This window comes from Parasphingorhabdus sp., from assembly GCF_048269915.1.
Classification (GTDB): Bacteria; Pseudomonadota; Alphaproteobacteria; order Sphingomonadales; family Sphingomonadaceae; genus Parasphingorhabdus.
Window position 1 is genome coordinate 644,043 of record NZ_JBLWTY010000001.1, and the last position, 57,312, is coordinate 701,354.

51 protein-coding genes and 1 tRNA gene (2 of these 52 running past the window's edge) are annotated in these 57,312 nt (G+C 57.3%); 20 read left to right on the plus strand and 32 right to left on the minus strand.

The genetic code is table 11. The features are described 5' to 3' along the window. The 3 genes from rho to ACN0WX_RS03055 all read left to right on the plus strand — a co-directional run. On the plus strand, positions 1-33 hold the 3' portion of the coding sequence (gene rho / locus ACN0WX_RS03045) for a transcription termination factor Rho (protein WP_417620796.1). Its footprint begins 1,224 nt before the window's first position; only the last 33 of its 1,257 coding nucleotides appear in the window; its start codon lies beyond the left edge, outside the window; its stop codon occupies positions 31-33. A gap of 224 nt (positions 34-257) precedes the next feature. Then, a complete protein-coding gene (locus ACN0WX_RS03050; protein WP_417620797.1) occupies positions 258-983 on the plus strand; it encodes a YjbE family putative metal transport protein in 726 nt (241 codons plus the stop codon). After that, a complete protein-coding gene (locus ACN0WX_RS03055) occupies positions 983-1,519 on the plus strand; it encodes an AAA family ATPase (RefSeq protein ID WP_417620798.1) in 537 nt (178 codons plus the stop codon). The genes ACN0WX_RS03050 and ACN0WX_RS03055 overlap by 1 nt, the downstream gene beginning before the upstream one ends. On the opposite strand, the gene ACN0WX_RS03060 is transcribed toward ACN0WX_RS03055, so the two are convergent. Together ACN0WX_RS03060 and ACN0WX_RS03065 are read right to left on the minus strand one after the other, a co-directional pair. After that, positions 1,516-1,917, minus strand: a complete 402-nt coding sequence (locus tag ACN0WX_RS03060) for a nuclear transport factor 2 family protein (RefSeq protein WP_417620799.1) — start codon at positions 1,915-1,917, stop codon at positions 1,516-1,518. The genes ACN0WX_RS03055 and ACN0WX_RS03060 overlap by 4 nt on opposite strands. Then, on the minus strand, positions 1,914-2,612 hold the full coding sequence (locus ACN0WX_RS03065; protein ID WP_417620800.1) for a dienelactone hydrolase family protein: 699 nt from the start codon (positions 2,610-2,612) through the stop codon (positions 1,914-1,916). The genes ACN0WX_RS03060 and ACN0WX_RS03065 overlap by 4 nt, the downstream gene beginning before the upstream one ends. Positions 2,613-2,744: 132 nt before the next feature. Between ACN0WX_RS03065 and ACN0WX_RS03070 the strand changes: the two genes are divergently transcribed. The 7 genes from ACN0WX_RS03070 (at position 2,745) to ACN0WX_RS03100 (ending at position 9,878) form a co-directional block, all read left to right on the plus strand. After that, positions 2,745-3,017: a DUF6489 family protein gene (locus tag ACN0WX_RS03070; RefSeq protein WP_417620801.1), complete on the plus strand. Its 273-nt coding sequence runs from the start codon at positions 2,745-2,747 to the stop codon at positions 3,015-3,017. An 18-nt stretch (positions 3,018-3,035) separates the two neighbouring features. Further along, a complete protein-coding gene (gene mnmE, locus ACN0WX_RS03075; RefSeq protein ID WP_417620802.1) occupies positions 3,036-4,331 on the plus strand; it encodes a tRNA uridine-5-carboxymethylaminomethyl(34) synthesis GTPase MnmE in 1,296 nt (431 codons plus the stop codon). Positions 4,332-4,405: 74 nt separating this feature from the next. Beyond that, positions 4,406-6,271 (plus strand): tRNA uridine-5-carboxymethylaminomethyl(34) synthesis enzyme MnmG, encoded by a 1,866-nt coding sequence (gene mnmG / locus ACN0WX_RS03080; RefSeq protein ID WP_417620803.1) that lies wholly within the window; start codon positions 4,406-4,408, stop codon positions 6,269-6,271. Beyond that, a complete protein-coding gene (rsmG, locus tag ACN0WX_RS03085) occupies positions 6,268-6,885 on the plus strand; it encodes a 16S rRNA (guanine(527)-N(7))-methyltransferase RsmG (RefSeq protein WP_417620804.1) in 618 nt (205 codons plus the stop codon). The genes mnmG and rsmG overlap by 4 nt, the downstream gene beginning before the upstream one ends. 27 nt (positions 6,886-6,912) lie before the next feature. Further along, entirely contained in the window at positions 6,913-7,695 is a 783-nt protein-coding gene (locus ACN0WX_RS03090) for a ParA family protein (protein WP_417620805.1), read from the plus strand. Continuing rightward, on the plus strand, positions 7,695-8,663 hold the full coding sequence (locus ACN0WX_RS03095; RefSeq protein WP_417620806.1) for a ParB/RepB/Spo0J family partition protein: 969 nt from the start codon (positions 7,695-7,697) through the stop codon (positions 8,661-8,663). Before ACN0WX_RS03090 ends, ACN0WX_RS03095 begins: the two co-directional genes overlap by 1 nt. Before the next feature lie 324 nt (positions 8,664-8,987). Beyond that, complete coding sequence (locus tag ACN0WX_RS03100; RefSeq protein WP_417620807.1) at positions 8,988-9,878, plus strand: alpha/beta fold hydrolase; 891 nt, start codon at positions 8,988-8,990, stop codon at positions 9,876-9,878. Between the two features lie 9 nt (positions 9,879-9,887). Here the strand turns inward: ACN0WX_RS03100 and ACN0WX_RS03105 are convergent, their stop codons facing one another. The 6 genes from ACN0WX_RS03105 to ACN0WX_RS03130 all read right to left on the minus strand — a co-directional run bounded on the left by ACN0WX_RS03105 (position 9,888) and on the right by ACN0WX_RS03130 (position 18,385). Continuing rightward, positions 9,888-10,796: a diacylglycerol/lipid kinase family protein gene (locus ACN0WX_RS03105; protein ID WP_417620808.1), complete on the minus strand. Its 909-nt coding sequence runs from the start codon at positions 10,794-10,796 to the stop codon at positions 9,888-9,890. A 64-nt stretch (positions 10,797-10,860) separates the two neighbouring features. Beyond that, a complete protein-coding gene (locus ACN0WX_RS03110) occupies positions 10,861-12,501 on the minus strand; it encodes an acyl-CoA synthetase (protein ID WP_417620809.1) in 1,641 nt (546 codons plus the stop codon). A 193-nt stretch (positions 12,502-12,694) separates the two neighbouring features. Next, complete coding sequence (locus ACN0WX_RS03115) at positions 12,695-13,852, minus strand: NAD(P)H-dependent flavin oxidoreductase (RefSeq protein ID WP_417620810.1); 1,158 nt, start codon at positions 13,850-13,852, stop codon at positions 12,695-12,697. Between the two features lie 91 nt (positions 13,853-13,943). Then, complete coding sequence (locus ACN0WX_RS03120) at positions 13,944-15,944, minus strand: acetyl/propionyl/methylcrotonyl-CoA carboxylase subunit alpha (protein WP_417620811.1); 2,001 nt, start codon at positions 15,942-15,944, stop codon at positions 13,944-13,946. A 3-nt stretch (positions 15,945-15,947) separates the two neighbouring features. Further along, positions 15,948-16,766 carry an enoyl-CoA hydratase/isomerase family protein gene (locus ACN0WX_RS03125; RefSeq protein ID WP_417620812.1) on the minus strand — a complete coding sequence of 273 codons (819 nt, stop codon included), beginning with the start codon at positions 16,764-16,766 and terminating at the stop codon, positions 15,948-15,950. Continuing rightward, complete coding sequence (locus ACN0WX_RS03130) at positions 16,763-18,385, minus strand: acyl-CoA carboxylase subunit beta (RefSeq protein WP_417620813.1); 1,623 nt, start codon at positions 18,383-18,385, stop codon at positions 16,763-16,765. The genes ACN0WX_RS03125 and ACN0WX_RS03130 overlap by 4 nt, the downstream gene beginning before the upstream one ends. A 124-nt stretch (positions 18,386-18,509) precedes the next feature. On the opposite strand from ACN0WX_RS03130, the gene ACN0WX_RS03135 reads away from it, so the two are divergent. Continuing rightward, complete coding sequence (locus tag ACN0WX_RS03135; RefSeq protein ID WP_417620814.1) at positions 18,510-19,235, plus strand: TetR/AcrR family transcriptional regulator; 726 nt, start codon at positions 18,510-18,512, stop codon at positions 19,233-19,235. A 54-nt stretch (positions 19,236-19,289) separates the two neighbouring features. Here the strand turns inward: ACN0WX_RS03135 and ACN0WX_RS03140 are convergent, their stop codons facing one another. The 3 genes from ACN0WX_RS03140 to ACN0WX_RS03150 all read right to left on the minus strand — a co-directional run bounded on the left by ACN0WX_RS03140 (position 19,290) and on the right by ACN0WX_RS03150 (position 24,100). Then, a complete protein-coding gene (locus ACN0WX_RS03140) occupies positions 19,290-21,479 on the minus strand; it encodes a 3-hydroxyacyl-CoA dehydrogenase NAD-binding domain-containing protein (protein WP_417620815.1) in 2,190 nt (729 codons plus the stop codon). A 107-nt stretch (positions 21,480-21,586) separates the two neighbouring features. After that, positions 21,587-22,801, minus strand: a complete 1,215-nt coding sequence (locus tag ACN0WX_RS03145; RefSeq protein ID WP_417620816.1) for an acetyl-CoA C-acetyltransferase — start codon at positions 22,799-22,801, stop codon at positions 21,587-21,589. 138 nt (positions 22,802-22,939) lie between these two features. Then, positions 22,940-24,100, minus strand: coding sequence for an acyl-CoA dehydrogenase family protein (locus tag ACN0WX_RS03150; RefSeq protein WP_417620817.1), 1,161 nt, complete (start codon positions 24,098-24,100; stop codon positions 22,940-22,942). A 141-nt stretch (positions 24,101-24,241) separates the two neighbouring features. Here ACN0WX_RS03150 and ACN0WX_RS03155 point away from each other — a divergent pair, with 141 nt between their 5' ends. After that, positions 24,242-24,808: an NADPH-dependent FMN reductase gene (locus ACN0WX_RS03155; protein ID WP_417620818.1), complete on the plus strand. Its 567-nt coding sequence runs from the start codon at positions 24,242-24,244 to the stop codon at positions 24,806-24,808. 1 nt (position 24,809) lies between these two features. Here the strand turns inward: ACN0WX_RS03155 and ACN0WX_RS03160 are convergent, their stop codons facing one another. The 6 genes from ACN0WX_RS03160 to ACN0WX_RS03185 all read right to left on the minus strand — a co-directional run bounded on the left by ACN0WX_RS03160 (position 24,810) and on the right by ACN0WX_RS03185 (position 32,211). Beyond that, on the minus strand, positions 24,810-25,823 hold the full coding sequence (locus ACN0WX_RS03160; protein WP_417620819.1) for an SDR family NAD(P)-dependent oxidoreductase: 1,014 nt from the start codon (positions 25,821-25,823) through the stop codon (positions 24,810-24,812). Between the two features lie 213 nt (positions 25,824-26,036). Then, the gene (locus ACN0WX_RS03165) at positions 26,037-28,529 is read right to left on the minus strand and encodes a TonB-dependent receptor (protein WP_417620820.1); all 2,493 of its coding nucleotides are present in this window, start codon (positions 28,527-28,529) and stop codon (positions 26,037-26,039) included. A gap of 242 nt (positions 28,530-28,771) precedes the next feature. Then, positions 28,772-29,383 carry a uridine kinase gene (gene udk, locus ACN0WX_RS03170; protein ID WP_417620821.1) on the minus strand — a complete coding sequence of 204 codons (612 nt, stop codon included), beginning with the start codon at positions 29,381-29,383 and terminating at the stop codon, positions 28,772-28,774. Then, a complete protein-coding gene (locus ACN0WX_RS03175) occupies positions 29,380-30,324 on the minus strand; it encodes an isopenicillin N synthase family dioxygenase (RefSeq protein WP_417620822.1) in 945 nt (314 codons plus the stop codon). Before ACN0WX_RS03175 ends, udk begins: the two co-directional genes overlap by 4 nt. Before the next feature lie 44 nt (positions 30,325-30,368). Then, complete coding sequence (locus ACN0WX_RS03180; RefSeq protein WP_417620823.1) at positions 30,369-31,604, minus strand: NupC/NupG family nucleoside CNT transporter; 1,236 nt, start codon at positions 31,602-31,604, stop codon at positions 30,369-30,371. A gap of 37 nt (positions 31,605-31,641) precedes the next feature. Further along, positions 31,642-32,211: a TIGR00730 family Rossman fold protein gene (locus ACN0WX_RS03185; protein ID WP_417620824.1), complete on the minus strand. Its 570-nt coding sequence runs from the start codon at positions 32,209-32,211 to the stop codon at positions 31,642-31,644. 126 nt (positions 32,212-32,337) lie between these two features. On the opposite strand from ACN0WX_RS03185, the gene ACN0WX_RS03190 reads away from it, so the two are divergent. Continuing rightward, positions 32,338-32,979 (plus strand): queuosine precursor transporter, encoded by a 642-nt coding sequence (locus ACN0WX_RS03190; protein WP_417620825.1) that lies wholly within the window; start codon positions 32,338-32,340, stop codon positions 32,977-32,979. A 38-nt stretch (positions 32,980-33,017) separates the two neighbouring features. Here ACN0WX_RS03190 and ACN0WX_RS03195 read toward each other — a convergent pair whose 3' ends face one another. The 4 genes from ACN0WX_RS03195 to ACN0WX_RS03210 are packed head-to-tail and all read right to left on the minus strand — an operon-like array spanning position 33,018 to position 36,835. Then, a complete protein-coding gene (locus ACN0WX_RS03195) occupies positions 33,018-33,620 on the minus strand; it encodes a nucleotidyltransferase family protein (protein ID WP_417620826.1) in 603 nt (200 codons plus the stop codon). Beyond that, entirely contained in the window at positions 33,617-34,093 is a 477-nt protein-coding gene (locus ACN0WX_RS03200) for a c-type cytochrome (RefSeq protein WP_417620827.1), read from the minus strand. The genes ACN0WX_RS03195 and ACN0WX_RS03200 overlap by 4 nt, the downstream gene beginning before the upstream one ends. 13 nt (positions 34,094-34,106) lie before the next feature. Then, positions 34,107-36,353: a molybdopterin cofactor-binding domain-containing protein gene (locus tag ACN0WX_RS03205; protein ID WP_417620828.1), complete on the minus strand. Its 2,247-nt coding sequence runs from the start codon at positions 36,351-36,353 to the stop codon at positions 34,107-34,109. Further along, positions 36,350-36,835: a (2Fe-2S)-binding protein gene (locus tag ACN0WX_RS03210; protein WP_417620829.1), complete on the minus strand. Its 486-nt coding sequence runs from the start codon at positions 36,833-36,835 to the stop codon at positions 36,350-36,352. The genes ACN0WX_RS03205 and ACN0WX_RS03210 overlap by 4 nt, the downstream gene beginning before the upstream one ends. Before the next feature lie 229 nt (positions 36,836-37,064). On the opposite strand from ACN0WX_RS03210, the gene ACN0WX_RS03215 reads away from it, so the two are divergent. Both ACN0WX_RS03215 and ACN0WX_RS03220 read left to right on the plus strand, forming a co-directional pair. Beyond that, positions 37,065-38,261, plus strand: coding sequence for an acyl-CoA dehydrogenase family protein (locus tag ACN0WX_RS03215; RefSeq protein ID WP_417620830.1), 1,197 nt, complete (start codon positions 37,065-37,067; stop codon positions 38,259-38,261). A 24-nt stretch (positions 38,262-38,285) separates the two neighbouring features. Continuing rightward, positions 38,286-39,419, plus strand: coding sequence for an acyl-CoA dehydrogenase family protein (locus ACN0WX_RS03220; RefSeq protein WP_417620831.1), 1,134 nt, complete (start codon positions 38,286-38,288; stop codon positions 39,417-39,419). A 146-nt stretch (positions 39,420-39,565) separates the two neighbouring features. Here the strand turns inward: ACN0WX_RS03220 and ACN0WX_RS03225 are convergent, their stop codons facing one another. Then, positions 39,566-40,306: an SDR family NAD(P)-dependent oxidoreductase gene (locus ACN0WX_RS03225; RefSeq protein WP_417620832.1), complete on the minus strand. Its 741-nt coding sequence runs from the start codon at positions 40,304-40,306 to the stop codon at positions 39,566-39,568. A gap of 85 nt (positions 40,307-40,391) precedes the next feature. Here ACN0WX_RS03225 and ACN0WX_RS03230 point away from each other — a divergent pair, with 85 nt between their 5' ends. After that, positions 40,392-41,162 (plus strand): SDR family NAD(P)-dependent oxidoreductase, encoded by a 771-nt coding sequence (locus tag ACN0WX_RS03230; protein ID WP_417620833.1) that lies wholly within the window; start codon positions 40,392-40,394, stop codon positions 41,160-41,162. A 124-nt stretch (positions 41,163-41,286) separates the two neighbouring features. On the opposite strand, the gene ACN0WX_RS03235 is transcribed toward ACN0WX_RS03230, so the two are convergent. Continuing rightward, the gene (locus ACN0WX_RS03235) at positions 41,287-42,222 is read right to left on the minus strand and encodes a hydroxymethylglutaryl-CoA lyase (RefSeq protein WP_417620834.1); all 936 of its coding nucleotides are present in this window, start codon (positions 42,220-42,222) and stop codon (positions 41,287-41,289) included. A 49-nt stretch (positions 42,223-42,271) separates the two neighbouring features. Between ACN0WX_RS03235 and ACN0WX_RS03240 the strand changes: the two genes are divergently transcribed. Then, positions 42,272-43,453, plus strand: a complete 1,182-nt coding sequence (locus ACN0WX_RS03240; RefSeq protein WP_417620835.1) for a CaiB/BaiF CoA transferase family protein — start codon at positions 42,272-42,274, stop codon at positions 43,451-43,453. A gap of 105 nt (positions 43,454-43,558) precedes the next feature. Here ACN0WX_RS03240 and ACN0WX_RS03245 read toward each other — a convergent pair whose 3' ends face one another. Next, entirely contained in the window at positions 43,559-44,668 is a 1,110-nt protein-coding gene (locus ACN0WX_RS03245; protein WP_417620836.1) for a glycosyltransferase family 4 protein, read from the minus strand. A gap of 214 nt (positions 44,669-44,882) precedes the next feature. Here ACN0WX_RS03245 and ACN0WX_RS03250 point away from each other — a divergent pair, with 214 nt between their 5' ends. After that, entirely contained in the window at positions 44,883-45,878 is a 996-nt protein-coding gene (locus ACN0WX_RS03250; RefSeq protein WP_417620837.1) for a DUF1702 family protein, read from the plus strand. A gap of 34 nt (positions 45,879-45,912) precedes the next feature. Here the strand turns inward: ACN0WX_RS03250 and ACN0WX_RS03255 are convergent, their stop codons facing one another. The 8 genes from ACN0WX_RS03255 to ACN0WX_RS03290 all read right to left on the minus strand — a co-directional run bounded on the left by ACN0WX_RS03255 (position 45,913) and on the right by ACN0WX_RS03290 (position 56,242). Continuing rightward, entirely contained in the window at positions 45,913-46,914 is a 1,002-nt protein-coding gene (locus ACN0WX_RS03255) for an ABC transporter substrate-binding protein (RefSeq protein WP_417620838.1), read from the minus strand. Between the two features lie 25 nt (positions 46,915-46,939). After that, a complete protein-coding gene (locus ACN0WX_RS03260) occupies positions 46,940-49,681 on the minus strand; it encodes a TonB-dependent receptor plug domain-containing protein (RefSeq protein ID WP_417620839.1) in 2,742 nt (913 codons plus the stop codon). Positions 49,682-49,984: 303 nt separating this feature from the next. After that, a complete protein-coding gene (locus tag ACN0WX_RS03265; protein WP_417620840.1) occupies positions 49,985-51,067 on the minus strand; it encodes a cytochrome-c peroxidase in 1,083 nt (360 codons plus the stop codon). Between the two features lie 10 nt (positions 51,068-51,077). Then, a complete protein-coding gene (locus ACN0WX_RS03270) occupies positions 51,078-53,597 on the minus strand; it encodes an energy transducer TonB (protein WP_417620841.1) in 2,520 nt (839 codons plus the stop codon). Between the two features lie 92 nt (positions 53,598-53,689). Continuing rightward, positions 53,690-54,085, minus strand: coding sequence for a hypothetical protein (locus ACN0WX_RS03275; RefSeq protein ID WP_417620842.1), 396 nt, complete (start codon positions 54,083-54,085; stop codon positions 53,690-53,692). A gap of 48 nt (positions 54,086-54,133) precedes the next feature. Further along, positions 54,134-54,742: an energy transducer TonB gene (locus tag ACN0WX_RS03280; RefSeq protein ID WP_417620843.1), complete on the minus strand. Its 609-nt coding sequence runs from the start codon at positions 54,740-54,742 to the stop codon at positions 54,134-54,136. A gap of 495 nt (positions 54,743-55,237) precedes the next feature. After that, positions 55,238-55,325, minus strand: a tRNA-Leu gene (locus tag ACN0WX_RS03285). Positions 55,326-55,486: 161 nt separating this feature from the next. Beyond that, positions 55,487-56,242 carry a zinc-ribbon domain-containing protein gene (locus tag ACN0WX_RS03290; protein ID WP_417620844.1) on the minus strand — a complete coding sequence of 252 codons (756 nt, stop codon included), beginning with the start codon at positions 56,240-56,242 and terminating at the stop codon, positions 55,487-55,489. A gap of 198 nt (positions 56,243-56,440) precedes the next feature. On the opposite strand from ACN0WX_RS03290, the gene ftsE reads away from it, so the two are divergent. Both ftsE and ACN0WX_RS03300 read left to right on the plus strand, forming a co-directional pair. Beyond that, on the plus strand, positions 56,441-57,154 hold the full coding sequence (gene ftsE / locus ACN0WX_RS03295; protein ID WP_417620845.1) for a cell division ATP-binding protein FtsE: 714 nt from the start codon (positions 56,441-56,443) through the stop codon (positions 57,152-57,154). A gap of 12 nt (positions 57,155-57,166) precedes the next feature. Next, on the plus strand, positions 57,167-57,312 hold the 5' end (the start) of the coding sequence (locus tag ACN0WX_RS03300; protein WP_417620846.1) for a cell division protein FtsX. It continues 751 nt past the right edge of the window; 146 of the gene's 897 nt are visible here — the first part of the coding sequence; it begins with the start codon at positions 57,167-57,169; its stop codon lies beyond the right edge, outside the window.

Genomic DNA, 57,312 nt, shown 5'->3' on the forward strand with positions numbered 1-57,312 from the left:
AACGACGATTTCTTTGACAGCATGAACCAATAGGCAGGCCGGGCCGTTGGTTGGTGCCTGGTCCGGTATTCGGTTCATCGAACTTCGGTTATTATCCGGAAAGCCGGAGCGATAGGGATTGTTGGCCAAATGGTGCCGGATAGAATCGCAACGCGCGGGTTTTCGCCAGTCCGAGCCTTGGCAGAGCTGGCGCGGCTTGCTTCACGCTTTCTATGATCCTATGCCTGCAATAACTTATTACGGACCCAGTATTTTCGATGATTGACCTGATCTCCATATTCTCCGCCGCAGCTGGCGGCCTCGGTTCGCCAGCGGATATCTGGCAGGCCATCCTGACCGATTTTTCCAAGATCGGGACGCCGGAAGCCATGGCCGCTTTCGGGCAGGTGATCCTGATCGATCTGGTTTTTGCCGCCGACAATGCGATTGTCGTTGGTGCGCTGGCCGCTGGTCTTCCGGCTGAGCAGCGGCGCAAGGTGATTCTGATCGGTATCGGGGCAGCCTTGATATTGCGTATATTATTCGCGTTGATCGTGGTGCAATTGTTGCAGATTGTCGGTCTGGTGCTTGCAGGGGGGTTGCTGCTCCTGTGGGTGGCATGGAATTTCTATCGCGAGATTTTCCACGAGGGAGAATCGAAAGGTTCGCCGGAAATCGAGGGCGACGAACATAGCGGTATAAAGGCCGGGAAAAGCTTCTGGGCTGCAGCTTGGGCGGTGATGGCAGCAGATGTGTCGATGAGTCTCGACAATGTTCTGGGCGTCGCCGGTGCCGCGCGCGAGCATCCTGGCATCCTGGTTATTGGCCTGCTGCTGTCGGTGGCCTTGATGGGATTGGCGGCAAATGTCATTGCGAAATATATCGAACGTTACAAGTGGATTGCCTATCTTGGTCTGGCTGTGATCGTCTACGTTGCCGGAAAGATGATTTATTCGGGCATGTTGGGTGACGAGCAGACGATCGGGGTATTGACGCTGTTTTGATGCCCAGATTTTCAGCTAATATTGCTGTAATTACGGGCGGACCTGGATCCGGAAAAACAACACTTTGCGACAAATTGTCTCGCGAAGGTTTGGCTATTGGATCAGAATCCGGGCGCGCCGTTCTGGCAAGAAAGAATGGACATGCGTTGCGGAGTCAAAATCCGCTCTCCTATGCTCTCGAAATCCTGAATCTCGATATCGCGAAATTCCAAAATGCTGCGACCTCTGATGACAGCTGGCTGTTTGACCGAGGTTTCCCCGACAATGCCGGATTTCTGAAATTGATGGGACTGCCAAGACCTAAGAAACTTGCAGACGCATGTCGAAATTATCGTTATGCGGGACCGGTGTTTGTCGCACCTCCGTGGCAAGAAATATACCATAGTGATCCGGATCGTATTCAGGACTGGCAGGAAGCGAAAGCGACATATTTTGCTGTCACGGAAGCATGGAACTCTTATGGTTATTCGCTAATAGAACTGCCCAAAGTCAGTGTCGAACAGCGTGCAATATTCGTTAAGGAGTGCTTGGCCTAACCCTTCATCTTCTCCAGCATCTTGCCCATTTCTTCCCAGACCTTGTTGATCGCCTTGAGCGGGCGGACCATGACCTTGAAATCCTGAATCTTGCCGTCGTCATTCCAGGTGATGATGTCGACTCCGTTGACGTGAATGCCGTCGAGGTCGAGCTCAAACTCCAACATGGCCATATTTTCATTCTCGTCGACGATTTCACGGACATAGCGGAAGCTTTCATTGCCCAGGACGACGTCGGCGGCGGACAGATAGGCGATAACGATCGGCGCGCCTTTTTGCGGCGTATGGACCACGGGCGAGTGGAAAACCGCATCGTCGGCAATCTGGTCGCTGAGACCAGTCTCGCTTTTCCTGGCCATATGGTCGTGCCAGATTTTCAGATTGGCTGCGGTGCTCATGCCAGATGCTTCGCGAAAAAGACTTCGGTCCGGCTGTCGGCGAGGTTGGCTGCTGCTTCGTTCCGGCGTTGGCCAAATTCGGCGGCAAAGCCGTGGTCGAGTCCTTCATAATCGTGCAAGGTCACCTTGGGATGGTCATCCAGCCCGGCGTGCATGGCGGCTTGCGCTTCAGCAGGGACAAAGCCGTCGGCGGTCGGGATATGCATCATCACTTCATGGGCAATCGCATGTTTTTCGCCGAGCAGGCCGTCGATACCCACGCCATAATAGCCGACCGAAGCCCGGATATCGGTACGACAGGCGGTCATGAAGGCGAGCCGGCCGCCGAGACAATAGCCGACGCAGCCAACTTTGTGATTGCCAATCGCGGTCTGGGCAAAGTGGATCGTGGCTTCGATGTCGCGAATGCCCTGATCCTGATCAAATTTGTTCATCAGATCGATTGCAGTCTGGAATTCTTCCTGCACATCGGCATCGAGCTCTGTGCCTTCGTTGATCCGCCAGAACAGGTCCGGTGCGATGGCGAGATAGCCCTTGCTGGCCCAGTGGTCACATTTGGCCCGGATGCCTTTATTGACTCCGAAAATCTCCTGGATGACGATAATTGCGGTGGTGGGCGTTCCTTCCGGCTTGGCAATATAGCAGGGAAATTCTGCATCTCCATTCAGGGTTTTCACTGGTTCCATCGTGCCCATCTTACAGCTCCTTTGCATCATCACTTGATTCTTTGGTCACAATATCCCCATATCAGCGTCAGGCAAGGTGGAACATCAACCTGTTGAGTGGGGAGGGGACTTCGCTTCAATGGTCAGATAGAGGACGTCAAAATGAAAGTTACCGTTGAACTGGACTGCACACCCGAAGAAGCACGTCGCCTGATCGGCTTGCCCGATGTCGGCAAACTCAACGAAAGCTATGTGAAGGAAATGTCCAAATTCCTGCAGGGCGCCAACTCGGTCGAACAGCTGCAGAATTTCACCAAGATTATCGCGCCGATGGGCGAGGCGGGGCTGAAGATGTTTTCGTCTTTTCTGACCGGTGCCATGGGCGCGTCCTCGGGTGGTGGTAAATCCGGGTCGGATCGGAAAAAGTCCGACTAGCCACCGCGATCTGCCAAAATGACCACCGATGATACCATTTTCGCTCTCTCCAGCGGCCAGCCGCCTGCGGCAATCGGGATCATCCGGATCAGCGGTGATCTGGCGGGGGAAGCGCTGCAATCCCTGAGCGGCAATTTACCAGAACCACGTGTCGGTGTTCTTAGAAATATCACCAATATGGTTAAAGATGAGTTGCTCGACCAGGCACTATGCTTGTGGTTTCCGGGCCCGAACAGCGCAACCGGAGAAGATCTTGCCGAGATTCACTGTCACGGCGGGCGGGCGGTAATCCGGGCAATCGAGGCGGCGCTGGAGCAGATGGACGGACTGCGGAGGGCCGAGCCGGGTGAGTTCACCCGGCGTGCCTTCATCCATGGCAAAATGGATCTGGCTGAGGCCGAAGGTCTGTCGGACCTGTTATTTGCCGAAACGGAATTGCAGCGCAAAGCTGCCGTTCGCACGGCGGGCGGCGCGCTGTCCCGCAAGATCGAGGACTGGCAGCAGCGAATCCTTCAACTGTCCGCACGGGTTGAGGCGGATCTGGATTTTTCCGATGAAGATGATGTGGCACCGGCGCAAAGCGAAAAGCTGCAGCAGGCCGCCGATCAACTGGCCAATGAAATATATATATTGCTGCAGCGCCCGCGGGCGGAAAAATTGCGGGACGGAATCAGGGTCGTGCTGGGCGGCCCGCCGAACAGCGGCAAGTCGACTTTGCTCAACGCTCTGGTCGATCGCGAAGCGGCGATCGTTTCGGATATCGCCGGAACCACGCGCGACGTGATCGAGGTTCCGGTTGCGCTGGGCGGGATACCATTTCTCTTTATCGATACGGCCGGCGTGCGCGAGAGTGGCGCCGAGACCATCGAGCAAATCGGGATTGACCGCGCGCGCCAGCAATTTGCCACAGCCGATATCATCCTGTGGCTGGGCGACGAGGGCCAGGGTCCGGACTCGGACAAGCTTGTCGAGGTCAGTTCGCGCTGTGACCATCCACAACACCGGCCGAAGGAATCTGACGCGATCACCATATCGCCGGTCAGCGGGCAGGGCATGGATGCGTTGGTTGATTTTCTGATCAAGCAGGCAAAGGATATTTTACCCGGCGCTGATCAGGTTTCTGTCAATGCGCGACAGGCGGACCATCTGGCCATCGCCTGCGCCAGTCTGGAAGCTATCGTGGGTGAGCCCGATTATCTGATCATCGCCGAGCATCTCCGCATGGCCCGCCAGGCGCTCGACGCCATTACCGGTCGGGCGAGCACCGAAGACATGCTCGACGGTCTGTTCGGAAAATTCTGTATCGGGAAATGATTGTTCCACGTGGAACAGCTTTCGCGCTACGGTAGATTTTGACCTGCAAACCCGCTTCGGCTATGGGCCGCAGCATGACGCGATCATTTGACATCATTGTGGTGGGCGGAGGCCATGCCGGTTGCGAGGCTGCGGCTGTTGCGGCCCGCATGGGCGTACCGACCGCATTGGTCAGCTTTTCGCGCGATAGTATCGGGGCGATGTCCTGCAACCCGGCAATTGGAGGGCTCGGCAAGGGCCATCTGGTGCGCGAGGTTGATGCGTTTGACGGATTGATCGGACGCGCCGCCGATGCGGCCGCGATTCACTATCGCATGCTGAATCTGTCCAAGGGAACCGCCGTGCAGGGGCCGCGGGTTCAGGCCGATCGCACGCTCTACAAAGCGGCGATCCACCGCATGCTCGATGCGCAGGATGAGCTGACCATTGTTGAAGGTGAAGTCGCTAGCCTGCTCCTCTCGGAAAACCGGATTTCAGGAATACGGCTTGCCGACGGTTCTGAGGTCATCGCGAAGGCCGTCATTTTGGCCACCGGAACATTCTTGAACGGCAAGCTGTTTCGCGGCGAAGAAACCGTTGCGGGCGGACGAACAGGGGAGGCCGCTTCGGTATCGCTTGGACAACAAATCCGCGATGCCGGACTACCGATAGCGCGTCTCAAAACCGGAACACCGCCGCGTCTCGATGGCCGGACGATCAATTGGGCGGCCTTACCCGAACAGCCCTCGGATGGCGAAGATTGGACGATGTCGCCGTTATCCAAAGGCCGGACAGTGCCGCAGATTTTCTGCGCCGTCAGCCGGACCACGGCAAAGACTCACGACATCATCCGCGGATCGCTCGATCGTTCGCCGCTGTTCAGCGGTGCAATTGATGCGCGGGGACCGCGTTATTGTCCGTCGATCGAGGACAAGATTCATCGCTTCGCCGACCGGGATTCGCATCAGGTGTTTCTGGAGCCTGAAGGCCTTGATACAAATCTCGTCTATCCGAACGGAATCAGCACATCGCTGCCTGCCGATGTGCAGCTGGATTTCGTGCGCACCATGGATGGTCTTGAGAAGGCGGAGATCGTGGTGCCCGGTTACGCGGTTGAATATGATCATATCGACCCCCGGGCTCTCGACCGTTCGCTAAAGATACGCGATCTCGAGGGGCTTTATTGCGCTGGACAGATCAATGGCACCACGGGCTATGAAGAAGCCGCCGCCCAGGGACTCATCGCCGGGATCGGTGCGGCCTGTGCAGTACAGGAAAAAGCGCTGCCAGCCATGGATCGTGGCACCAGCTATATGGCGGTGATGATCGACGATCTTGTGCTGCAAGGGGTCACAGAGCCCTATCGCATGCTTACCGCCCGCGCCGAATATCGGCTTCGCTTGCGGGCCGACAATGCGTCTACTCGTTTGACCCCTATGGCGATGACATTGGGATGCGTATCGGAGGAGAGGGCGGCTTGGTTTAGCGAGCGCCAGCGTTCGCGCGACGCGATCCTGAACGCGCTTGATGCTGTGCATTCCAGTGAAGCGCTGGTGAAGGCAGGGATTAATGTCCGACGTGACGGGACCAGGCAAAGCCTGTTCAACTGGCTGCGCTTCCCCAATATCTCAATCGCGTCATTGGAAGAATTGGAAACATCTTTGAAGTCTTGCGATCCGGCGCTGATGGCGGAAATCGAGGAGGATGCTCGCTATGCGCCCTATCTCGAACGTCAGGAATCGGAATTGCGTGACCTTCGCGCCAACGAGCAGGTCCGTCTTGGTGATGATCTAGATTATGGCGCTATCGCCGGGCTTTCCAATGAAATGGTCGAGCGTCTCGACATGGCGCGGCCGGAAACATTGGCCGCTGCGTCGCGGATCAGAGGGATAACCCCCGCTGCCCTGGCCGCCATATTGGTGCATGCCCGCCGCCGGGACAGCCGGAATTTGGCCGCATGACAGAAGAAGAGGCGCAGGCGTGGCTGCGCGCGGAATTTGATGTTTCACGTGAAACATGGCAGCGGCTTGAACTGTTCATATCCTTGCTCCGAGAGGAAATGCAGCATCAAAATCTGATTTCCAAGGCCAGTGCGGATAATTTATGGGCACGCCATATCGTTGATAGCGCCCAGCTATTGCGTCTGGCTCCGACCACAAAAAACAACGGCATATGGCTGGATCTCGGGACAGGGGCCGGCTTTCCGGGTATGGTGATTGCGATATTAAGTCGCTACCAAGTGCATATGGTGGAATCGCGGAAACGCCGCTGCATTTTTTTGAATCATGTGATCGATCAGACCGGCATCGGCGACCATGCTTTTGTCATTGCCGACCGACTGGAGAATATTGAAAGCTTTTCCGCTGATGTGATTAGCGCCCGCGCCTTTGCACCGCTGGATCGGCTCATCGCACTTTCGCACCGGTTTTCCACAGAAAATACGGTTTGGCTATTACCAAAGGGCAAAAATGCGGTAAGGGAGCTTAAAGGCCTGTCGCCAAAACGGCAAAAAATGTTCCACGTGGAACATAGTTTGACCGACCCGGATGCCGGAATATTGGTGGGAAAGGGCTAGAAACCTATTTTTAGGGTTGAGCTGAACATGGTGCGTATCGCAATAGCCAATCAAAAAGGCGGGGTCGGCAAGACAACAACAGCAATAAACATGGCTACAGCCTTGGCTGCAACTGGCTGGAAAGTGCTGCTAATTGATCTTGATCCGCAAGGAAACGCCTCTACCGGGCTTGGGCTTTCTCAGGGAGAGCGGATCAACAGCAGCTATGATCTGCTGATCAATGATGTGTCGCTCGCCGAATGTATCCATCAAACCCAGGTTCCGGGGCTGGAAATTGTTCCTGCTACCGTTGACTTGTCTGGTGCTGAAGTCGAGCTGGTCGAGTTTGAAGAGCGAACCCACCGTCTCAAAAAGGCCCTTGATGCCGCAGATAATGGGCATTGGGATATTTGTCTGATCGATTGTCCGCCGTCGCTCGGACTGTTGACGCTCAACGCCATGGTGGCGGTGGAATCCTTGCTGGTGCCGCTACAATGCGAGTTTTTTGCTCTCGAAGGTCTCAGCCAGTTGCTGCAAACCGTCGAACGCATTCGGGCTCGATTCAATCGTCAGCTTTCCGTCATGGGCGTCGTTCTGACCATGTATGATCGCCGCAACAAATTGACCGAACAGGTGTCGGACGATGTCCGGGCCTGTCTGGGTGATGTGGTTTTTGAAACCGTTATTCCCCGCAATGTCCGGCTTTCCGAAGCACCGAGTCACGGTCTTCCCGCGCTGATCTATGATTATCGCTGTACCGGGTCCGTCGCCTATATTGATCTCGCTCGCGAGCTGATCGCGCGACTGCCGGATAGAAAGGTCGCGGCGTGATGGCTGACGATGACGCATTGAATGAGAAGAATAGAAAACCGGCCAAGCGGGCAACCGGGCTCGGCAGGGGGCTGAATAGCCTGTTCGGAGATATCCAGCGGGAAGAGCCGATTGTAACCGATGGATCAGCCGAAACGGACGACGGTCGACCGGTACCGGCGTCGACGACGTCGGCGATTGATGGCCTGCGCTCTATTGCAGTTTCCGATATCCGGCCCAATCCCGATCAGCCGCGCCAGACCTTTGATACCAACGCGCTTGACGAGCTGGCTGAGAGCATGCGGCAACGGGGGGTGATACAGCCGATTGTTGTGCGACCGCATGGCAAGAATTTTCAGATTGTCGCTGGCGAGCGGCGGTGGCGGGCGGCCCAACGTGCCCGTTTGCACCAGATCCCGGCGGTTGTCCGCCATCTCAATGACGAAGAAACGCTTGAAATCGCGATTGTCGAGAATGTCCAGCGCAAGGACCTCAACGTCATCGAGGAAGCGGAAGCCTATGCCAAGCTCAGTCTGGATTTCGGGCATAGCCAGTCACGGTTGGCCGATATTGTCGGAAAATCGCGGAGCCACATCGCCAATTTGATGCGGTTGCTCGAATTGCCGAGCAGTGTGAAAGCGCTGGTTGTCGATGAAAAACTGTCGATGGGTCATGCCCGCGCATTGATCAATGCACCCCATGCAGAAGAACTGGCACCACAAATTGTCAAACAGGGATTGTCGGTACGCGATGTCGAGCGCCTGGTCCGAAAATCGCTGGCCGGCGACAAGCCCCAGTCGACAAAAAAACCGGCTCAGATGTCCGAAACAGATGCCGACATCCAGGCGCTGGAAACACATCTCGGTGATTTGCTTGGGCTTAGAGTCAATATCCATTCGAATGGGCAGGGTGGCGCCATGTCTATCGAATATGCCAATCTCGACCAACTCGACCTGATTTGTCAGCGCCTCACTGGCGAGCATATTTAAGCTTGAGTGAGCCGGCCGGGCCCGGCCGTTTCCGGCCGATTTCCACAACAAGAATGTTAAATAATCCTTTAAAATCAAGATCATATCATGACGTCATAGCGTCGGTCGTCGCAATCACGAAGGTCCCGCCAACCTTATTATGATCACCGCCATATTGATTCGGTTCGTCTCAAAAAGTCGTGCGGCGCAACTGGCGCGGGTTTTCGGAGGGCTCGCGGAGCGGATTGACGGGAAAACCGGGCTCTGCTCCGGCGAAAGCGCCGTTCTTGTAACGTCGGTTCTTTCTGTTACTGATCTTACTTACGAGCAGATCAGGAGCGATCCATGCAAGTCATGGCCAATGGCATTAATATTGAGGCAGAGGATCACGGAAATCCTGAGAATCCTGCTATCCTGCTGGTCATGGGTTACACGGCGCAGCTGGTCTATTGGCCGATGGATTTCATCAACGGGCTGGTAAAAAAAGGTTTCCGGGTTGTCACTTTTGACAATCGCGATGTGGGGCTATCCTATAAGTTCGACGGTGTGCGGGCGCCGCATCCGATCCGGCAGATGATCGCCAAGCGTTTTTTTCCGAAGCGGCAAATGGCACCCTATAATCTGAGTGATATGGCAAGGGACGCGGTCGGCGTTCTCGACGCTCTCAAGATCGAGCAGGCCCATATTGTCGGCGCGTCGATGGGCGGGATGATTGGACAACTGATCGCCGCAGATCATGCGGACCGGGTGTTGTCTTTCACGCCGGTGATGTCGTCAACCAATGGTCCGGGTCTTCCCGGAGCGAGTGCCGATGTACGCAGAGTGCTGTTGCAAACGGCGCGGGCAAAAGCACGCACACCGGACGAAGCGCTGGAACTGGGACTGGCCTTTTCGTCGCTCATTGCTTCGGAAGAAGGGCGGAATCGCCCGGAAGAACGCAAGGCCATGATGAAGCTGGCACAGGAACGGTCCTTCTATCCACCGGGCCCGAAGCGGCAAATGGCAGCGATCATCGACACCGGGAATTTACGACCGGTCGCCAAGCGGATCACCGTGCCGACGATGGTCGTTCATGGTGCCGACGATCCGTTGATCCCCTTCGCCTGCGGTCAGGACATTGCCGCCAATATCAATGATGCGCGTTTCGAACTGGTTTCGGGCATGGGCCATGATCTGCCACCCAGCAAATTGCCGGAGATGGTCGATCTGATAGCGGCGCATTGCCAGGCGGCCTGACGAACGGCCCTATTCCTGAATCGGCAGGCAATATGTGATTGCCCGTTTCGTCATCCTGATGTCCTGTGGTTGCGTCGCCAGCGTATCGCCATCCACTTGAAAAGCGGCCTGCCGGGACGGTTCATCCTCCGCGATTATCGTCAGACTGCGCGCCGCCAGGGATTGAACGAAATCAAGCCGCGCCGGATCGTGGCCGAGCGCAACCTGCGCGATGAACCGGAAGAAATCCCGGCGTCGTGCACTGGTCAGCGAGACGACATGAAACCTGTCCGACGCCAGACTAGCCTCCGGGGCCAGGGTCCATCTGCCGGCATAATGATGGGCCTTGACGACATAGAAGGCGCTGCTGGACAGATGATCTATCCGTCCATCGGGAGCCTCGACGACCAGATTATAGCGCAGTTTCGGCCAATGTCCGAGCAGCCGGACCATCGACCAGGCATAGGCCGGGCCGCCGATCCGTTTCTTCAGCGCAGGACTATGCCCGGCTACCGCCAGCCCGTCCGGACCGGCGCTGAGGCAGGCCACGAAAGGCTGATCATCGCTCGTTATCAACGGCGCTATAAGCCGCGCGGCCTTTTTTTCGAGAAACCCCGCCATAATCTCGCGCGCGAATATTTCCGGATCACCGGAATAGCCGAGCTCCTTTGCGACGAGATTGGCCGTACCGGCGGGAAATACACATAATGGCTTTGACAATTTCGCTCGGACTATTGATGCGACAACCAGTCGCAACGCGCCGTCGCCGCCGGAAAGGCAGACAAGGTCGCATTCGGGTAAAATTTCAAATTGCCCGTTTCTCTCGGTTTGTCCTTGTCGCACGATCGCACCGCACGCCTGAAACGCGCGGGAAAGAACGTCCAGCCGGAACCCGTCATATGTGCCCGAGGCCGGATTATGAAGGAGCTGGACTATCACCCGCCGTCCATGCGGGAGTCAGGAGCGATCCGTCAATGGTTGCGCTGCGGAAAGCGGACCGAATTCAAGCCGGCACTTGCAGCCGCTGCAGAGCGATCTCCTTGGCCGCCTTATATCCCGCCTTGCCATTGGCCGCGCGCGGGACCTCGTCGACCAATATTATGGCACGCGGGGCCTTATAGGCCGCCAGCTTCGAGCGGACGTGCTCGCTGAGCGCGGTTTCATCGAACCGGGCACCTTCCACCAGAGAGAGGACCGCCGTCACTTTCTGGCCAAAGCGGTCATCGGGAAGGCCGACAACCAGACAATCATAGACAGAATCATGGGTTTTGAGCGCCTCTTCCACTTCTTCCGGGAAGATTTTCTCGCCGCCGCTGTTGATACAGGCGGAACCCCGGCCAAGCAAAGTGATCGAGCCATCTGCCTCGACTGTCGCAAAGTCGCCGGGGATAGAATAGCGGACACCGTCGAAGGTCTTGAACGTCGCAGCGCTTTTAGCTTCATCCTTGTAATAGCCCAGCGGCACCATCCCGCCGTTGCAGATCAGGCCCATTTCGCCAGAACCGGGCGCCACGGGCCTGCCCTCCTCGGTCAGAACTTTTGTCGTTGCGTTCATCTCGAACTTTGCCGTCTGGTCGCTATTGATATTTTCTATCGTGGTGATGGAACTGCCCATGCTGCCTTCCGTCGATCCCATGCTGTCGACAATCGCCATCTGCGGCAAATGTTCCAGAAGACCGCGCTTGACCTCGGTGGACCACATAACCCCGGAGGATCCCATCATCAGCAGCGACGACAAATCATAAGATTTTCCGCCCGCTTTGGCATCGTCCAGAGCCGCCAGCATTGGCTTGGCAAAGACATCGCCGACGATGGTGATGTCGGTCGCCTTTTCATCTTCCGCCAGTTGCCAGAGCGCCCCCGGATCAAAATGGCTGTTGTCGAACAATATCACACAGCCGCCCAGGCTGTGCGGAATCATCGCGCCAATCCACATGCCGGTGCCATGCATCAACGGGCAGGCGGGGATGGAGCGCGATGCTGCGCCCATAGCGTGCAGTTGCTGTACAAGCGGTCCAAAGCTGGCGGCGTCGGTTGGCGGCTCCAACATCCGCATTTCAAACCCTTTGGCAAGCAACGCACTGGCAAAAGACTTGTGATCATACATCACGCCCTTGGGCATGCCGGTCGTACCGCCGGTATAAAGCATATAAAGATCATCGTCCGACCGTTCGATCACCGGCATCGGTTCGGTGCTTTGGAGAGTCTCTTCATAGGATAGCGCATCCGGCAAATGCTCGCCCGATCCATCGTCGATTTCGAGGAACAGTTTGACCTTTTCAAGCTGATCCCGAATCGCGGCCACGCGTGGAGCGAATTGGGCCTGAAAGATCAGGGCTTCGCTATCGCTATTGTTGATGACATGCGTCAGTTCCGCTTCAAGATAGCGGTAGTTGACATTGACTGGGCAGACGCGTGCTTTGAAGGCACCAAATTGGGATTCCATATATTCTGCCGAATTATAGGAATAGATTGAGAGCTTCGCGCCGGGTTCGAGACCATGATCAGCCAGCAATTGTGCAAGCCGGGCGGCGCGATTGTCATATTCTGCCCAGCTATAGCGTTTTGCACCATCGATAATCGCAGGCTTGTCGGGTATTGCCGCAGCTATATTTTCCCAGATATCGGCCATCTGCCAAGTCATGCGATTCTCTCCTGCTATTTTCTTTGGAGAATAGCCGGATTGCAGCTTTACGCAACCAAATGGCGATGAGGGCCGATTGCGGGGCGGAGAATCGGGTGAACTGGTTTATCGTTGTTAAGGGCGCTATTTCGATTCTGGCTAGATTCTGCGTCTCACCGGTGCTTGTCTTGAGAAGTTGGACATTGGTAGGAGATTATAATTCACCCAAATTGGCAGCGAGCCTCTCGTAAGCCGCCAGGAAATCTTCCTTGAATCCCTGTACCACCTGTCCTGCTGTCATCTGTTCGTTCATCAGTCCGACGCCCTGACCAACCCAATAGGTGGCAAGATCCTTCGCGCCCTGACTATCGCCCTGGCTGAGCTTGTCGAGCACTCGTAGCGGTGGCTCGGCGACCAGCGACTGCAATGGCATCGGCAGCGGTGTTGGCGCGCCTTCCGCCTGCCAGGCATCGGTCCAGGGGGAACGCAACTGCCGCGAGGGCTTGCCGGTGCGCGAGCGTGCCCGCACCGTATCGCGCGAGCTTGCGGCGAGCATTTTTTCTTTCACCACCGGATTGGTTTCCGCCTCCACCGTGGTCAGCCACACCGATCCGCACCAGACCCCGCTCGCGCCCATCGACATGGCTGCAGCCATCTGGGTACCGGTAGCAATGCCGCCAGCGGCGAGCACCGGTGTATCATCGCCCATAGCGGCCAGCGCGTTGCAAACCTCAGGAATCAGGACCATCGTGGATATCTCGCCGGTATGGCCACCGGCCTCGCCGCCGACTGCGACGATGATATCGACGCCGGCGGCGACTTGGTTCATTGCATGTTCTTTTGTCCCGATCAGCGCAGCCACCGGCACGCCGTGTTGTTTGCCCATCTCCAGCATCACCGGTGGTGGAACGCCCAACGCATTGGCAACCAGCCCGATCGGATGGCGAAAAGCAACATCAAGAATCGCCGCTGCCGTTCCACCGCGCAGATTCTCTGTGGAAGCAACCTGCTCCCGGCGCACCGCTTCGATATCGCCCGATATCCGCCCGACGTCGACACCGTGGCGCTGCAATATCTCGTTGGTAAATTGCTTATGGCCTTCCGGAATGGAAGCGAGCACGGTTTCGGGATCGAGCTGCTCGCCCTTGCCCTCGACCTTGTTGGGGACGATGATATCGAGACCATAAGGTTTGCCATCGACATGATCGTCGATCCAGCTGAGTTCTTCCTCCAGCGTTTCCGGAGAGCAATTGACGCCGCCGAAGACACCCATGCCACCGGCGCGGGAGACGGCGGCCACAACATCGCGGCAATGGGAGAAGGCGATCAGGGGGAATTCGATTCCCAGCATGTCGCATATTTTGTTGGTCATCGGGTCTCTCCTTTTACCGTTTGCCCTGAGCCTGTCGAAGAGGTGCTTGCGGTTGAACGTGCTTCGACAGACTCAGCACGAACGGCACCGATCAGCCGTCGGCCTCTTCGCTTTCCTCATCTGCTGCAATTTCCAGTATCAGGTCATCTGCCGCGATCTGGACACCCGCGCTGGCGGCAATGGTTTCGACCGTTCCGTCGATTTCCGCCAGTATCTCGTGCTGCATCTTCATCGCCTCGAGCACGGCCAGCTTGTCACCCTTGGCAACCCGGGCGCCTTCTTCGACCAGTATCTCGAGCAACAGTCCGTGCATCGGCGCAACCACGGTGCCGCCCCCACCGGCGTCCTCCATCGCGCTGATTCCGGTCAGGTCGGTGACCGTCACGCTGCGCGAAGGCAGGGCCAGATGAAGGGTACGGTGATCATCATAATAGATGGCTTCGACCGTGCGCCCGTCGACCCGCAATTTCGCCTCGTCGCCGGTCATGCTGATCAGGATGACTTCGGCAAGCTCTTCGCCAGCACTCACCCGATAATGACCGGGCCTGTCGACGTGGACATGAACGGTGCGCGCGTCTTCGCCATCGGCATATTGCACGACGGTTTCCAGCGCGCCGGTGTTGGACCAGTCGAGCATTTCCGGATTAACGTTCAGCGCCAGCCGGTGCGCGGCCTGTTGCCGCAGCTTGTGATGGAGCACCGCCGCAATCGCATAAGAGGTGAAATCATGCGTTCCGAGATCCACACCGTCTTCGCCATAATTTTTGGCGATAAACGCCGTGGTCGCTTTACCGTCGACAAAATCCGGACGGTCCAGCGCATCGATGAGAAAATCGCGGTTGGTACTGGGGCCAAACAGGGCGGTTTTCGACAGGGCCTTGATCATCCGCCGCCTGGCTTCGTCGCGGGTTGCGCCGTGGGTAATGATTTTGGCGACCATCGAATCGTAAAAGGGCGATACCTCGCCGCCGGTTTCGATGCCGCTGTCGACTCGCGCCACCGTGGAGGGCTTCCACAAATGGACGGGTCCGGTGCTGGGCAGAAAATCGTCGGCCGGGTCTTCAGCATAAAGCCGGACTTCCATCGCATGGCCGCTCAAGCTGATGTCCTGTTGTTCGAGACCCAGAAAGTCGCCTGACGCAACTTTCAGTTGCAGCGCGACCAGATCCAGGCCGGTGACTTCTTCGGTGACCGGATGTTCGACCTGCAGCCTGGTGTTCATTTCCAGAAAATAAAAGGCTCCCGACTGGTCGAGCAGAAATTCCACCGTGCCGGCGCCAACATAATCGACCGCTTTTGCCGCCTCTACCGCTGCTGCGCCCATCTGCTCGCGCAGCTCCGGCGTCATTACCGGACAGGGGGCTTCCTCGATCACCTTCTGGTGTCGCCGCTGCACCGAACAGTCGCGTTCGCCGAGATGGATGGTGTTGCCGTGGCTGTCGGCAAAGACCTGGATTTCGACGTGACGCGGCTTGATAATCGCCTTTTCGAGGATCAGCTCGCCATTGCCAAAGGCATTTTCCGCCTCGGACCGGGCCAGCTTGATCGCATTGGGCACGTCGGCAAGATCATGGACCAGCCGCATGCCGCGGCCACCGCCACCCGCTGCGGCCTTGACCATCAGCGGCACGCCGATTTTTTTCGCTTCGGAGATCAGCCGGTCGTCCGACTGGTCATCGTCCTGATAACCGGGCACGCAGGGCACACCCGCTGCAATCATCGCGCGTTTCGAGCGAGCCTTGTCGCCCATCACGTCGATTGCTTTTTCCGGCGGTCCGACAAAGATGATGTCCGCCTCGGCGCAGGCTTTGGAAAAGGTCGCGTTTTCGGATAGAAAGCCATAGCCCGGATGGACCGCATCGGCACCCGTGTCCTTCGCCGCCTGGATGATCGTGTCGACCAGCAGATAGGATTCATTTACCGGCGCCGGGCCGATCCGAACCGCGTCATCCGCCATTTTGACATGGGGCGCGTCGGCGTCTGCGTCGGAATAGACCGCTACCGTACGCATGCCCTGCGCCTTGGCCGTGCGCATGACCCGGCAGGCAATTTCACCACGATTGGCAACCAGAAGGGTGGAGATTCTTGTCATTGTCTATTCCTGTTCCGGCTTGACAACCCAATTGGGTTTGCGTTTTTCAAAGAAGCTGGCGACGCCTTCCCTGGCCTCCTCGCTGACCATGCGGTCGGCGAAATTTTCAGCAGCGAGACGGATCACCTCCTCGCGGGGCTTGCCTGCGATTTGACCGAGCAGCTGCTTGGTCGCAGCGACCGCACCCGGTGCTGTTCCCAGTACCTGTTTGCGCAGCTGCATCTCGATAGCCTCGAGTCCGGCGACATCGTCGGCGATATAATCGGCAAAGCCCAGTTCATGGGCACCGGCACCGTCGAAACGCGCGGCGGTCAGCATCAACCGGCGGCCAGTGGCATAGCCCAGCTTCTGGATCACAAAGGGCGAAATCTGCGCTGGCGTCACGCCAATGGCGGTTTCGGTCATTGCAAAGCGCGCGCCGCTTTCGCAGATCACGACATCGGCACAACAGGCCAGGCCGAAGCCCCCCGCCATCGCTGCGCCTTCGATCAGCACGATCACGACCTGCGGTGCAGTGTTGACGAGATCGAAAATCTCCGCCGCGCCGCTCGACATTTTGATGATGGCCGCGCGGTCGCCGCTTTGCTGGAAATTCTCCTTGAAATTCTTGAGATCCGCACCGGCACAAAACACCCCGCCGCGCCCGCGCAGGGTGATCCCGCGCACCGTACGATCATCGCGCACATCCGTGAGCACCGCGGCCAGCTCTGCGACCAGCGCGTCGCTGAGCGCGTTGCGATTCTCGGGCTGGTTGAACCAGATGGTCAGCCAGCCCTGTTCAAGCGCGAGTTCGAGCGTTTCTGTAGCCGGCAGATTCGTCATATCCGCGCCACACCAAAGGCATTGGGGTGTAGCGTCCGGTTCTGCGCCTCGAAGATCGTTTCCAGCGCGAATCCTAATATCTTGCGGGTGTCACGCGGATCGATCACGCCATGATCAAGGCACCGGCCGGAGGTGAAAAACGCACTTTCCTGCGCTTCGAAAATATCCTTGATCCGCTGTTCCTGTTTCGCGATCATCGCTTCATCGGGTTCCACGCCCTTGCGCTTCGCCTGTACCCGGGCGACATGGCTCATCGTATTGGCCGCCGAGGCGCCCGCCATTACGCCGGTCTTGGCATTGGGCCAGCTGAACAGGAAATCGGGTTCGAAGGCGACGCCGCTCATCCCGTAATTGCCCGCGCCAAAGCTTGCGCCAATATAGAGCGACAATTTCGGTACCCTTACATTGGACACGGCCTGGATCATCTTGCTGCCCAGCTTGATCATGCCCTTATGCTCTGACTCGGTGCCGACAATATAGCCAGTCGTATTGTTGAGGAATATGATCGGCAGTTGCGACTGGTCGCAGAGCTGGAAGAAATGGGTGGCCTTGGCCGCTGCTTCGGGGTCGAACGGACCGTTGTTGCCGATCAGGCCGACGGCATGGCCCATGATGCTTGCCTGCATGCAGACGGTTCCCGGACCGTAGCGCGATTTAAACTCTTCAAAGTCCGAACCATCGACGATCCGCGCGGCGACTTCGCGGACATCATAGGGGATTGTGTAGTCGGTCGGCACCACGCCCGCGATCTCGTCTATATCATAGACGGGCTCTTCATAATCATTGCGGCGAATGGGGCTGGTATTTTTGTTCCAGTCGATTCGTCCCATCGTTTCGCGCGCAATGGCAATGCCATGGGCATCATCGTCGGCGAGATATTCTACCGTACCGGTCGTCGAGGCGTGCATTTCGCTACCGCCCAGTTCCCGATCGTCGGCGACTTCGCCAGTGGCTGCATGCACCAGCGCTGCGCCGCCAAGCGCGGCCATGCCATTGTCGCGCACGCCGATGACATAGTCTGACATGCCCGGCATATAGGCGCCGCCCGCTGTCGATGGTCCGTGCAGTACCACCATGGTCGGGATACCCGCTGCGCTGAGCCAGGCAAGATTGCGGAACAGCATCCCGCCATGAGCCCATAGCTCGACCTTATATTCCATCAGATTGGCGCCGGCGCTCTCAACCAGATGGATGAACGGCAGTTTCAGTTCCTGCGCCATTTTCTGTGCGCCCTTGCTGGCATCCCAGCCGCCCGATGTGGCGGCGCCCGCGCGGATCCCGCTGTCATCGACCCAGATCATGCAGCGCACGCCCTTGACGAATCCGATGCCCAAAATCACGCTGCCGCCGGGAATGCTGGTGTCGGGATTGTCATCCTCGACCATATAATTGGCCATATTATATAATTGCAGCCAGGGCATGCCGGGATCGATCAGGCGTTTCAACCGTTCGTGGGGAGTCAGCTGGCCGCGCTTCTCGAACGTGGGTCGTCGTTTTTCCGATGCGGCCACAGCGCGTTCTTCGAGCGTCCGCAAATGATCAATCAGCGCCAGCATGTCTTTGCGATTCTGCGCAAAGCTTTCCGAATTGGTAACAATTTTCGATTTGAACTGGGGCATGTTCAAGAAGCCTTTGCGAGAATTAGCATAGCCGAATATTCGTTGTTTGACACGTCGAGTCTCCTATGGCTATTTGAATAGCATTCGGCATTTTCGAGTCAAGCTCATTAAAGGAAAGATTTTCGTGACGACAGCGGTTAATCCGGAAACCCAGCGGGCCAAGCTGGAGCGCAAGGAACGTGCGATTCTGGATGCTGCGCGGTCTGTTTTTATCGAGCATGGCTTTGATGGCGCGCGCGTATCCGACATTGCGCGCCGCGCCAGTATCGGCGAAGGAACCATCTACAGCTATTATCAATCGAAAGCAGAATTGATGCTGGCCGTGCTGCAACAATTTTGGGATGGCCTGACCCTTGAAGCCCAAGCGGTCATGGCAACGAGTCGGGCCGAGGGATTTTTTGACCGTTTGCGCACGCTGGCACAATATCATCTGAACACGGTCATTGTGAACGCGGACTTCATCAACCTTACCTTCGCGTTGCGCCGCAACAATAGCGAAGTCAGTGTGTCGCGCGATCACCTGCGCCACTATGTTGCTGTCTTCGATGAACTGTTTCGGCAAGGACAGGATCGTGGGGAGTTGAAGGAGGATGCCATATTGTGGCAGGCGCGTGATATATTTTATGGCAGCCTTGAATATAGCGCGCGGTCCATCGAGATGACGATCAACAAAGAGCATAAGGCACGGGAACAAGAGCCGGTTGTGGAGCAGATGGTGGCGCTTTTTCGGGCCCATTACGGCACGAACCAGAGCGCGGCCGCTACAGACCGAACAGGCTTGGAGCGATTGTCTTCGCAGATCGAGCAGCTCACCAGAAAAGTAGATGCACTTTCAGAACGTCTATCTTAGCAGGCAAAAAAAGAGCCCCCGAAGGAGCTCTTTCCAGAAGTATTCTGATTCAGTTCAGGCAGCTTTGTAAAAGCTTTCACCCGCGTCCGCTTTCTCGCGGAAGCTCATCGGTGGCTTGAACCGCTCGCCATATTTTTGTGCGAGATTGTCGGCCATGCGGACAAAATTGTCGATACCCATCGTGTCGATATGGCTCATTGGACCGCCGGTCCACGGTGCAAAGCCCCAGCCGAAAATCGCGCCGAGATCGGCGGACTGCGGATCGGACACCACGCCTTCGTCGAAACATTGGGCGGTGGCAATCAGCTGGATGAACATCAGCCGTTGTTTGACCTCTTCGACATCTGGCTGATCTTCCGCCAGCGGGAAATGGTCGGCAAGGCCAGGCCATAGTTTTTTCGAACCGTCTTCAGCATATTCGTAGAAACCGCCGCCAAAGCGCCGGCCGCGCCGGTCGATCTGATTGACCATGATGTCCATCAGGTCCTCGGTACCGCTCGGAACATAAGCGTCGCCCATTTCTTCCTTGGTTGACGTCATGATATCATAGCCCAGCTGCAGCGTGGTTTCATCGACGACCGCGAGCGGGCCAATCGGCATACCCATGGCGATTGCGGCATTTTCGATCAGTGCCGGTTTCACGCCTTCCGCCACCATCAGCATGGCTTCATTGGCATAAGGCGGGAACACCCGGTTGGTGTAGAAGCCGCGGACGTCCTTGACGACGATCGGAACCTTCCGGATCTTTGCGTTGTAATCGAGCGCCACGGCGAGAGCCTTGTCGCCGGTTTCGGCGCCGGGGATGATTTCCAGCAGCGGCATTTTCTCGACCGGCGAGAAGAAGTGCATGCCGATAAACTGATCGGGCCGTTCGCTGTTCTTGGCGAGACCGGTGATCGGCAGGGTCGAGGTGTTGGAGGCAAAGACCACATCCTTGCCAATGACCGCTTCGGTTTTCTTGATCACATCGGCTTTCACATCGGGCCGTTCGAACACTGCCTCGATGATCAGGTCCACGTCTTTCAGATCATCATAATTGTCGGTCGGGGTGATCCGCGCCATGAAGGCTTCGGCCTTTTCCTTGGTCATCTTGCCGCGCTGGACACCCTTGTCGACAATCTTCTGGCTGTAATCGATCGCCTTTTGTGCTTCTTCCATATTGCGATCGAGAACGACGACATTCATCCCGCCCTTGGCCGTGACATGGGTGATGCCCGATCCCATCAGGCCGGCACCGAGAACGCCAACCGTCTTGATATCGGAAGCCGGAACGTCCTTGGGACGCGCCGCGCCCTTTTCTGCCGCCTGCTTGTTGATGAACAGGGTGCGGATCATATTCTTGGCTTGCGGGCCAGAGAGCAGCTTGGTGAAATATTTGCTTTCGACGCGCAAGGCAGTGTCGATCGGCAACATCGAGCCCTCGTAGAGGCAGGACAGGATTGCCTTGACCGCTTCGAAATTGCCCTTGCTCTGTTTCAGCGCCATCGCCGAAGAACCCAGATAGAGCGGTACGGCGCGGGGATCCATCGATCCGGCACCACCAGGGAATTTCCAGCCCTTCTTGTCCCAGGGAGCTGATGCCTTGGGATTGGCCTTGACCCATTCTTTCGCCTTGGCAACGACCTCGTCGGCAGGGACGACTTCGTCGATAAAGCCCTGGGCCTTGGCGGCCTGGGGATTGGCCGGGCCGCCCATCATGATCATCATGCCGGCAGCCTGCAGGCCCGCAAGGCGCGGCAGACGCTGGGTACCGCCACCGCCGGGCAGCAAGCCGACCTGCACTTCGGGCAGGCCAAGCTGGATTTTCGGATTGTCGGCGCAAACACGATAATGACAGGCCAGCGCCAGTTCGAGACCACCGCCCAGCGCAAGGCCGTTCAGGGCACAGGCGACCGGCTTGGCGTGGGCCGTGCCCTTGAGCAGGTCCTTGGCGCTGTTGCCACCGGTTTCCATCCGCCGCAGCATGCCGTTCAATTCCCATGCGCTTTCGAAGGCTTCCGCCATGCTGTCCGCCTTGGAGCCGCCGAGCATGTTGAGATCGGCGCCAGCGAGGAAACCGGATGCCTTGCCCGATGTGATCACCGCGCCCTTGATCTCGTCATTGGTGATCAGTTCGTCGACAAATTTCTTGTAGTCTTCGATCAGCGCTTCGTTCCAGACATTCATCGACTGGCCGGGGAGATCGATGGTGACCAGGGCAATGCCATCGCTGTCCAGATCGACTGTAAGTGTTTCGTAGGTCATGTGTTTTCCTTCATGTCTCTTCCTGTGCCCCGCATTTGATGTGGAGCCTTGGCAAGAGGGCGGTTGCCAGCCCTCCGGAGCTCCGCATCAAGTGCGGAGCACGAAAATTAGTTCACCCGTTCGATGATCGTGGCGATACCCATGCCGCCGCCGATGCACAGCGTCGAAAGCGCGGTCGATTTGCCCGAGCGCTCAAGCTCGTCGAGCACCGTGCCGAGGATCATCGCACCGGTCGCGCCCAGCGGATGGCCCATGGCGATTGCGCCGCCGTTCACATTCATGACGCTATGGTCGACGTTCATAGCGTCCATGAAGCGCAGGACCACCGCGGCGAATGCCTCGTTCAATTCCCACAGGTCGATATCCTTCGCGGTCATGCCAGCGCGGTCGAGCGCTTTTTGTGCGGCAAATTCCGGGCCGGTCAGCATGATCGTCGGTTCGGATCCGATCGACGCCATGGACACGATCCGTGCCCGCGGCTTCACGCCATATTTCTCGCCTGCCAGTTCATTGCCGACGAGCACGGCTGCCGAACCATCGACGATACCCGAGCTGTTGCCAGCATGGTGGACATGGTTGATCTTCTCGACATCGGGATGCTTCAGAATCGCGACATCGTCAAAACCGGGCATCTGTTCGCCCATCATCTGGAAGGCGGGTCCGAGCGCGCCGAGTGACTGCATGTCTGTTGCAGGCCGCATCAGTTCGTCATGGTCGAGCACGACCTCGCCGATCACGTCGCGGATCGGCAGGATGGATTTGGCGAACCGTTTTTCGTCCCACGCCCGGGCGGCGCGCTTCTGGCTTTCGACCGCATAGGCATCGACATCGTCGCGGCTATAGCCATATTTGGTGGCGATCAGATCGGCGGAAATGCCCTGCGGGACAAAATATTCCTGGAAGACGAGGCTCGGATCGGCCATGCCGCCGAGACCGTCGCTGCCCATCGGAACGCGCGACATGGATTCAACGCCGCCACCGACCGCGAGGTCGGTTTCTCCGGATTTAACCTTGCCGGCGGCAATGTTCACCGCTTCCAGACCGGAGCCGCAAAAACGGTTGACCTGAATCGCCGAGGTCGTGTCGGCATAGCCTGCCTTTAGTGCGGCCATGCGGCTGATTACCGCACCCTGTTCACCGACCGGGGAGACACAGCCAAAGGCGATGTCTTCTACTTCATGGCCTTCCAGACCATTGCGGTCATTGACTGATGCCAGCACCTGAGCGGCGAGGTCGAGAGCGGTGATTTCGTGCAGGCTGCCATCGCTGCGGCCCTTGCCGCGCGGGCTTCGCACTGCGTCGTAAATAAAGGCTTCGGTCATTGGGGGTCCTCTCGTTGGAACTGGTGGAAGGATTTCGGCAATCGTTAATGCTGCGCTGCAGCACAGTCAAGCAGTTTACGTAAACGTCAACGTTGGCACCGCCGACTCGCCGTGCCCTTTTTCCGCTTTCACCATAAACTATTCGAGGATCGATTGGTATTTCTGGCTGAACACATCGCGGCCGACGATATAGCGCATGATTTCGCTCGATCCGGCGTAAATCCGGCTGACTCGCGCATCGAGGAACATGCGGCAGATTTCATATTCCTTCATATAACCGGCACCGCCATGCATTTGTACGCCCAGATCGACCATTTCCCACTCGAGTTCGCTACCGATCATCTTACCCTTGGCGGCCATGTTGGACGTCAGCAGGCCCTGGTTATGCTGCTCGACGCAATGATCGATGTAGACCTGGAACATATCAATCTTGGCGTCGAGTTCGGCCATTTTGAACTGCGTATTCTGCATATCTGACAGTTTTTTGCCAAATACGTCGCGATCCATGACAAAGTCGCGGGTGATGTCGAAGGCATGGCGGGCGGATGCGCCATATTGCACCATGCCGATCAGCCGCTCTTCGGCCAGACCTTCCATGAGATGGACAAAACCCTTGCCGGGCTCGCCCAGAACATTTTCCTTCGGCACTATGACATTGGTGAAAAACAGCTCGGCCGTATCCTGGGCCGATTGTCCCATCTTGTCGAGATTGCGGCCGCGTTCAAAGCCTTCCATACCGCGCTCGACGATCAGCAGCACCATCGCATGTTTGCTGTCGGCCCCTTCCAGCTTGGCCGCGACAATCACGACATCGGCGTTGATACCGTTGGAAATATAGGTCTTCGAACCATTGAGCAGATAGTGATCGCCCATGTCTTTTGCGGTCGACTTCATCCCTGAAAGATCGCTACCTGCACCCGGTTCGGTCATCGCCACAGCCAATATCGTCTCGCCACTGACGCATTTTGGCAGGAAGCGTTCGCGTTGTTCCTCGTTGCCGAAATTGCGGAAATAGGGCCCGACCAGACGGCTGTGCAGGGTTGCATACCATTCGTGGCATCCGGCCCGCGCCGCTTCCTCGATGATGATCTGCTCGTAGCGGAAATCATTATCGCCCATCCCGCCATATTTTTCATCCGGCCAGATCATCAGGAAGCCCTGATCTCCGGCTTTCTTGAATATCTCCCGATCGACAATCCCGGCTTCACGGAATTTCGGCATATGCGGCGCAACTTCATCGGCCAGAAAACGGCGATAGGCATCGCGGAACATATGCTGTTCTTCGGTAAATTGGCGCATAGGTAAATCCTTTGAACTGATGGGAAGACGTGGAGGCTGGTAAGCCGGTCTTTGTTTGCGGTCTTAATGCGCCGCTTTTAATCGGTCAATTAAGAAACAAGAGCGTTGCAATCTCGAGCCGATCATCGGTATGGCACGCTTGTGGATCAGATAAAAAAACCCTTCATTCTTGGACTTGGTGGTACGACCAGTCCAGTGTCGTCGACCGAACAGGCCCTGGCGATCGCGTTGCAGGCTGCGGCCGACGCTGGCGCGGAAACCGCGCTATTCGGTTCGGACCGGCTGATGGCCCTGCCCCATTATCGTTCGGATCCGGCCGGCCTCAACCAAACGGGCGAGGACCTGGTTGCGCTGGTGCGCCGCGCCGATGGGTTGATTATCGCCAGTCCGGGCTATCACGGAACGGTCTCCGGACTGGTCAAAAACGCTATTGATTATATCGAAGAAACATCGAACGACGACCGTATTTACCTGGACGGTCTGCCAATTGGCCTGATCGTCACCGCTTATGGTTGGCAGGCGGTTGGCAGTACGCTCGCGGCGCTGCGGTCGATTGTCCATTCGTTGCGCGGCTGGCCGACACCGCTGGGTGTGGGTATCAATGCGTCCGGCGGAATGTTCAAGGATGGTATGTGCACCGATCCGGGAGTCAACGAACAGCTGAAACTGGTCGCTCGGCAAGTCATGCTCCGCGCCGAAACGCGCTGAATCACATCTCCATTATTTGCGGCGGCGAATTGCCGTAAAAATCGCGATACCAGCTGACAAAGCGCGTCAATCCGTCTTCCAGCATGACCTTGGGCGCATAGCCGGTGAGCGCGTGCAGCTTCGAGACATCGGCATAGGTTGACGTGACATCGCCCGGCTGCATCGGGCGCATGATTTTCTCTGCTTCGATGCCTAGCGCCGCTTCCAGCGCGCTGATCATGTCCATCAGGCCGACGGGGCGGCTGTCTCCGATATTGAGAATACGGTGGTCATGCGGTTCCGGCGGGTGATCCAGCGCGCCCAGGATGCCGTCGACGATATCGTCGATATAGGTGAAATCCCGCGCCATTCTGCCTTCGCCATAAACCTCGATCGGTTCGCCCGCGAGAATTTTCCGGGTGAAACCGAAATAGGCCATGTCCGGCCGACCCCAGGGGCCGTAAACCGTGAAGAAGCGCAGACCGGTCTGCGGAAATCCGTAGAGCCTGGCATAAGACTGGCTCATCAATTCACAGGAGCGTTTTGTTGCCGCATAAAGGGAAACCGGGTTGGTGGCCGGCTCCTCTTCGGTAAACCCTTCCCCGCCCATCGGCTTGTCGCCATAGACCGAGCTGGAGGAAGCATAGACGAGATGCTGAAAATTGTCGGCATGGCGGCTGGCTTCGAGCAGCGCCAAATGGCCCTGCAGATTGGACTTCTGGTAGGCGAATGGATTGTCGATGCTGTAACGCACCCCCGCCTGCGCCGCGAGATGGATGATCCGTTGCACGCCATGGGCTTGTACCAGCGTCTTGACGTCATCGGCATCGGATACGTCCATCCGTTCAAAGCGGAAGCCCTCCAGCGCCTCGAGATTGGTGAGGCGCGCAGCCTTTAGCGCAGGCTCATAATAGTCATTCAGATTATCAAGTCCGATCACCGTTTCGCCGCGGGCGATCAGCCGGGTCGAGACAGCATGACCGATGAACCCGGCGGCCCCGGTTACCAGGATGGGAGCGGTTTTGGTATCAGGCATGGTAGCTTCCGTGAGTGGCGATTACCAGCGCTCTAGCACGAACCGGTAAAGATTTCGCAAGGGAATGCGGTTGTGCCGGGCGGCCAGGCTGCACGGCGGGGTGACTTTGTCTTTGAGGCCAATAAAAAAACGGCGGCGCTTTGCAGCACCGCCGTCTTTATTCTCTCATCTGCTCGCGACCTTTACCGTCTCCAGCAGAATATTTCGTCCGGCTTAGTAGCCGAAGATCAGCGAGAGGCTGGCTGCGCGTGGCGAGCCAATCTGGACAAATGGTCCGGTGCTGGTCAGACCGCCACCGAAACCGCCAACGTAAAGTTCGTCGAACAGGTTGGTAACGTTCAGCTGCAGGGCCACATCATCGCCGAATGGATTTTCGGCGATTGTCCAGCGCAGGTCAAGATCGACCAGCGTGTAACCATCAACCGATGCGGTGTTGATGTCGTTCACCCAGCGTTTGCCGGTGTGCTTGACCTGTGCACCAAGCTCAAAGGCGCCGACGCGATATTGAGCGCGGGCACCGACGCTCCATACTGGTGCACCACTTTCATTCTTGCCGGCAGTTGGAGCGAAGTTGCCTGCACCCAGCTGCACGTCGTCCTTGATTTCGGATTCGTTGATCGAACCGAAAACATAAAGCATCGCGTCCGGGGTTGGCATCCAGGCGATCGAACCGTCGATACCATATTTGTCAACCCGGCCCAGGTTACGGAAGATCGTTTTGTCGAGGACCGGATCATAAGCGGTCGCCAGACGGTCATTATAGCGGGTGAACCAGCCAGCAGCCTGCGCCTGGATATTGCCGTTCTGATAACGGACACCCAGATCGATGCTGTCGGTGGTTTCCGGTAGTGGTTGAACGCCCGGTGCATCCGACGGGAAGTACAGTGAGTTATACAATGGGTCGGTCCCCGGTACCGAAAGGCCCTTCGCATAGTTGACGAATACCGATGCCTGACCGAAGGAATAGGTCAAGCCAATGTTCGGCAGGATGTCATCATATTTATAGGTCCGCGACTGTGGCACGGCAGAACCGGTAACGGTGTTGGTTGCCGCGTCAAAGACATAGGGATTGGCTGCTTCGTAAGCCGCGTTGACACCGCCAACGCAGTCCAGAAACCCACTCGCCGAAGTCGTGTAGCAATTCTGGTTCAGTTCACGCGTGAAAAACGGTGCGCGCAATCCGATGACCGCAGTCAGGTCACCGAAGTTGCCGCGATATTCACCCGAAACCTGGTGCAGGGTCGCGTATGACTGGCGATCACGCTTGTTGAGCGTGAAACCATCGGCGGTCTGCAATGGATCGTTGATCGGGAAAACATCGGCAATATCACCGTTCAGCAACGCAACCGAGGTAGAGCCGGTCTGACGGTGGTTCGCGTCGTCATAGGTATAGGCCAAGCGAACGCTGTGATCTTCGTTGATCTTGAACGACAGGTTCGAGATAACACCGAAGCGATGGGTCCGAGTCTGGCTTGGATCGAAGCCGCTGACTTCGTCGAGCATATCGCCGTCACCATTAAGGTCGCGTCCGTAATAGTAACGGCCGCTGAGGAAACCAGTCATTTCGGTTCCGCCGACGTTGCGGGTACCTTCGAGCAGCTCTTCATTGCCGCCGCCATTAGCTTTCACATATTGGTAGCTCGGGTCGACCGTCAGGACGAGGCCTTCTGCCAGAGTGAAGCGCGAAGCGCCGCGGATGTTGCCGGTGTTCGACGGGTTGAAGCGACGATCAAATTCGGCACCGCAACCATTGACGCCGTCTGGATCGACATAGCCAGGCGCAGCAACTTCAGCAGGTGTTTCGAATACGCCAGGGACGCTGTCGACCGTGCAAGGATAGTTGATGTCGTAGAACCGGTCAGCCCGGGTTTCCGGGAAGCTGTTCAGCGAGAAGGAGCCGAAGAAGTTGTTGCGGTTCTCGTTATAGTGACCGGCTACAGCAACAAAATCGCCATCGCTGCCGATATCCTGCCAGATGCGACCGTTATACTGCTGCTTGTCGACCCGGCCGTAGTTGTTGAACGGGTTGTCGTAGCGGACATAGCTGGCCGAAACGAATGCCTTGGTGCCCATGCCGGTGATATCGCCAGTATCGATCATCCCGAAACCGCGCATATACATGCGGCTATTTGGCTTGCCTTTTGCGAAGACATCACCAACCGACAGAGTGCCGGTCAGTTTGAAATCGTCGCTTGGCTCGCGGGTCCGAAGGTTGATCGTGCCGCCAACAGCCGAAGCGGTTGGGCTATCAACATCGGTCACGCCGAGGTTCACATTCACCTGCTCGAAAATTTCCGAGTCAACCTGCTGGTTGGTGTAGAGCGCGTAGTTACCCGAGTCGTTGAGCGGCAGGCCGTCAAGCGTCTGAGAGATACGGTCAGAGCTGAAGCCGCGGATTGTGAACGAGCCGCCGGAGGAGCCCCAGGGATCATTATTCTGGAAGCTGACACCGGGAACGAGGTTGACGATATCATTGACCGTCTGGCCAGGCCGCTGGCGGCGGATGATTTCTTCGTCGAGAACCTGTTTCGCTTTTGGCGTCTTGGGAATTTCTACCCCGCCTACGTCACTTCTGCCGCCGGTGACGATAATTACGTTATCTTCGAAATCGACGGTGCCGGTTGACTGTGCCGATGCCGGCACGGCCATCAGGCCTGCTGTGGAAAGGCTGACAACGCTGGCAGCCAAAAGATATTTGATTTTCATGATATAAAATCCCCGTTTCATGAACCGCATAAAAACTGTAAAAGAGAAGATCACCTGCAAAAAAAACGCAGTCAGACCAACGCACGACGTCCCTAGGCGGGAAAAATGACAGTTTTGTCTCAATTGAAACGGGATATGCCGCAACGCAGCAATTTAGTTTTTTTGCACCGGAAATTATGTCTGAAAATCTCTCCGGAGCGGACAGAAATTTGCGTCGAGTAAACAGGCTATCCAATTGATATTTATTGAGATATCCGCGAAAGAATATGCCGGATCTGCTGTTCAAAGGCGGATTCAGACTGTTGCGAATTTATCACGATATCCGCGTGTATTTTCGAGGGCTCGACATGCAAATCGTGCATGGGACCGACCTGATTGGCAAATTGCTCATGCACCGACTGGGCAGTGCGGCCTCGTTCCCGGACATCGCGTTCCAGCCGTCGGGCGAAGCGCGTTTCGGGATCGCATTCGACAAAAATGCTGAGATCAAGAAGGTCGCGCAGCGGTTGATGTTGCAGGATCAGAATGCCGTCGATCAAGATCACTGGCCGCGACTCGGTCCGCCGGGTTTCTGATTTCGGCATATGGGTAGGAAAATCATATAGCGGCCGGTCGATCGCTTGCCCTTTTTTCAACTCGGCCAGCTGCGCGCACAGATTGTCAAAATCCACCGCATGGGGATGATCAAAATTGGGCCCGCCTTTTCCTTGCGGAGCATCGCCAAGACCGAAGAAATAGTCATCCTGCGGCAGAATTACGCATTGATCGGGTCCCAGAGTTTCAAATATTTTCTGGGTCAGGGTCGATTTCCCCGAACAGCTACCACCGCTGATGCCAACCGCCTTTGCAATCATGCGAGTCCGATTTCGCGCAGGCGCTGCATCAGATATTCATGAGCGGTAATGGGTTTCGGGTAAAGGTCCGGATGGGCATCATCGATGCAGCCTGGCAGCGTCCGGATGGCATAGTCGGGCCGGAAATGCAGGAAAAAGGGCATCGAGTAGCGCGAGTGTCCGCGCCGCTCCGGGGCAGGGTTGACGACGCGATGGGTGGTCGAAGGCAGGCGGTTGTTGGTCAGCCGTTGCAGCATGTCACCGATATTGACCGCGAGTTCGCCCGCCCGGGGCGTGACGGCTCGCCAGTTGCCCTGTTTGTCGAGCAGCTCGAGACCGGCTTCCTCGGCACCGATCAAGAGGGTGATCGTGTTGATGTCCTCGTGCGCCGCGGCCCGGACCGCAGGCGAATCTTCCGGCACCGGCGGATAGTGGATCAGTCGCATCACCGAATTGCCGTCGCGCACCGTATCGACAAAAAAGTCGGCTGGCAGATCAAGAAAACGCGCAATCGCTTCGAGGATTCGTGCGCCAGCCTTGTCGAAGGCAGCGAACATCTCGAGATAGGTTTCGCGAAACCCGTCGAGCTCTTTCGGCCAGACATTGGGCGGCATGACGGCTTCGAACGGATGTCCGGCCGGCAGGTCGCGGCCGATGTGCCAAAATTCCTTGAGATCGTGGATATCCGAATCCTTGGCGCTCTCGGTGCCGAATGGTGTGTAGCCGCGGGCGCCGCCGCTACCGGCTATATGATAGCTGCGCTTCACGTCTTCGGGCAACGCAAAAAAGGCGCGCGACATGGATTCGGCGCGTTCGATCAGCTCGGCAGGAATGCCATGGTCGGCGACCACGGCAAAACCCCAGTCGGAAAAACTGCGTCCGATTCGTTCGGCGAAGCCATTCTTGTCTGTGTCCGCCATGGCGAGCGAAACGGCGGCCAGCGTGTCTTGGGTCTCGGTCATGGTCTTAAGATGCGTCCTCGTGCGTGTTTGTCAATCGCGATCGTTCAGCCGAGCGATAGCAATATGCCGGCGAGCGCGGCGCTCATCAGATTGGCCAGCGACCCTGCCGCCAGCGCGCGCAGGCCGAGCCGGGCGATGACCGGGCGCTGATTGGGAGCCAGACCACCGGTGACGGCGAGCTGTATTGCGATGCTGCTGAAATTGGCAAAGCCGCATAGCGCGAAGATGACAATGGCGTTGGTCAGCGGGGAAATGCCTTCCTGCATCTTGCCCAGTTCGATGAAAGCGACAAATTCGTTTAGCACCACCTTGGTGCCGAACAGGCCACCAGCGCCGAGCGCCTCGTCCCATGGTACGCCGAGCAGATACATGATCGGCGCAAAAACATAGCCGATCACCTGCTGGAAGCTGAGATCGGGATAGCCGAACCAGCCGCCGATCCCGCCGAGCAGACCATTGGCCAGCGCCACTAGCGCAACAAAGGCCAGCACCATGGCACCGACCGCGACAGCCAGCTTGACGCCGGTTTGCGCACCCATGCCCGCAGCCATGATGATATTGGCCGGCTTTTCCTCTTCATATTCAACCGAGACTACCAGATCTTCGGGGTCCGGATCTGCCGGATTATCCGGCATGATGATCTTTGCCATCAATATCCCGCCCGGTGCCGACATGAAGGCGGCGGCGAGCAGATAATCGATCCGGATCCCCATGGCGGCATAGGCCGCGAGGATCGTGCCGGCGACTCCGGCCATGCCGACGCTCATCACCGTGAACAGTTGCGACTGGGTCAGGCTGGCCAGATAGGGCCGGATGACCAAAGGTGATTCGGACTGGCCGACGAAGATATTCGCCGCGGCACACAAAGATTCGACTTTGGAAATGCCGGTGATTTTCTGGATCGCCCCGCCGACCCATTTAATAATGAACTGCATGACGCCGAGATAATAGAGAATCGAGATCAGGGCCGAGAAAAAGATGATCACGGGAAGCGCAGCGATGGCAAAGCTATTCCCGCCAACGGATGGATCGGCCAGGGGGCCAAATATAAAATTGGTACCAGCCGCGGCATAGCCGAGCAGATTGGAGACGCCTTCCGCCATCGCCTGAATGACCCGTTTCCCGGCGGGGACATAGAGCACGATAACAGCGATACCGGCCTGAAGCGCAAAGGCCGCGCCGACCACACGCAGCTTGATATTCCGCCGCCCGGTCGAAAGGCCGAGGGCAATCAGCAGGATCAATGCCATGCCGGCAAGGCTTGTCAGGATAGATATCATCGGATTCTTCCGCTAAAATTGATGGGCCGGTTTTGCTTCACCATGTAAAACTGCCTGCTTCGGTGTTGCAGGCGGCGGCAAGGCGGTCGAGACAGTCATCGATATCGTCAGACACGATGAGATGCTTGCGCCGCTCTGCCGACACGAAACCCTGTTCGGACATGGTGTCGAGAAAAGCGATCAGTGAATCCCAATAGCCGCCGACATTCAGAATCGCGAAGGGCTTGTTATGATAGCCGAGTGCGTTCCAGCTCCAGGCTTCAAACAATTCATCCATTGTACCGACACCGCCCGGCAAGGCAATGAAAGCATCGGTCAGATCGGTCATCCTGGCCTTGCGTTCGTGCATATTCTGCACGATGTGAAGCTTGGTCACGCCAGTATGCGCAACTTCCAGATCCTTCAGCATTTCCGGAATGACACCGTGGACCCGGCCACCCTCGGCGAGTACGGTATCGGCGATAATCCCCATCAGGCCAAGCCGTCCGCCACCATAGACCAGTTCGACTCCGCGCCGGACCATGGTCTTGCCGAGCAAGATCGTCGCTTCGCTATAAGCCGGGTCCTGTCCGGCATTGGCACCGCAATAAACTGCCAGTCTTTCCAAATTGTCCCCCGATCGTGCGACTGTAAGGGCCGCGATCTGTTGCTGTTCGTTTCTTTTTCCCTATAGAAAAAATGCGCTGTGTGACTATTTCTTTTTTTTCGTCGCGGACCGCGCTAGGCAATCGCGATGACGGAAAATATAAAAACCAATCTCATCCCGCGGTCCCTTTTTGTATTCGCGGTTCTCTATGGCGGCATGACCTGTATCGCAGGCATATTGGGCGCAAAACAGGTTGCGATCGGGCCTCTGGCAGTGGAATCCGGGATTTTCCCGTTCCTTCTTCTGGTGGTCTTGTCCAGTTCGGTTGCGGAATTGCACGGTCGGGATATTGCCAACCGGCTGGTTCGATTTGGTTTCATTCCCCTGATCACCGCGATTGTGCTGATTCAGATCGTGCTGGCGCTGCCGACCGATCCGGGCATGTACGAACCCGCCAAGGAAGCCTTTCCGATCATATTGTCCCAGGGCGCAAGGCTGATGTTCGCCGGGATCATTGCCTATGGCGTGTCGCAATTTCTCAACGTCTATATCTTTTCCCGCCTGGCCGTGATGAAGGGCCGGATGCTGGCCTTGCGCGCAGCCATTGCCAGCGCCCTGTCGCAGCTTGTCGACACGCTGATCTTCATCACCATCGCCTTTTATGGAGAGCGCCCCATCCTACAGTTGCTGCTTGGTCAGGGTTCGGCGAAAGTTGTCTTGTCTTTCCTGCTGGTGCCGTTCCTGATCGTGTTTTTTGTAAAACTGGGACAAAGACTGGATCGCGAATGAAGGCATGGGCCTTCCAGACAAGCGATTCCTTTTTTCCGCTATTCGCTCTGCTGACAAATATCATTGGCGCGCGCCAAATCGTCCTCGCTATCAATATCCATCAATAGAGAATCATTCCCCGGCACCAGACGGGCAGCGGCGAGCAACCCGCGCGCGCCGGTATCGCCTTCCAGCGCGATCAGCCTGTCCAGTGCGGCGGCGGGGAAAATGGCCGGCGGCATGGCCTGTCCCCGGCGGGACGAGGCCACAGGATGGGCACCGTCCGATTGTTCAAAGGCGGCGATCAGTGCTTCGATATGGTTTTGCGTGACAAAGGGCATGTCGGCCAGCATGATGCACAGCGCCCTGACCCCGGCTCCGATGGCGTGTTCCGCGGCGAGGCGGACCGAGGTCGCCTGCCCTTCGGCGGCCTTTATATTGTTGACCACCTCGAAACCCCGTGCCTGCCATCCGTTCGCGCAGTCATGCGCGGGCGAACCGATCACAAGCTTGCGAATAAAGGCAATGTCGGAGCAGGCTTCTGCTGCGTGGAGACCCAGCATCTTCCCCCCCAGTATCGCGCAGAGCTTGTCCCGATCACCAAATCTACGGGATTTTCCGGCGGCCAGCAGCGCCAGCATGATGCCTGAATCTTCGCTCAATTTCTGGAAATATCAATGATATAGGCGATCACGGCCTGTCTTTTCTCCGGTTCCGAGATGGCTCCGGCAACCATCGTTGTACCCGGAATTTTTGCTGCCGGATTGGCGATAAAACTATCGAGTTCAGCGCTGTCCCAGATGATACCGGACCTTTTCAGGGCGTCGGAATAGCCAAAATCCTTCGCCGCTCCCGCCGCTTGGCCGACAATGCCGAAAAGATTCGGTCCGACACCACTGGCGGCGCCCTTTTGCAAACTGTGACAACCGGAGCAACCGGCAAACGCCGCCTTGCCTTCGGCCACCAGCCGGTCCGCTGTCTCCCTTCCGGTCCTGTCGTTGGACGCGGTTGCCTCTGGCGCGGCCCCTGGCTCGCGCACGATGATCTGCTCTACCGGACCGGGCGCGGGATCAGCGCCGCAAGCCGTCAGACACAGGAGGGCCGCCAGGCCTCCAGCGCCAATCAATAGTCGCATATCCGCTCTCCAGTCAGGCAAAATCATGTTTCGATATCGGCAATTCGCGAATGCGTGTGCCGGTGGCGGCAAATATGGCATTGGTCACGGCGGGTGCAATCGGCGGCAATCCCGGTTCGCCGCCACCGCCGAGCCGCTTGTGGTCGCCATTGATCAATGCCACTTCGACTGTCGGCATTTCGTTGATGCGCAGCATTTTATAGTCATGGAAATTGCTCTGCTGCACGGCGCCGTCCTTGATCGAAATCTCGCCATAAAGCGCAGCGGTCAGGCCGTAGACAATCGCGCTTTCCATTTGCGCGGTAAAGCCATCGGGATTAATCACAAATCCCGGATCGGCGGCAACATAGACTTTCACAACCCTCGGCTTGGTCCCGCTCATATCGACTTCCGCGACTTGCGCGACGATCGACCCGAAGGACGGGACAAAGGCGATCCCGCGCCCGTGCTTGTCCTCCAGCGGACTATCCCATCCGGCCATTTTTGCCGCGGTATCGAGTACCTTTAGATGCCGTGGAGATCCGGCCAGCAGCTCGCGGCGGAACGCATAGCCATCCTTGCCAGCGGCGTGGGCCAGTTCATCGACAAAGGATTCGATGAAGAAGCCGTGCTGGCTGTGATCCACCGAACGCCATGGACCGAAACGCAATTGCGTCGGCACGTCGACCTTGCGGATTTTGTGCGCGGCAATGTTGTAATAGGGGACGGTCGGCGCATCTTTGGGATCGAATAAATGGGTGTGGATATTGCTCCAGCTGATCGCCTTGCCATCCTTGTCGAGGCCACCCTGGAAGCGGCTGGTGGCCGAGGGACGATAATGATCCTGTACCGTGTCCTCTTCGCGGGACCAGATCATCTTGACCGGATAGCCTGCCGCTTTGGCCAGGCGTACGGCCATGGTGATCGTATCATTTTCGGCCCGGCGTCCAAAGCCCCCACCGAGATAGCCATTGTGATAGGTCACGGCTTCAAAATCGAGGCCGGCGGCATCCGCCGCCGCCTGACGTGCATTGACCGGGGCCTGATGGCCGGACCAGACATAGCATTTACCATCGCGCACCCATGCGGTGCAGTTCATCGGCTCCATCGTTGCATGTGCAAGAAACGGGACCTTATATTCGGCTTCCACCTTGGTAATGGCCTCGGCAAAGCTTTGCGCTGCGTCGCCCTCTTCGGTTTCCACGTCGCCACCATCGCTGCCTGCTTCGTCAAGATGCTCGGCATAGCGTTCGAACAGGGCCTGTTGATCCAGCGCATCGCCTTCGGTTTTGGAATAGCTTGCCTCGATGCTGTTCAGCGCCTGCTGAGCTTGCCAGTAGCCATCGGCAATCACCGCCACGAAATCCCCCATATTGAGAATCTGCAGCACACCCGGCATGGATTTTGCCGTTGTTGCATCAATGGATTCGACCGTAGCGCCGACCACTGGCGGCGCCTTGACGGCGGCATATTTCATGCCCGGCACATCGGCATCAATTCCGAATTTGGCGCTGCCATCAACTTTCGCCGGAATATCGTGACGGGGCACCGGCTTGCCCATAATCTTGTAATCTGCCGGAGATTTCAGCCGGGGTTTCGCCGGCAGGCTTTGTGCGGCAGCGGCCAGCGCGAATGTCGCAAAAGGCGCAGATCTGTTGCTTCTGCCATGCGTGATCACACTGTCGGCAACGCTAATCTCGCTGGCGGGAACCTGCCATTCGTTCGCGGCAGCAGCGACCAGCATTTCGCGTGCGGCGGCGCCAGCCGTTCGCATCGCACGTTGCCCGGTGGCGCGTACGGAATAGCTGCCGCCGGTAAATTGCAGGCCCATGGCCTGGGCCAGTTCCAATATGCCGCCAGCGACGGTGGGCTCGAAGAATGCCGGCACTTCCAGATCGGGCATCAGAAAGTCGCGTCCTATGGAATCGGAAACATATTGCTGGTCCGCAGGCGCTTCGAGAATATGGACCTTGTTCCAGTCCGCATCCATCTCGTCCGCCAGCATTTGCGCTAGGGCGGTATAGACCCCCTGCCCCATTTCGACGTGAGGAATCACGGCGGTAACGACATTGTCGGCATCGACCTTGACCCAGGCATTGAGCAACTGCTCGTCCTCGCCATCGGTCAACATCGGACTCAGTCGGCCAATCGGATTGCCGGGCCGGACGGCAACGCCGACGACCAGCGCGCTGCCTGCCAGAACGCCCGCGCCGATGAACGCGCGGCGGGTCCATTTGCCCTTTTTCTCCGGACTGTCCGAAATAGCTTCTATCTTGCTCATGCCACCGTCTCCTTGGTAGCCGGTCGATCAATGCCCGCGGCGGCCTTGATCGCCTTGCGAATCCTGCCATACATGCCGCACCGGCAAATATTGCCAGCCATCGCCGCGTCAATCTCCGCGTCCGTGGGTTGCGGGTTGTTCTGCAGTAGCGCGGTTGCCGACATGATTTGCCCGGACTGGCAATAGCCACATTGCGGTACCTGGGCGTCGATCCAGGCTTGCTGAACCCTGTGCAGCGTACCGTCTTCCCCTGCGATCCCTTCGATTGTGGTGATCGTCTTGCTTTCGGCAGCGGATACCGGTGTCGAGCAGCTTCGGATCGGCTTGCCATCGAGATGCACGGTGCAGGCGCCGCACTGGGCGATACCGCAGCCGAATTTGGTACCGGACATTTTCAGATTCTCGCGCACGACCCACAGGATGGGTGTTGCGGGGTCCGCATCGACTTCCCGGGATTGACCGTTGACGTTCAGCTTGATCATGGAAATCTCACCCGGATGATTGAATAGCAATTTGCAACTTATAGCGGAGCGGCTGTCTCAAGCCAAGGGGCCATTGCGATATAAGGTCGGTCGTATAACCCCGGCTTGCGCAGTCAGCATGGTGCCGATCCGCCATTGCCGTAGCGTCACCTTAATTGCTTGGTTAATTGCTTGTTTTCGGCGGTTTTCAGCCTATAGTCCGGCCAAATTGTGATCGAGGAGCACTCCCATGAATCTGGAATTCACCGAAGAAGAAAATGCCTTTCGCGCTGAAGTGCGTGAATTTATTGAGAATAATTATCCGAAAAATATCGGGACTCGCGGTGTCGAGGATGAAATGAGCCGCGAGGATATGCTTGCCTGGCACAAGATTCTTGGCAAAAAGGGCTGGTCGACTCCGGCTTGGCCAACGGAATATGGCGGCACCGGCTGGACGCCAACACAGCGTTATATCTGGTCAGAAGAAAATGCCCGGATGAACACGGTTATGCCACTGCCCTTTGGCGTTTCCATGGTCGGCCCGGTGATTTATACATTTGGTAACGAGGAGCAGAAGGCCGAGCATCTGCCGGGCATCAGGTCTGGCAATGTCTGGTGGTGTCAGGGCTATTCCGAACCGGGCGCCGGTTCCGATCTCGCCTCGCTGAAAACCACCGCCGTGCGCGATGGCGATGATTATATCATCAACGGCCAGAAAACCTGGACGACGTTGGCGCAGCATGCCGACTGGGGCTTCTTCCTGTGCCGTACCGACTCGGACGCTCCCAAGCCGCAGATGGGAATCAGCTTCATTCTTGTCGACATGAAGACACCCGGCATCGAAGTGCGCCCGATCAAGCTGATCGATGGCGGCTATGAGGTTAATGAAGTGTGGCTGACCGATGTCCGTGTGCCCGCGACAAATCTGATTGGCGAAGAGAATAAGGGCTGGACCTATGCGAAATTCCTGCTTGCCCACGAACGGTCCGGCATCGCCGGTGTTGCCCGCTCCAAGCGCGGTGTCGAACAGCTCAAGGAAATCGCCGCCGCCGAAATGCTCGATGGCAAGCCGTTGCTCGAGGATATGGGCTTTGCCACCAAGATCAGCCAGTTGGAAATTGATTTGTCGGCGCTCGAAATCACCGAGCTGCGGACCTTGGCTGGCGAACAGGCCGGCAAGGGTCCCGGACCGGAAAGTTCGCTGTTGAAAGTCAAGGGTACCGAAATCCAGCAGCGTCTGACCGAGCTGACCCTGGAAGCGGTAGGCTATTACGGCGCGCCAGATTTCCGCAGTTTCCCGGACGACGGGTCGAACGACTTCCCGATCGGACCGGATTATGCCCATCATGCGGCACCGACCTATTTCAACATGCGCAAGACATCGATCTATGGCGGATCCAACGAGATTCAGCGCAATATCATCACAAAAATGATCCTCGGCCTTTAACCGGACCGAAGCAGGGGAACCAAAATGGATTTTGATTTTACCGACGAACAGAACATGGTGCGCGACGGGATTTCGCGCCTGATCCGTGAGCAATATGATTTCGATACCCGGCGCAGCGTCATCGAAAGCGACGCCGGCTGGCGGCCGGAGCTTTGGGCCCAGCTGGCGGAGCTCGGCATGCTGGCTGCGCCATTTTCGGAAGACGATGGCGGATTTGGCGGTGCCACCGAGGCGATGATCATCATGGAAGAATTTGGTAAGGGCCTCGCGGTCGAGCCATTTATCCCGAGCGTCGTCTGTGCCGGCGGTTTCTTGAAACATGGCGGCAGTACCGCGCAGCGGGAAGAATATATCGGCGGCATTATCGGCGGCGAAATGATATTCGCCTTTGCCTATGCCGAACCGCGCGGGCGTTACGATCTCGCCAATCTGGAAACCACGGCAAAGGCCGATGGCAGCGACTATATTCTCAATGGCCACAAGGCGGTCGTGATCGGTGCGCCTTGGGCGACCCATCTGGTGGTGACTGCACGGACATCCGGTGGGCAGGCTGACCAGAATGGTATATCTGTTTTCGTGGTCGACAAGGCAGCGCAAGGTGTCAGCACCCGCGATTATGCCACGGTCGATGGCCGCCGCGCCTCGGAAGTCTATTTCGAAAATGTCAAAGTCTCTGGCGATGCGCTGATTGGTGAAGCCGATAAAGGCCTGCCGCTGATTGAGAAGGTCGTCGATGAAGCGACGGCGGCGGTCTGCGCTGAAGCGGTTGGAGCGATGAAAATCACCAACGAAACCACGGTCGAATATTCGCGCCAGCGCAAGCAGTTTGGCACGCCGATCGGTTCATTCCAGGTGCTTCAGCACCGGATGGCGGACATGCTGATGGAATATGAGCAGTCAGTTTCCATGTGCTATCTGGCCACGATCAAGCTCGACGAAGATGACAAGACGCGGAAGCAGAATGTTTCTGCAGCCAAGGTCCGTATCGGCCAGGCGGCGCGTTTCATAGGCCAGTCGGCGATCCAGACCCATGGCGGCATGGGTATGACCGATGAGCTTGCGGTGGGTAGTTACTTCAAGCGGCTGTCGATCATCGAGGGCGAGTTCGGCAGCGTCGATCATCATATGCGGCGGCATATCGCGCTGACCGCTGCCTAAATAAAATTCGTCATGCTGAACTTGATTCGGCATGACGGTGAATCCTATCAATTAAGGGGATGGAGCCACGCTGGCTCTGTCCCCTTTTTCACGCCAGATCATGCTGATGTTGAGATAAATATTCAACATTACCGATCGGATGGTCATCACAGCAGCAATCCCCCATCGGCGATAATCGTCTGGCCGACAATATAGCCAGCCAGCGGTGATGCGAGGAACAGGGCCAGTCCCGCCATATCATCCGGATCACCTATTCTCCCCACCGGGATCGACCGGATCGTGGCTTCGCGGCGTTTGGGATTATCGGTCGTGACTCTGGTCATCTTGGTCGCGATCATACCCGGTGCAATGCCGTTGACACGGATACCGTCAGGCGCCCAGGCTTTGCCCAGTGTCCGGGTCAGTCCTGCTGCGCCAGCCTTGGAGGCGTTATAGCCGGGATTGCCGACAGTCGCATGAAAGGCTGCCGTCGAACTGATGATGATCAGCGAGCCCTTGGCCTGTTTGAGCAGATCGTAGAATTGCCCGGCACAAGTCATCAGACTGTTGAGATTGACCTGAACAACCCTGGCGAAATTTTCCGGTTCGAATTCGGCGCGCTTGTAGAGCACCATGCCCTGCGAGCAGATCAGAATGTCCAGTTTGGTGAATGTCTGGCGCAACGCCATGATCGCGGCATCCTCGCTCGCGTCGAGCGGATGATAGGCCAGGCCTTCCAGATCGGATCCTTCCGCAGGATCATAGTCTGCCGCGCTGGCCCGTGTCCCGGTAACGTGAACCTCTGCACCGCGCGACCGGAAAGCCTGGGCGGTGGCGTTGCCAATTCCGCTCGAACCACCAATGATGCAGACGGCCTTGCCAGTATAGTCGAGGGATGGGTCGATCATGATCTTCTCCTGTACAATTGACTATTGGCCGAGCATTTGCTGATCGTCTAGGGCCTGTTTTCTTATCATCTGGAGCACCAATATCATGGACATCCCCTTTTCGCTCGCTGGCCGCACCGCTTTGATTGCTGGCGCCTCGTCGGGATTCGGCGCGCGCTTTGCCAAGCTGTTTGCCGCTGCTGGCGCCAATGTCGTGCTCGGGGCGCGGCGCACCGACCGAACTGACGCGCTGGCAGAAGAGATTATCAGCGACGGTGGCAGTGCGCTGGCCGTACCGCTTGATGTCACCGACGAAGCATCGATCATTGCCGCCTATGATGCCGCAGAGACAAAATTCGGAACGGTGGACACGATCGTCGCCAATGCCGGCATGGCCGCAACCGGTCGTTCCACCGACGTGCCCGCGGACCGGCTACAGACTCTGCTCGATACGAATTTCAAGGGTGTCTATCTGGTTGCTCGCGAAGGTGCAAAGCGACTGATCGCCGCAGGCAGCAAGGAAAAGGAACATGGCCGGATCGTGATCATCGGATCGATCACCTCGCGCCTGACCGGAGAAGGCGACAGCGCCTATGCTGCGAGCAAGGCCGGCGTGACTCATCTTGGCCGCAATCTGGCGCGCGAATGGGTGCGCATGGGGGTCAATGTGAACACCATTCACCCCGGCTATATCCCGACCGAGATTCAGGGCGACTGGTATGAAACTGCGGGCGGGGAGGCGCAGATTGCCGGCTTCCACCGCCGCCGGTTGCAGGATATCGAATCGCTCGACCCGATGATGCTCTATTTTGCTTCCGATGCGTCGCGCATGGTAACCGGATCGGATATCATCGTCGACGATGGTCAGTCGCTCTGACCGCGTGCGCTAGCGACTTGATGTCCTTGATCAAACAGAGAGCGGGTTATCGCTGTTAATGGGATTCGGCGTTACCGCCCAATTGATGCCCTATAGTCCAATCTCTCTTTTGGGCAGCCGTCAGTCAGGCCTCGGCCCTTGCAACCAGAGACGGCAGCGGGCGATCGAGCACGCCTGCGAACCACTGGTTGGTGGAAATGGCCTTGCGAAGATCAAGATCATGTTCGATGCCCGACCGGTCGAGCAGATTCACCAGATCTTCTGTTGCAATATTGCCCGTGGCATTGGGGGCGAACGGGCAGCCGCCCAGTCCGCCAAGACTGGAATCAAGCGTTTGGACACCCGCCTGCACCGCAGCCCAGGCGTTTGCGATACCCGTGTTGCGGGTATCATGAAAATGCGCGCGCATGGTGATATGGTCGGGTAATATTTCCCTGAGCCGCCCGAACAGGTCGGTAACCTGCGCCGGTACGCCGACACCGATGGTATCGGCGAGCGTAATTTCGAGCGGGTTTTCCGCAGCCAGTTCCTCAACGATGTGGAATATCGTTTCAGGTTTGGCTGCGCCTTCAAAGGGACAGCCGAAGGCCGCTGAAATGGTGACCTGTGCTTTCAGGCCCTCGGCTCTGGCAAAGCGGATCATTTCGCGATTTTCCCGGATACCCTGCTTTATCGTCTGACCCTGGTTTTTCTGACCGAATGTGTCGCTGGCAACGATCACACAGCCGGCCTCGTCAATTCCGCGCCTGTTCCCTTCCCGCGTGGCCAGTCCGCGCAGCACGCCGCGTTTGTTCAGGCACAGGCCGATATAGGATATGTCGTCACGGTCGGGCAGGCCGGCAATCACGGCTTCGGCGTCCGCCATTTGCGGCACGCGGGCCGGATGGACAAAACTTGCCACTTCCATGCGCTTTACCCCGGCATCAACCATGCGCGTTATCAGGCCGAGTTTGTTCGCGGTCGAAACAATCTCGGCTTCATTCTGCAGCCCGTCGCGTGCGCCGACTTCGAGAATATTGACAAAAGGCGCGGTAGCTTGCGCGCTAAAATTTGTATCCAATTATGATGTTCCTTTGTGTAGAAGAAAGTACGATGCGGGAGTATTTTCCATGACGCAAGGGGCGTTGACAGGTTTGCGGCTGATCGAAATGGGGCAGTTGATTGCCGGACCGTTTTGCGGTCAGCTCATGGGTGACCATGGTGCCGAAGTGATCAAGATAGAGCCGCCCAATGTCGGTGATGCGATGCGCAGCTGGGGGCAAAGCACCCCGCTCTGGTTCTCGGTTGTCGGTCGCAATAAAATGTCGATCACGCTCAACCTGCGCGAAAAGGAAGGCCAGCAAATTGTCAGAAAGCTGGTCGCGAAGTCGGACTTCCTCCTGGAGAATTTCCGCGCCGGGACGCTTGAAAAATGGGAGCTGGATTACGAGAGGCTCAGCGCAATCAACAAGGGCCTGATCATGATCCGTGTGTCCGGCTATGGCCAGACTGGTCCCTATGCTCACAGGGCCGGCTATGGCGGCATCGGCGAGGCGATGGGCGGGATGCGCTATATCATGGGTGAGCCCGACCGGCCACCCAGTCGGGCCGGGCTTTCGATCGGCGATTCTCTGGCTGCCACCTACGCCTGTCTCGGCGCGTTGCTGGCGCTGGAGCACCGTCACAAGACGGGCGAGGGGCAAGTCGTTGATTCCGCGATTTATGAAGCGGTGCTGGCGAATATGGAATCGACGGTCGCGGAATATACGGTTGCCGGGCATATCCGTGAACGCACCGGTTCAATCCTGCCCAAGATTGCCCCGTCCAACGTCTATCCGACCAGCGACGGCAGCATATTGATCGGCGGCAATCAGGACAGTGTCTGGAAGCGGATGGCGGCGATGATGGGCCAGCCGGAACTGGCCGATGATCCGCGCTATGCCACTCATGTCGCTCGGGGCGAGAACCAGACCGAACTGGACGAGCGGATCACGCAATGGACCAGCACAATTTCTAGCCAGGCCTTGCTTGACCTGTGCGAGGAGTATGGTGTGCCGGCAGGCAATATCTATCGCGCGCCGGACATGCTGGCCGATCCTCATTTCAAGGCGCGCGAAGCGCTGGTGGAAGTCGATCATCCGCAGCACGAGAATTTCATCATGCAGAATGTCGCACCCAAATTGTCAAAAACGCCGGGCCATATTGACAGCGTCGGCCCGGAACTCGGATCCCATAATGAAGCCATTTATGGTGAATTGCTGGGCATGGATCGCGCGACAATGGCGGATCTGCGAGAACGCGGGATCATCTGAACCGAATGTCCGCCCAAATCTCGTGGGAATGCTGAAAATATCAACGGCGCGACGGATATGGCTGGTCATGACCGCGCGGACTATCATCTGACCGGTCCGCAAAGCTTATATGCGCGAGGGCTCGCTCCTTGACGACTGGTGATTCACATCATCGGCGAGCAGTTTCTTGTAGACGGTTATCGTCCGGTCGGCAATTTCTTCCCATTGCGGAAACCGGTCTGTGTTGACACGAAATACGGCTGGATTGGCGTGGGCCCGGTGGAGCGCGCTGACCATGCTTGGGATATTTTCAGGATTAAAATAATGTTTGGCATTGAGGCGCATATCCCGGTTTTCGGGGAGATCGCTTAACAGGACCGGACAACTAAAGCTTATCGCTTCGAGCAGGGTGTTGGAATGACCTTCGCGGATCGACGGATTTACGAAAAAACGCGCATCGCGATATAGCGGCGCCAATTCCGATCGAGGCAAACTGCCAAGCGCGACTATTCGATCCTCGCGCAAGGCAGCTATTTTTTTGCGACCCGTTGTCTTGTTGCATTTGCCGACGATGACCAGCTGCATCTGGGGATAGCTTTTGGAAAAAATGCGGAAGGCAGCCATCAGATTATGAATATTTTTCCGTTGAGACATCTGGCCGACAAAAAGAATATAGTCCCCCCTCACCAGGGTGCCGGATTTGGCCGGGAAGTTTTCTGTCCGGTCGAGCGCGTTGCCGATGACATGAATCTTGTGCACGATGCCGGACGCGCGCAATGTTTTGGCCAGGGCGGGGGTGACGGCGATAACTCTGTCGGCCCAGCGCAACTGATATCGGGAATATTGCATCGCCCATTTTCCCGGCGCGTTCCAGGCGCGCGCCTGACAGTCGGCACCATAGCGCAAGATGATCTTGCAACCGATCAGCTTGTAAGCCCACAGCAATTTTGCCGAATCCAGTCCCGCAAAATGGACAATATCCGGCCGCATCCGCATCGCTTTGAACAGCGTCGCGATCGGATATAACAGCCTGTCAATTCCAGGGACACCGAGCGACGGCGCGCACCACAGGCAAACGTCTCGAAATTGGCGGGCTTTGACAAATGGCTTCATGCCGGCGACGCACACTTTCCAGCCACGGCTTGCGACGAGAGGAAAGAGGCGCTCGACATGTTTCTCCACGCCGCCCTCGACATCCGGGATGCCACGTGCGCCGACGACCAATATGGATTTCATTGTTCGTCCTTCCGGCTGATGCAAAATGCCAGTCCATATCGCTGCAAGCTGGTTAATAAATTCACGCATGATCCGGTTAGTTGTCCGGTAAAGATAAATAGCCCGCTCAGAGCATGGCAATTCACCGCTTGAATTTAGAAAGCATTTTCTGCTGCAATCGGCGGATTGGGCTTGGAGAAAGCGATCAAGTCAGACAATATATGGACTGACGTACATGAGCGGGACGAACCGGATCAACATGCCTGAAGCCAATGCCGACCAACTGAAACCGCCGCCGGCGTTCGTCCGCAAGCTGCTGGCTCTGGATCCCAAGCGTGTGGAATTTCGTGTTCGGGGATTTAAGCTGGCTGAACAAAGCCATGAAGAAAGGCTGGAAGCGATCGGCAAGGCGTTTTTGCGCGGATATAATCTCATGCTATCGGCCCGCTCGTTTGAGGACATCCGGCAAGCATTGGAGCAGGAAACACCATTGCTTCGCGGCTTCTTTGTCGAAGGCGGCGCGATGGGCAGCGCCCTTGTCGATTCCCTCCCTTTTCGCAAAGCCATGTTGCCGCGCTATATTGAACAATATGTAGCGCAATATCCGATCTTGATTCATGCCGGAGTCGGCTTGACCATGTCGAAACTATCCTGGCGAGAGAAAGGAATATTGGCCGAACTCGATCCCTTTTATCGCTGGCTGGCTTATGATGGCCTCGGCTATCACAATATGTATTTTGAACCGGATAAAACCTTGACCGGACCCAAGCGTAAACTGGCGGGCTATGCGTCGCGGGCCTATGATCAGGGTGCGGGACGCGGTATCTGGTTTGTCAGCGGTGCCAATGTCAGCACGGCGGCGGCGACCATCGCCACCATGGCGCAAGAGCGCCGCCCGGACTTGTGGGCCGGCATCGGACTGGCCTTGTGCTATGCCGGGCCAGGCGGGCCGACGGAATTCATGCGGGCGAAGCAACTGGCCGGTGACTATGCCGCCGATATGGCAATGGGTGTCGCGATGGCCTGCACGGCAAGAGTGAAGGATCAATCGCTGTTACCGGAAACCCGCGCGGCGATAGCAGAACTCTGGGGCGACACGCCGGAAGCGCTGGCAGAATGGGTCGAAACGGAGCGGCATTCCATAGAATCTTCCGCTCTTGTCGACGGTACGGGCTATGCCCGATGGCGAGAAAAAATGGCCCGGGGCTTTGATCTGAAACAGCCGGTCTGAGCGCCTGAGCTTCTCTTCAGAAGGCCTTTGGCGGCTAACGCTCCAGCTCAAGCGCCATCGCTTCTTCATAGACCGAATGATCAATAAGCCCGGCCAGTTCTTCGCGCGATCGGGGAGTCCGCTCAGCCCGCTGTGCAAGCCACTGTTCCTCGACAACCATGGCATCAAGCAAGTCTCCGGGAATCGCTGCCGGGAACCGGAGATGGGGCCATGCCCCTGCCACCTGCTCCGGCGAGAAGCCGGATCGCTCAGCGATCAGGGCCTGCGCGCGGGAGGGATCGTCCTTCAGTGCGGTGCTTGCATCAATAACGGCCCGAACGAAGCGCACGATCGCCCGGCGCTTTGCAGGATCGGCCAGACGCTCGCTCGTCGAGTTGAGGTTGAACCGTTCTCGGTAAACATCGGGGTCGGAAAAGGTGATGAGGTCCGCGCCGATCGCCCGCGCCGCATCGGCACCATAGGGATCCCAGATGGCGATCGCATCAACCTGTCGCGCGACAAGGGCATCCGCCATATCGGCTATCGATACACGCTGGATGGTAAGCTCGTCCGCACCTATGCCATTGTGCGCGAGCATTCGGTGCACGAAAAAATCCGCCGATGTATTGGGCAAGGTACCGATGCGCTTGCCCTTGAGATCGGAGATTGACGCTATGCCAGCCGAACGGCGCGCGACGATGCGATATTCCCCTTCGGTTGCGGTGAGGATGATACGGATTTCGGGATGGTCCACCGAATAGCGGAGCGCCTGGGTTTCGGCATGCGTGGCTACATCGGCGGGGCCGGGATCGAAAACACCGGCGATGTTGGGGGCGCCAATCAGGTTGGGGATGGCGCCCCTGCCCACTTCCAAGGCCGCGGGCATGAAATCTCGAGCAGCCAACAGCACCGGAGCGGATTCGACCGCACCGGTGTTGGCGCGGATCTCGATCGGTGCCACTGCCTGACTGGCCACTGGGGGCCGGACGGAACAGCCTGTCAGTGCGGCAAGAGCGAACAGGATAGCCGCTGGCATCACAATCTGTCGCAGTGTCATGTCGATCGCCCTTCCCGCGTGATCATCAAAACCGGAAGCGTATGCCGGCCTTGAAATAGCGTCCGATTGTATCATGAAACGGAGAGCCATTATAGGATGGTGACGTGATCGGCAGTGGCGCCAGCGGCGGATCGACGTTGAAGAGGTTGTTAATCTTCCCGTAAAATTCGAAATTACCGGCTACTCTTATGCTGGCGTCCACGTCAAAGTAGGTACGTGAAGGAATCGAGTTGTCATCAATGTCAATGCCTTCGACGTAGGAGTTTTGGTAAGTCCCGCTGTCGACATAGCGAGCAAGCACACCCAATGTGAATGTATCGTTGGTGAAGCGTGTCGACACGCTTGCCCGCCATTTTGGTACACCGCCCGAACGCCCGACCTGACCGGCAAAATCGCTGTCCACGCCGTTGACCGTGGTAGTGAGATTATCGATATAGTTAGCCAGACCGCGCACCGACAATGTGCCGGAGCCGACAGGTGTCGAATATTCCGCAGCAATGTCGAACCCTTCTGATGTCAGCCGGCCAGCGTTGATCAGATTGGCCGATACGCGCGTGATCAACCCGGTCCCGTCCTGGGTGATGGCGTTGCACAGATTCGTTTGACCCAGCTTGTAGCACCCGTCGACAATCTCTTGGCCACTGAGCGAGACGATCGCCTGGTCGATGTCGAATGCATAATAGTCGAAGGACAGTCGCAGTCGCGACACCCAGTCGGGCGTATAGACGAAGCCCGCCGTCCACGCCGTCGACTTTTCGGGCGCGAGATCCGGGTTCCCGCCAACAAGTTCGGTGACCGTGGGATTGGAATTGTCCCGCGGGTCGATCAGATTGCGGATCGTCTGGTTCTGTCCGGAGAATAGTTCGTTGACGCTGGGCGCACGAATATCGCGAGAATAGGTGCCGCGAAACCGCAAATCCTGGAATGGCGCATAGTTGAGACCCGCCTTCCAGGTAACGACCGTCCCGCTGGTCGAATAATCGGTCACCCGGACCGCACCATTCAGATCAAGCAGATATCCCAGCGGCTGGTTGTCGAGCAAGGGTACGACGATCTCACCATAGGCCTCCTTGACGTTTACCGATCCGCTCAGTGGCTTCGGATTCACAGTGATGAATCCGCTGTTCTGCGAAAGCGCGTCGGACGTCGCGTCGATACTGTCCTTGCGATGCTCGGCACCAATGGCGAAGCTCACCGGGCCCGCCCAGGTATCGAATAACGAGCCGGAAAGATTGGCTGCGTAGAGATCCTGATGCTGGTCGGAATAGAGTTTCGCCTCGCCCAGATAATAATCCAGTGCTGCTTGCGAAATGGAGTTTGGCCCGAACACGTTGATCGGCACGCAGTTGGCGATATCGGGATCGGTGCTGTTGGGGTCCAGAGCTGTAGCCCGACATGTGGCCTGACCGTTTACCAGGACAGAATCGACGCCCAGGTTGAAGCGGTTGAGGATGCGGTTGTTGCCGTCCGTTCGGTCATAGCTGTTGCGGAAGAGTTGTACGCCGACATCCCATTCGAAGTCTGAACCGAAACTGCCGCTGGCACCGAACCCATAGCGTCGCACCTTGCTGTCCACGCGGTTGAAGAACGCGCCCTCTTCTGCTGCGATCCGCCCCATTCGGAAGGAAGTAAGTCCGTTGCCGTCCATGATGTCGGCGATCGGTTGCGGCAGAAAGGCGTTATCACGACGGATCGTCAGATTGCCGCGGTTGGTTGCGGTGGTGCCGTCCGAAAAAATGTCAATCTTGGACACCAGTGCGTCGGCGTAAAGACTCACATCCTCCGTCAGGTCGAACGTGGCTCGACCGAACCCCGTGATCCGTTCGATGACAGGGAAAATATTGGCTTGAGGAGCCAGAGTTCCGCCGTCTCCGCCCACCATATAGGTGGTGCCCACCAGCGTGCCGTAGTTGAATGGCAATACTGTACCGCCCGGACCGAACTGCAGTCCCTGCAAGGCAGGAACGCTGTTGAGTGCGGTAACACCGCCAACCGTTAATTGAGAAAAACGGGCATTGGCCGAAACAATACGGGCGGGGTCACCATTGGGATTGCTGACGAGCGCGTAATTGTCACGTCCCCACGGACGCGAGGACTGATTCAATTGCCCCTTGTTGTCATAATAATCGACGGCCGCCACAACATGCAGCCGATCGTCCATGAACCCCTGGCCACCAGCGACCGAAAGAGCCGTAACGGCGACATCGCCGTAAGTCGAAATCCCCTTCTGGAAATCGCCCCGAATGCCCGTCAATCGATCATCCAACGTGATATTGACCACACCGGCGACGGCATCTGAACCATAGGCCGCCGATGCGCCACCGGTCACGATTTCTACCCGCTTGATCAGCACGGCGGGGATGACGTTGGTGTCGAAGGCGCCGGTTGGATCGGTAGCCGCAACCCGGCGGCCATCCAGCAGCAGCAATGTTCGCTCTGGCCCAAGCGCCCGAAGGTCCAGATTACTGGCCCCGACTGGCTGGCTCGATTGTCCGGTGTTCTGGTTGTTGCGGAGAGCCGGAATGTCGCTCATCAGTTCGGAAACGCTGCGCACTGCTTTTTCCTGCAGTTCCGTTTCGCTGACTGTGGTTACCGGGGTGGGCGCGTCGAAAGATGATATCCTGGTGCCCGTCACAACAATCTCATTGGGCGGGGCAGTTTCATCCGCCCCCTCATCGACCGGAGCTGTCTGTGCCAATGCCTGCGAAGAAAAGGCGATGGCCACGATAGAAGCCGCACACACGAATTCAGATTTCGCGAATTTCATAATACTCCCCTAAAATTTTTGCCCCGTTTATCGGAGATCTTTGAATGGCAATGTTAATTCTAAGGAGATTGATCGGTCCAAGACTTTTGCCGTTGCAGACCTATACCTTGAAGGCATTGATCAGGCTTCGCCTTTACTTTTCTGTAATAGGCACCGCTTGATGATCGGCTGTGCACCATTCAGAAGTGGCGCCAAGGGGCGCATCGCAGCTGTACGGACAGCGTCATGCATCGTGGTAATCAATAAGGTGATCACGCCGATAGAAAGGATCGAGCAGATTCGTCTCCAGCAGGCGCGAGCAAGCTAAAGTATTTCCAGGAAAGCTACGATTGCGGCGCGCTCCTGGCGGGTGAGTTGGCGAGGCCTGAGTAACGGATCGGGCTGAGGCGGCGGGGCGTCGGTAGTCCTGCTTTGGGCGATCCGGTCTCGCCCTCCGCCGCCGGCATAAAGATTGACCAAACCGCGTAAATTGGGGATCAGGCCGTTGTGCATATAGGGGCCGGTGCGCTGGACAGCGCGGAGGGACGGCGTCCGGAAACGGCCGACATCAACCGGATTGCCGGTGACCGCATAACGGCCAACGTCCTCGTATTTCCGAGCATAGAATGACATGCCGATATTGTGGTATTTCTGGTCCGAGAGCAGCGGGCCATTGTGGCAGTTCGCACAGCCAGCCTTGGTGCGGAACAGATGCAGGCCCCGAAGCTCCTGATCGCTGAGCACCTGCGTGCCATCAGTAAAGACGCGGTCCCATTTCCTGGTTGGCAGGCGTATCGAGCGCTGGAATATGGCAAGCGCGCTGGCGACATCGTCCATGGCAATTGTCTTGACGGCATATGCGCTGGCAAAGTCCGCACGATATTCTACATCACCATTCAGGCGTGCCTCGATTGTCGCTGCCTCAGCCGCCATTTCTACGGGATTGGCAATGGGCAGGTGGGCCTGATCCTCCAGTGACGCACTGCGCCCGTCCCAGAACAGCTCCTCCATATAGGCGGCGGTGAACAGGGATTGGGCATTTCGTGTCCCGGTCTGACGGTCATGCCCGAAAGCGACCGGCAGCCCGTCTCCCCAGCCGAGCCGCCGATTGTGACAGCTCTCGCAGGCAATTTGTCCCGATGCGGACAGACGAGGATCCTTGAACAGCCTTTCACCGAGCGCGATACGTTCCGCGGCAATGCCTTCTGCTCTCTTCGGCCGGACGAGGGGACCAAACTCGGTAAATTCGGCTCCCTCCTCCAGCTGTGGTGCGGGCCAGTTTTCCGGCGCTCCGGAATAGGCGGCACGCAGCCATCCGATGTCCGAACCGTCCGCGTCATTGCTCACTGCCGCAACCAGAAGCAGGACAGATGCCGCGATGAGCAACAGGCGTGGGACGGCGTTCATCGGCATACGCTCAATATTTGAACTTCAGTCCAACCCAGAACTGGCGACCATATTGCCAGGGATATGTCGTGCTGACGTGCTCCTTGGACGGGATGCGGTTCAATATGTTGCTGACTCGCATATCGCCCGTCAGCGTGCCATATCTGGTCCGCACAAAATCCAGTTCGCCGTTGAGGTTGAAGTCGAAATTGTCACGATAACGCACATCCGTGAAGACATCATAACGCGTCCCATCAACGGTTTCGTTCACCAGACTATCTTCAATCTGGTCAAAGCCGTTGCGATAACGGAAATTGAGATTGGTCCGCAGCCGACCGTCAAACCACCGGGCATTCCAGGTGGCGTTGACAATGAGCGGAGCGGCATAATCCAGCCGCCGGTTCATATCATAAATTTCCGCCTCGGACACAATCTCATCATGATAGAGAACCAGCGTGTCTTGCGCCTCCGTATCATCTGTGGTCTCAATATAATTTACGTTGCTCGTTTCCGTCTCGCTGTAGTTGACGTTGAGCGCCACGGCGTGATTTTCACCAATCTCTCTGACCCATTCCAGCGACACACCCTTATAGCTGCTGCGGCCTTCATTGGTGATCTCATAATAATTATAGGTGTAGTTACCGATCGAAGTGTCCCCTGTTACGCGCTCTCGCGCAGACCGCGCGAACTCGTCCTTGCCCCAGCGCATGATCCCTTTCAGGCGAACCGTGCCGCCAAATATTTTGCCGGTCAGGGCCGCGGTCAGTTCATCACTATAGGGCGTGCTCAGCTCTGCCGAATTATAGTTGGAGACGATATATTCGCGATAGGTCGACAGGTCGTTGTCGCTAAAGAGCAGATCGTCACCGACAATGGTGGGATTATGGGCATAGATGAAATAGTTGGGCTGTGCTTCCCGGATCGCATAGGCCAGCATGGACTTGCCAAAATAACGGTTAGCACCAGCGGATATCTGCCAATCCCCATCGCCCGGAAGATTCCAGTTCACCGCCAGGCGCGGGCTGAAGTCGTGGTTTCCCAGAAAGCTCTCATAATCATAGCGAATACCGGCCCGGATATCGAAGTCACCCAGTGCAGCATCATATTCGGCCCAGGCAGAAGCAGAATCGAGAGCCACGTCGACATCGAATGTCGGACGGTAGTAGATCCAGTTGGAGGCATATTCGCCCTCTACACAGGCCATCGGATCTGCCACGTCGCAAATGATCGATCCGGTTATGCCGTAATCGTCAACCGCATCTTGCTGCGTGAATGGGCGTGAGAAAGTGTAACGATCATCCGGCTGATCCTTATGCGCATCCACATGCTCAAACTCCAGCCCGCCTCGCAATGTGCCTGGCCCGAGGTCGGTTGAGGCCTTGAAGGATGCCACGAAGCTGTCCTGCGACTGGTTCAGGTCACCGTTGCCGCCAATTGAGCAGGAGGAGCTGCTGCACAGATCACTGGGAATAACATAGCTGATTGCACCGGATTCGCGGCCGCTATCGGCATGGACATAGTTAAGCCCGGCTTCCCAGCTGACAGCGCCCGTCCTGGCCAGCTCCAGCGCAGCCGTGTAGCCGCCTCCCTTTGTCAGGACATCCAGTCCGTATGCGTTGTAGCGCGAGGTATCCACGCGATAGGGTGAATAGGTGCCCTTTGCTTTTAACGTCATGTCATCGGGCAGATCGACATGCGCGCTGATGAGGAAATTGTTGCTTTCACTATTTTCGTCATAGCTGCCGCTGCCATAGCTGCTGCTGCGGAAGTTGGTGACATGAGCCACCTGGCGGCTGGCGGCGAACAGCAGGGCCGCATCATCTGAAACCGGTACATCCAGCGTGGCGCCGAAACGCCATTTGCTGAAGTCGGGTACATCGGGGAGTTCGTCTCCACTAGCATCGAAGGCGGCCCGCGTCCCGTCAGACACGTTGAACTTTGTTGTCGCGTCAGAAGTGTAGTTCACATAGCCGGTAACACCCAATTCGCGCATTGGCGCGCGGGTTTCGATATTCAGCACACCACCCGTGAAGCTGCCATATTCCGCAGATACGTTAGAATCGCGCAGCGTCACTTCACCGATAAGATTGGAATCAAGCCAGATATTCTGCGCAGCATTCCCGGCCGTTTCGTCGGAATCATACTGGTTGGAGTTGGAAACATCCAGCCGGCTACCCACATCGACACCATCCATTGTGATCAGGTTGTTGTAAATCCGCCCCCCCGAAATGGAAATATCGGCTGGACGCAGATCCAGAATATCATCGGGCGATGCCAGTCCTTCATCCCGCGTAAACTGCACAGTGGGCAGAATCTTGAGCAACTGGTTTATATCGCCGGATCCTGGTGTGCGCGCTTCAATTTCCTGTCGTTCCATTGTGGAAGTGCCGCTGTCGACGCCGGTACCGACGTCATATGCGCCTTCGACTGGATCGCCCTCCGCGACAGATTCAGGCAGCGATTCTACGGCTGAGACATCTTGTGCGTGCACGACGGAAGAATTCGCCAGCACTGCGGTGATGGCAAATAGCGAACTTGCGGAATAGTTCATTTATGACCCCTGTTGTTGGACAATTTGATGAACGAGTGCCTACTCAGGCCGCAAATATAATGCAAGTGATTCGCAATAGCATTTGTGTTGGATCAATTGGTTTCAGCAAGTGCCATCAGATCGTGGAACCGGCTGTGAATGGTCGAGAGGCCGGCAACCACATTCTCATCCATCGCGGACGAACAATAGGCTCCCAGCGCCACCGATGCATCGAGCAAGGCGCGGGACGCGGGCTTCCAGTCTGCTTCCGCGACGATGTGCGGCGCTGCTTCCGCGACAATATCCTGGGATAATAATATATATTGTCCGATATTTGCGCAGGCTGCGCGGTTGCGTGACGGCCCTGCTTCACGGTGCCAATCAATCTTGAGCAGGTCATGGAAGGCGCTCAACGGCTCGCCTAGCCCCGGATGTTCGTCAGCCCTGGCCGGTGTAGAAAGAGAAACCGCACTCACAATTGCAGCCGCGGCCAGAATATATGATTTCATTATACTATCTCCGATCAAATGGTTCGTAAATTTTGCCGTTTAAGCCGGTCATTCGCTTTGCCGATACGTGAGCGGAATAATGAAACTGCGCGCGCGTCTGTTGGGCGGCCTTGGAAATGGATCGGCTGCAGCGAGGTGCCGCATTGCAACCCGGTCGAGCAGTGCATTGCCGGATGAAGCCGCGATACGCTCTGCACGAAGGCGACCCCGCCGGTTGATCGTGAATGACATTGTGACGGTACCGGCAATGGAATCCCGGGCCAGTACCCGCTCATATTTTTGAGCAGCCCTGATTCGCGCAAAAACAAGGCTGCCATAGCTATCGTGCACCGCCTTTTCGTTTTGAGCGGGGTCGCCGGCCGCTAGTGCGGCATTTGGCCGTGCGCTGAATGAAAGCGCGGAGATAGCCACCTTCGTGCTTGCCGAATTTATTTGCGAATAGGAGCTGGCTACCGGTTTCGACTCCGCTTGCCATTCTGTTGGCACGGCGTTGCTTTCCGCAAAAATTCTGCTGTCGATGGCGGGAGCGGTCGGCGCGGCTGCTGCAACAGACTTCTGGTGACTGGAAGGGTAGCGATCATCAATGCGCGGCTTCGGGGGGCTATCATAGGCCTTTTGCCGATGCGCGTTCTCCGAATGGTTCGACAGGTTGATCACCGTTAAGGCTTTTCCTCCATCGTTCCCATGCGGTTGTGCCGGCCAGGACAGCATCAATGCGAACGCAATGCTTGCCGGGATTGCCACCGCAAGGAAGCCCGCTCCTGCTCGTTCCGTCAGACTCAAGGAATATCGACTCAGATACATGATCGACCGAAGGTACGCACAATAAATCCTGTTCCGGTTGACAAGACCGCAACAGCTGAAAGTCGATTCGTCAGCCAGATCATCCCCGGCAACTAGCCGAGGACGAATATCCTGTCCAGATTATTGCGAATGAATATCAGTAGCACTTGATCCCGAGGCGCAGGATTTGGATCCACAATCACTAACATTTTGCGGGGATCGTGAAAGCTCTATTGGTAGGCGGAGAACGGGACCCAGGTGGCAATAGTGCCAGTCAGAATATCGCAAGCGGGGCAACAGAGATGAACTGGTACATGCAGTGGCAAAAGTTTCCGGTGAACGGGATCTGTGTCCGTCCTTGACCGGAAATGGTGCGGTCGAGAAGACTCGAACTTCCACGGGATATTATCCCACAGCGACCTCAACGCTGCGCGTCTACCAATTCCGCCACGACCGCACTGTCACTAGCTTGGGACAGCAGTGTGTCCGGGTAGGCGCGTGCCCTTAGCAAAGGGGTCTCGGGGCCGCAATAGATATTCGTTGCCGCGTGGCTATCGCGTGAATCGCGATCGGAGGCCATCGCCAGATATCGCAGCAGCTGCTGCGCGGATTGCGGGGCTAATCCGGAGTTGTGTCGGCCCACCCGACTTCCAGCTGGCTCGCCGCGCGCGGTACATCGAGCTTCGCCTCATTAAATTTGACTTTCTCTCCCGGCGTGAGCGATTGCGCCGGGGCTTTCATTTTCCAGCTGTAAACAACCCTGCCGCCGGCGTCGCGCAGGATAACCAGCATCGGTGGTACTGGCTGATCGTTGGTTGTCGGGTTGATGATTGTACCGCTGGCGGCAAAATATTCGGTGCCATCCGGCAGCGTCCGCCGGTCCTGTTTTTCACTCAATTCGATAAGCAGCGGCGTCTGTTCTGCCGGGGCAAATTCATAGCTGGACAGCCAGTGCGGTGCGCCGAATATGTAAAGCGCGGCGCCTGACGCGACAACCAGGGTCGCAAAGGCAATTGCGGCGATGGTCCACAGTTTCGCCGGATTGCGCCGCGGCTTGAAGGGCGGCTCATGCACGAAACTGCTTTCCTTGGCGTCATGGCCGGGCGAGGCCGACATCGGCGGCAGCGGTGCCATCCGGCGGATCGACGAAGCGGGCGCTGCGGGTGCCCAGTCCCGGCCGGATTCGCTTTTGGTTTCAGCGGCAGGCGAGACCTGTTCCGCGCCTTCGGCCGCGGCCAGCTCCATTTCCGGGATGACGCCTTCTTGGAACCAGCTATGGCGACAGGATGCACAACGCACCGAACGGCCAGTGGGCCCAATGGCACTGTCGGGTACGAGATAACGGGTTTTACAGGCCGGGCAATTCAAAATCATGACATCTCTCTAAACACGCCATGACAGTAAACTGCAAGTGGCTGCATGATCGATTTGAGACCGAAACGGCTATTTTCGCGTTTTCCGGCAATTTAGACGCTCCGCTGCGCTCAGCGGAGTTGATTTGGGGGGACTTCCCGGCCTATTGATCCCGGAACCGGGCAATATTTCGCCACGATATTGGAATGTAGAGCATAAATGGACGAAATTGTTCGATTTGAAAATGTCGGCTTGCGCTATGGCTCAGGGGCAGAGACGCTCGCCGACCTTAATTTCACTCTCTTTCCTGGCAGTTTCTATTTTCTCACCGGCGCATCGGGTGCGGGAAAGACATCGCTGCTGAAATTGCTCTATCTCGCGCAGCGCCCCAGCCGTGGCGTCATCCGGCTTTTCGGGGAAGATGCGGTAACGATGGCGCGTGAGCGCCTGCCCGGTTTCCGGCGCCGGATCGGTGTCGTTTTTCAGGATTTTCGCCTCGTCTCGCATTTGTCCGCCTATGACAATATTGCCTTGCCGCTGCGGGTGGCGGGGGTCCGGGAGAGAGATCTCGAAACACCCGTCACAGAGATGCTGGAATGGGTCGGACTGGGTGACCGGGCATCGGCCCGCCCCGCGACGCTTTCGGGCGGCGAACAGCAACGCGTTGCAATTGCCCGTGCGGTAATTGGCAGGCCGGAAATACTCGTCGCCGACGAACCGACCGGCAATGTCGATCCCGAGATGGCGGTCCGGTTGCTGCAACTGTTCGAGGCGCTCAATACGCTTGGTACGACGATCGTCGTGGCGACCCATGACATTCATCTGCTCAGCAAAATATCCGGCGCCCAGATGATGCGGCTGGAAAAAGGCATGCTCGCCGATCCGACCGGTTCGCTGCGCCATCCGCCGCTACCCATAGATCAGCGACAATAGGTCGCGAGGGCCATGTTCAAATTTTTTGTCATTCCCGGCCACGACCGGCGCCTGATACCCGAGGGCCGGCTTTCCGGACCGATGCCCTGGGTAATTGCGATCATGATCTTTCTCACCGTGCTGGCGGCAGCGGCCGGGCTCGCCATGACTCACGCGAT

What these genes read in the sequence shown, in the direction of transcription:
- ACN0WX_RS03050 (WP_417620797.1), top strand. Translation starts at nt 258, where the DNA reads ATGATTGACCTGATCTCCATATTCTCCGCCGCAGCTGGCGGCCTCGGT.
- ACN0WX_RS03055 (WP_417620798.1), top strand. Translation starts at nt 983, where the DNA reads ATGCCCAGATTTTCAGCTAATATTGCTGTAATTACGGGCGGACCTGGA.
- ACN0WX_RS03060 (WP_417620799.1), bottom strand. Translation starts at nt 1,917, where the DNA reads ATGAGCACCGCAGCCAATCTGAAAATCTGGCACGACCATATGGCCAGG.
- ACN0WX_RS03065 (WP_417620800.1), bottom strand. Translation starts at nt 2,612, where the DNA reads ATGGGCACGATGGAACCAGTGAAAACCCTGAATGGAGATGCAGAATTT.
- ACN0WX_RS03070 (WP_417620801.1), top strand. Translation starts at nt 2,745, where the DNA reads ATGAAAGTTACCGTTGAACTGGACTGCACACCCGAAGAAGCACGTCGC.
- mnmE (WP_417620802.1), top strand. Translation starts at nt 3,036, where the DNA reads ATGACCACCGATGATACCATTTTCGCTCTCTCCAGCGGCCAGCCGCCT.
- mnmG (WP_417620803.1), top strand. Translation starts at nt 4,406, where the DNA reads ATGACGCGATCATTTGACATCATTGTGGTGGGCGGAGGCCATGCCGGT.
- rsmG (WP_417620804.1), top strand. Translation starts at nt 6,268, where the DNA reads ATGACAGAAGAAGAGGCGCAGGCGTGGCTGCGCGCGGAATTTGATGTT.
- ACN0WX_RS03090 (WP_417620805.1), top strand. Translation starts at nt 6,913, where the DNA reads ATGGTGCGTATCGCAATAGCCAATCAAAAAGGCGGGGTCGGCAAGACA.
- ACN0WX_RS03095 (WP_417620806.1), top strand. Translation starts at nt 7,695, where the DNA reads ATGGCTGACGATGACGCATTGAATGAGAAGAATAGAAAACCGGCCAAG.
- ACN0WX_RS03100 (WP_417620807.1), top strand. Translation starts at nt 8,988, where the DNA reads ATGCAAGTCATGGCCAATGGCATTAATATTGAGGCAGAGGATCACGGA.
- ACN0WX_RS03110 (WP_417620809.1), bottom strand. Translation starts at nt 12,501, where the DNA reads ATGACTTGGCAGATGGCCGATATCTGGGAAAATATAGCTGCGGCAATA.
- ACN0WX_RS03115 (WP_417620810.1), bottom strand. Translation starts at nt 13,852, where the DNA reads ATGACCAACAAAATATGCGACATGCTGGGAATCGAATTCCCCCTGATC.
- ACN0WX_RS03120 (WP_417620811.1), bottom strand. Translation starts at nt 15,944, where the DNA reads ATGACAAGAATCTCCACCCTTCTGGTTGCCAATCGTGGTGAAATTGCC.
- ACN0WX_RS03125 (WP_417620812.1), bottom strand. Translation starts at nt 16,766, where the DNA reads ATGACGAATCTGCCGGCTACAGAAACGCTCGAACTCGCGCTTGAACAG.
- ACN0WX_RS03130 (WP_417620813.1), bottom strand. Translation starts at nt 18,385, where the DNA reads ATGCCCCAGTTCAAATCGAAAATTGTTACCAATTCGGAAAGCTTTGCG.
- ACN0WX_RS03140 (WP_417620815.1), bottom strand. Translation starts at nt 21,479, where the DNA reads ATGACCTACGAAACACTTACAGTCGATCTGGACAGCGATGGCATTGCC.
- ACN0WX_RS03145 (WP_417620816.1), bottom strand. Translation starts at nt 22,801, where the DNA reads ATGACCGAAGCCTTTATTTACGACGCAGTGCGAAGCCCGCGCGGCAAG.
- ACN0WX_RS03150 (WP_417620817.1), bottom strand. Translation starts at nt 24,100, where the DNA reads ATGCGCCAATTTACCGAAGAACAGCATATGTTCCGCGATGCCTATCGC.
- ACN0WX_RS03160 (WP_417620819.1), bottom strand. Translation starts at nt 25,823, where the DNA reads ATGCCTGATACCAAAACCGCTCCCATCCTGGTAACCGGGGCCGCCGGG.
- ACN0WX_RS03165 (WP_417620820.1), bottom strand. Translation starts at nt 28,529, where the DNA reads ATGAAAATCAAATATCTTTTGGCTGCCAGCGTTGTCAGCCTTTCCACA.
- udk (WP_417620821.1), bottom strand. Translation starts at nt 29,383, where the DNA reads ATGATTGCAAAGGCGGTTGGCATCAGCGGTGGTAGCTGTTCGGGGAAA.
- ACN0WX_RS03175 (WP_417620822.1), bottom strand. Translation starts at nt 30,324, where the DNA reads ATGACCGAGACCCAAGACACGCTGGCCGCCGTTTCGCTCGCCATGGCG.
- ACN0WX_RS03180 (WP_417620823.1), bottom strand. Translation starts at nt 31,604, where the DNA reads ATGATATCTATCCTGACAAGCCTTGCCGGCATGGCATTGATCCTGCTG.
- ACN0WX_RS03190 (WP_417620825.1), top strand. Translation starts at nt 32,338, where the DNA reads ATGACGGAAAATATAAAAACCAATCTCATCCCGCGGTCCCTTTTTGTA.
- ACN0WX_RS03200 (WP_417620827.1), bottom strand. Translation starts at nt 34,093, where the DNA reads ATGCGACTATTGATTGGCGCTGGAGGCCTGGCGGCCCTCCTGTGTCTG.
- ACN0WX_RS03205 (WP_417620828.1), bottom strand. Translation starts at nt 36,353, where the DNA reads ATGAGCAAGATAGAAGCTATTTCGGACAGTCCGGAGAAAAAGGGCAAA.
- ACN0WX_RS03210 (WP_417620829.1), bottom strand. Translation starts at nt 36,835, where the DNA reads ATGATCAAGCTGAACGTCAACGGTCAATCCCGGGAAGTCGATGCGGAC.
- ACN0WX_RS03215 (WP_417620830.1), top strand. Translation starts at nt 37,065, where the DNA reads ATGAATCTGGAATTCACCGAAGAAGAAAATGCCTTTCGCGCTGAAGTG.
- ACN0WX_RS03220 (WP_417620831.1), top strand. Translation starts at nt 38,286, where the DNA reads ATGGATTTTGATTTTACCGACGAACAGAACATGGTGCGCGACGGGATT.
- ACN0WX_RS03225 (WP_417620832.1), bottom strand. Translation starts at nt 40,306, where the DNA reads ATGATCGACCCATCCCTCGACTATACTGGCAAGGCCGTCTGCATCATT.
- ACN0WX_RS03230 (WP_417620833.1), top strand. Translation starts at nt 40,392, where the DNA reads ATGGACATCCCCTTTTCGCTCGCTGGCCGCACCGCTTTGATTGCTGGC.
- ACN0WX_RS03240 (WP_417620835.1), top strand. Translation starts at nt 42,272, where the DNA reads ATGACGCAAGGGGCGTTGACAGGTTTGCGGCTGATCGAAATGGGGCAG.
- ACN0WX_RS03245 (WP_417620836.1), bottom strand. Translation starts at nt 44,668, where the DNA reads ATGAAATCCATATTGGTCGTCGGCGCACGTGGCATCCCGGATGTCGAG.
- ACN0WX_RS03250 (WP_417620837.1), top strand. Translation starts at nt 44,883, where the DNA reads ATGAGCGGGACGAACCGGATCAACATGCCTGAAGCCAATGCCGACCAA.
- ACN0WX_RS03255 (WP_417620838.1), bottom strand. Translation starts at nt 46,914, where the DNA reads ATGACACTGCGACAGATTGTGATGCCAGCGGCTATCCTGTTCGCTCTT.
- ACN0WX_RS03260 (WP_417620839.1), bottom strand. Translation starts at nt 49,681, where the DNA reads ATGAAATTCGCGAAATCTGAATTCGTGTGTGCGGCTTCTATCGTGGCC.
- ACN0WX_RS03265 (WP_417620840.1), bottom strand. Translation starts at nt 51,067, where the DNA reads ATGAACGCCGTCCCACGCCTGTTGCTCATCGCGGCATCTGTCCTGCTT.
- ACN0WX_RS03270 (WP_417620841.1), bottom strand. Translation starts at nt 53,597, where the DNA reads ATGAACTATTCCGCAAGTTCGCTATTTGCCATCACCGCAGTGCTGGCG.
- ACN0WX_RS03275 (WP_417620842.1), bottom strand. Translation starts at nt 54,085, where the DNA reads ATGAAATCATATATTCTGGCCGCGGCTGCAATTGTGAGTGCGGTTTCT.
- ACN0WX_RS03290 (WP_417620844.1), bottom strand. Translation starts at nt 56,242, where the DNA reads ATGATTTTGAATTGCCCGGCCTGTAAAACCCGTTATCTCGTACCCGAC.
- ftsE (WP_417620845.1), top strand. Translation starts at nt 56,441, where the DNA reads ATGGACGAAATTGTTCGATTTGAAAATGTCGGCTTGCGCTATGGCTCA.